This is a genomic window from Erwinia sp. S43 (assembly GCF_016624745.1).
GTDB lineage: Bacteria > Pseudomonadota > Gammaproteobacteria > Enterobacterales > Enterobacteriaceae > Erwinia > Erwinia coffeiphila.
The window spans coordinates 1-57,671 of record NZ_JACVTX010000027.1; the positions used below are offsets into that span (position 1 = coordinate 1).

The window sequence follows — 57,671 nt, forward strand, 5'->3', positions numbered from 1 at the left end:
GCGGCCAAAAGTCACAGCCGGGCCAGGACGGCCCGTCTGTGGCGGTCCGACAGGCTGACGAACGGAGTGAGGGAACCGCGAAGCGGCGCGAGGACCGCCCGACCGGGGGCGCTGCCAGCCAGCGCAATCGCCCCGGGCTGCAAACATCGCAGCGTAAATGCGCGTCTGTGACGGTCCGATCGACTGAAAAACGAAGTGAGGGGACCGCAAAGCAGCGCGAGGACCGCCCGACCGGGGGTACTGCCAGCCAGCGCAACCGTCCCAGGCTGTAAACATCGTATCGTAAATGCGCGTCTGTGTTGGTCCGGGAGGCTGATAAACGAAGTGAGGGAACCGCGAAGCGGCGCGAGGACCACCCGATCGGGGGCACTGCCAGCCAGCGCAACCGCTCCGGGCTGCAAGCGGCATGACTAAATCCAGCCATATCGTGCAAGCGATGCCTGACGGCTCAGGAAGCAGAACGCCTAAGGGGTTTCTTAACCGGTGCTATCGGCGTAACCGCAGTCACTTCGCTCTCTACCCAACCATCATCAAGCCGCGTCTTCAACGTATCACCAGGATGCAACTGCTGCGTTTTCTTCACCACCTGACCATCCGCCGCAGTGGTGACGCTAAAGCCGCGTGCCAGCGTAGCCAGCGGGCTGACGCCCTCAAGCTGAGCGGCCAGATTGCTGAAGCGCTGCTTATTACCGTTAAGCTGCTGCTGCATCGACTGCTGCAGACGATACTGCCACTGCTGTAGCTGCTGCCGAAGACGCTCCACGCGCATTTCCGGGCGAATGGCACCCAGGCGCTGCTCCGCACGTTCCTGCTGGCGAACGGCCTGACGCACCTGCAACTGCACGGCATCATCCAGACGGCGGCGTAGCTTAATCAGCGCGGTCTGCTGCCGTGCCAGCTGGAGCTGCGGATGCTGCTGCTGAAGGCGGTGATGCAGGCGGGTAAAGCTGCGCTGCTGCTGCGCGAGATAGTAATCCATTGCCATCTCCAGCCGCTGCTGCTGGGACTGAAGCTGGCGCATCAGCTCAATTTGATTACGGCTGACCAGTTCGGCAGCCGCAGAAGGCGTTGGCGCGCGCAGGTCAGCGACAAAATCGGCGATGGTGACGTCGGTCTCATGGCCGACGGCGCTGACAATAGGAATACGGCTGGCAAAAATCGCCCGCGCCACGCGCTCATCGTTAAAGCTCCACAGATCTTCCAGCGAACCGCCGCCGCGACCGACGATCAGCACATCACACTCGCCACGGGCATTCGCCAGCTCAATCGCGCGGACAATACCGGCAGGCGCTTCAGCTCCCTGAACCTGAGTTGGATAAATCACTACCGGCAGGGAAGGGTCGCGGCGATGCAGCACGCGCAGCACGTCGTGCAGTGCGGCACCGCTGGCGGAGGTAATCACCCCAACCTGGCGCGCCGGATCGGGCAGAGGCTGTTTGTGAATCTGTTCGAAAAGCCCTTCCGCCATCAGGCGCTGTTTAAGCTGCTCAAACTGCTGCTGCAACAGCCCGTCACCGGCAGGCATCATGCTCTCTGCAATCAGCTGATAGTCGCCGCGCGGTTCATACAGCGTGATGGTGGCGCGCACCAGCACCTGCTGACCATTCTGCGGCCGAAAATCAACGCGGCGGTTGCTGTTGCGAAACATGGCGCAGCGTACCTGGGCGCCGTCGTCCTTCAGCGTGAAGTACCAGTGGCCGGAAGAGGGCTGGGAAAAATTGGAGATCTCAGCGCTCAGCCACACCTGGCCCATCTCCATCTCCAGCAGCTTACGCACTGTGGTATTAAGACGGCTGACGGTAAAAATATTAGCGGTTGGCGGTAGCGACATGTGATGAAGATCAAATTTTAAATCAGGAGGTTAATCAACCGATACTACATGGCTGAACGAAGGTTTCAAGAGTTTTTATTAAAAAGTACTGGAGGCAATCGATTACGGCCTGTATAATGCCGCGGCAATATTTTACAAGTTCTCATTCACCCTGAGGTTGAGATATTGCCATGCTAAGAATCGCTAAAGAAGCCCTGACATTCGACGATGTTCTGCTCGTTCCTGCTCACTCTACCGTACTACCGAACACTGCCGACCTCAGCACCCAGCTTACCAAAACCATTCGCCTGAATATTCCAATGCTGTCCGCTGCCATGGATACCGTGACCGAAGCCGGTCTGGCCATTGCGCTGGCGCAGGAAGGTGGCCTGGGCTTTATTCACAAAAATATGTCCATTGAGCGCCAGGCGGATGAAGTTCGCAAGGTGAAAAAACACGAAAGCGGCGTTGTAACTGAACCGCAGACCGTGCTGCCAACCACCGCGCTGAGCGAAGTGAAAGCCCTGACCGAGCGCAACGGTTTTGCCGGTTACCCGGTTGTTAACGGCGAAAACGAACTGGTGGGTATCATCACCGGTCGCGATGTGCGCTTCGTGACCGATCTGACTCTGCCGGTTTCTGCCGTCATGACGCCGAAAGAGCGTCTGGTAACGGTGAAAGAGGGCGAAGCCCGGGACATCGTTCTGCAGAAAATGCACGAAAAACGCGTTGAGAAAGCGCTGGTCGTGGATGACAGCTTCCACCTGCTGGGCATGATCACCGTAAAAGACTTCCAGAAAGCCGAGCGTAAGCCTAATGCCTGTAAAGACGAACACGGTCGCCTGCGCGTTGGTGCCGCTGTTGGTGCCGGTGCCGGTAACGAAGAGCGCGTTGATGCGCTGGTAGCGGCCGGTGTTGACGTGCTGCTGATTGACTCCTCACACGGCCACTCCGAAGGCGTTCTGCAGCGTATTCGCGACACCCGTGCTAAATACCCTGACCTGCAGATCGTTGGCGGCAATGTGGCGACCGGCGCTGGTGCGCTGGCGCTGGTTGAAGCGGGCGTGAGCGCGGTGAAAGTCGGTATCGGTCCTGGTTCTATCTGTACGACCCGTATCGTGACCGGCGTAGGTGTACCGCAGATCACTGCCGTATCCGACGCGGTCGCTGCGCTGGAAGGTACCGGTATTCCGGTTATCGCCGATGGTGGTATTCGCTTCTCTGGTGATATCGCTAAAGCTATCGCTGCCGGTGCTTCTGCGGTGATGGTGGGTTCCATGCTGGCGGGTACCGATGAAGCACCTGGCGAAATCGAACTTTACCAGGGCCGTTCATTCAAGTCCTACCGCGGTATGGGTTCCCTGGGTGCGATGTCCAAAGGTTCTTCTGACCGTTACTTCCAGACCGACAACGCCGCTGACAAACTGGTGCCGGAAGGAATCGAAGGCCGCGTGGCCTACAAAGGTTTCCTGAAAGCGATTGTGCATCAGCAAATGGGCGGCCTGCGCTCCTGTATGGGCCTGACCGGCTGTGGTACTATCGACGACCTGCGTACCAAAGCGGAATTTGTTCGCATCAGCGGTGCCGGGATTCAGGAAAGCCACGTTCACGACGTGACCATTACCAAAGAGTCCCCGAACTACCGCATGGGTTCCTGATAAACCCTGTACTGTGCGCCCGGCTTAGCCGGGCGTTTTACTACTTCCCGTATTTGAATTACATCGCCCTGGAATAGCCAATGACGACGGAAAACATTCATAAACACCGCATTCTGATCCTCGATTTCGGTTCACAGTATACTCAGCTGGTTGCGCGCCGCGTGCGTGAGCTGGGCGTGTACTGCGAACTGTGGGCGTGGGACGTAACCGAAGAGCAGATCCGCGGTTTCAAACCGAGCGGCATCATCCTCTCCGGCGGTCCGGAAAGCACCACCGAACACGGCAGCCCGCGTGCGCCTGAGTACGTGTTTAACGCCGGTGTGCCGGTGCTGGGCGTATGCTACGGCATGCAGACCATGGCAATGCAGCTGGGCGGCGCGGTTGAAGGTTCTAACGAGCGTGAGTTTGGCTATGCGCAGGTAGAAGTGAAAACCCAGAGCGCGCTGACCCGCGATATCGAAGACGCCCTGAGCGCCGCCGGTAAGCCGCTGCTGGACGTCTGGATGAGCCACGGCGACAAAGTCACCGCGATTCCGTCCGACTTTGTGACCGTTGCCAGCACAGATACCTGTCCGTTTGCCATTATGGCCAACGAAGAGAAGCGCTTCTACGGCGTACAGTTCCACCCGGAAGTGACCCACACCCGTCAGGGCCAGCGCCTGCTGGAGCGCTTCGTGCGCGACATCTGCGAGTGCGAAGCACTGTGGACCCCGGCGAAGATTATCGAAGATGCCGTTGAGCGCCTGCGCGAACAGGTTGGCGAAGATAAAGTGATTCTGGGCCTGTCCGGTGGCGTTGACTCTTCCGTTACCGCGATGCTGCTGCACCGTGCAATCGGCGATCGCCTGACCTGCGTCTTCGTCGATAACGGCTTGCTGCGCCTGAACGAAGCCCAGCAGGTAATGGAGATGTTTGGCGACCACTTTGGTCTGAACATCATCCACGTTGAAGGCGAAAAGCGCTTCCTGGATGCGCTGGCGGGTGAGAACGATCCGGAAGCCAAACGTAAAATCATCGGCCGCGTGTTTGTTGAAGTCTTCGACGAAGAAGCGCTGAAGCTGGAAGACGTGAAGTGGCTGGCACAGGGCACCATCTATCCGGACGTGATTGAGTCTGCGGCATCTGCCACCGGCAAAGCGCACGTCATCAAATCTCACCACAACGTGGGCGGCCTGCCGAAAGAGATGAAGATGGGCCTGGTTGAACCACTGCGCGAGCTGTTCAAAGACGAAGTGCGCAAAATCGGCCTGGAGCTGGGCCTGCCGCACGCGATGCTGTTCCGTCATCCGTTCCCGGGCCCGGGTCTGGGTGTGCGCGTGCTGGGCGAAGTTAAGAAAGAGTACTGCGACCTGCTGCGCCGTGCGGACGCTATCTTCATTGAAGAGCTGCACAAAGCCGACCTGTACAACAAAGTCAGCCAGGCGTTTACCGTCTTCCTGCCGGTTCGTTCCGTGGGCGTGATGGGCGATGGCCGTAAATATGACTGGGTTGTTTCCCTGCGTGCTGTAGAAACCATCGACTTTATGACCGCACACTGGGCGCACCTGCCGTATGACTTCCTCGGCCGCGTTTCCAACCGCATCATCAATGAAGTGAACGGCATCTCCCGCGTGGTTTACGATATCTCTGGTAAACCACCGGCCACGATTGAGTGGGAATGATTTAGCGTCTGGCAACAGCCTGCACGTAAAAGCAGTAAAGCACCTCTAAGCCCGCGTAACTGCGGGCTTTTTTGTCTGGCAATATCGAGTATTAAGAAGCAAGTGCAAGCGAGTTTTTAAATGGGATTATCCATGAGATTCTCTCTATCACAGAAAATATCATGTAAGTACTGAAAAGATGAATACAGTATATTTTTGATCTAACTATATGGTAGTAATGTTATTTAGTTTTAAATAAAACTGTTTTCCCCCACAGTACCAAAATTAAGGAGAACTAGTGCTTTATTTTGACTTATACCCTGCTCACAAACATCAAACCTAAAAACTGTAAAGGTTAATGACCATGATGGGTTACATAGTCGTTACTACGGCTGGTTATGTCTAATTTTGACCTGGTCTCTGTTGATTAATATACTGCGATGTTAGTCATGTCTTCGTAAGTCATATGAGGACATCCCCATGAAGAATCGGATGAACAATGGATCATGATTAGTCTCACTGACTCTGGTGCCGTGGGCTGAAGAGCATGGCGTGATGCCGGAATCTATTAAAACGGTTAAGCCGACGCAAAATGCTTTTGCCGAACGTTTTAACCGGTCGTACTGGACAGAGATACTAGATTTTTATCTGTTCAGCATCCTAAACGAAGTGAGGGGAATTACTGAGAACTGGTTGAGGGAATATAACAGTGAGTGCCACCATGAATCACTGAATAACCTGACGCCGGAAGAGTAGCGGCCTCGACTGATTTAATCACAGCAATGATCTGATGCTCGGTAAAACGGACTTTACGCATAGCGATCTCCTTCGTTGGCAGGATGAGTATGCCGGAAGATCTCTAAATGTGAATGGCACGATTATGCGGGATACTTATAGTCGCGTGTCCACTATTGTTGGATAAGATCACAGGACTAGGCTGCTTTATGAAGATGCAGATGGATAACAGTCCGGAACTGGTTCCGTTTAATATGGCATAATATGCTGAAAAAAAGGTGTGATGATGGAATTTTTAAACAGGATAAAATGAGGCAGAATACCTTTATCGAGAGGTTCACCGGATGCATCGGTCAGAAATATTGGCTTTTTATCTGTTCAGAATGCTGAATGAAGCATGGGAAATAAAAGGGCACTTGATGAATACAAAAGCTAGCGCCCTCATGACTCCCTGAAGAACCTTATGCCTAATGAGTACCGGCTATGACTAAAGCCCTGGAAATCTCAAAAAGTGCATGGAATTAAAACGTATACGATCATAAACTCATATCAAAATTTGTTAATCAGAAGCTACCTAGAAAATTACGATGCTTTAATTTCTTTTTCTTTTTTTGCCTCAGCACGCATAGCGATAACATCATTTTTGGCAAAATAATAAGGCGAGTCATTACGTGCTACTTTTCGATAAACAAAAACTGGAATGCTCGCTCTACCAGATGCGGTTTGATATGGAGTTTCTACTAGCTGATCTTCTGTAAGGAAAATTGATTTTGTTGGATAAGTTTTTAGGCTGTAGATTATTAAATCTCCTTTCTTAGTTGATTTGTTATAAGCATCTTCAATTCTTGCCCATGTGTCATGTATTTTTTTCTGTAAATCTACATCAGTAGTGGAAGTTTTTTTAGCTAAAATTGAGATAAAGCTGGATTGCGGATCAACAGTAAATATTTCAGTGATTGACTTTTTCGAAAACCTATTCTGCAATGCAACGGTGTTATTACCGACCCATCTTAATCCATCATTCATTACAACAACTAGCGAATCCGAGTTCTGTATAATATCTGTAAAATTAAAGGCTTGAACTTCAGGCATTATTTCTTGAAGTCCCAATTCATCGACACTATCGTGAATTCTAAGAAGGCGACGAAGAGTTGATTCAGATTCTTTGTCTTGAAAAATCTTAAAAAGAATAGAAAGTAATCCGCCTACAAGTAATGCACTATTAAAGTCACTTAAATAAGGAATGAGTAGTGAGGTCGTAGGAAGGGAAGCCTTGTATACCATGGAAGCCAGAGCAAGTATTATTAGAATAGATGCAATTACATATTGTCTCATTACTACCTCTTTTTCTGATTAATGTTTTTAGTGTACATGCGTGCTTAACTCATTAGACCAGTAGCAATGTGCATTGTTAACTAATGGTGTTGAAAAGAAGTTATCAGTTTTACTTCAAAAAAACCATCCGGAAAAACGCATATGCGCGTTTTAAATATTCCGGTGTAGCGGGGCGTACGGGAGCAGGACATAATGGTGGCACATTGTAGATATCCGCTGAAGATGCGGATAGATAACGTACCGGAACTAATCTCACTGCCTCCGGAACAACGGACTGAAAAGCATGGTGTAATACTGGAATTTATCCAGCCATGCAAACCGACGCAGAACGGTTTAACTGGATATACGAACTGAAATACTGAATTTTTATCTGTTCAGAACACTGAATGAAGCACTGGAAATTACAAAGCCTAATATGACGGAACATAACAGCGAGCGGCCTCATGAATCTCTGAATAACTTGACACCGGAACAGCAATGGCTGAAAAAACGGAAATCTCAAAAGTTGCATGGACCTGAGCAGACCTGCTTACATTCTCGTGCTGAAGACCTGAACGTCGTGATATTTCGCCAACGCCTCCACGAGCTTCAACCACACGGTGAAGTGCGGTAAGAAATGCGGATACGCCACCTTCCTCATAAATGTCTTCTAATGCGGTTTGTAGGTAAATTTCAGCATAGGAAGGATCGGCGCGAAGCTCCTCAATAAACAGAGCATCGCGGTCTACTGTGTGTGGGAAGTTCTGAGTATCCTGAGTTGATACTGCGTCTGCTTTAGTATTGGCTGTCATTCTATAGCCTTTATTCCTTAAACGGCTTCCATGTAAATTCTAAGTAACGCACAGAATATAATCATCATGCTTTTTGGTGATCGATTACCATCCCAATCTTCAGCTCAAATCCACATCCTTCCAGCCAAAGCACCACGTGATGATAAAACCGCTCACGTAGGCGATAAGAAGCCCCGCCGCGTAAACCGCCATACCCGTGTAGATCCCCTCGTTAGAGGTCATCAGCGGCAGCGTCACCAGCCCGGACGGGCCGAACACGGTGTTCATGCCAATCGGTAACCCAAGCCATGCCACCAGGCCGATAAAGAAGCCGCCGCAGGCACCGCCCAGGCAGGCGGTGACAAACGGTTTTACCCGAGGCAGCGTCACGGCATAAATCAGCGGTTCGCCAATGCCCAGCAGGCCGGGAATAATTGCGCCCTTCACCTGATTACGCGTGGCTGAGTGCCTGGCCGAACGGAAGTAAAGCGCCAGCGCGGCACCGACCTGTCCGCCCCCGGCCATCGCCAGTATCGGGAACAGGGAGTTGAAGCCCTGGGCATCCATCAGCGCAAAATAAACCGGGATAAAGCCCTGATGCACGCCGAAAACGACTGCAATCAGGAACAAACCGGCAAGAACCGCGCAGCCAAACGGGTTGCCGTTCAGGTGCAGGAATAGCCACGACATGCCTTTAAACAGCTCGCCGCCAATCGGCATGATTAAGGTAAAGGTGATTGCGCCGGTAATAACCAGCGTCAGCAGGGAGGTAAGGATCATGTCGAGATTGTCGGGGATAACGCGGCGGAGCTGCCGTTCAATCCACGCACCGAGAATTGAGGCAATCAGCACGCCAATAATATTCCCTCGCGGATCGATGCTCATGCCAAAAAAGTTATCGATCCCGGAGAAGTAGCCCACCGTCGCATCGGGATTGTAGCCCAGCACGAACAGCGAGGCGATAATAGCGCCGTTAACACCGGTTCCGCCGAAGGCTTTCTGCGCGTTATAGCCAATCAGTATCGGTAGGAAGGTAAACAGCCCCTTGCCGAAAATCTTCATGTAACCGACGATCTGCACTAGCGTCACATTCTTCTCTGCGGCATTTGCCAGCAGGCTTTGTTCGAGCAGGGTTGCCAAACCCAGCAGCATCCCGGCGGCAATAAAGCCGGGTATCAGCGGTGTAAAGATCGTAGCGAACTTCGCCAGGAACTGATGCACGGCGCTGGTTTGGCTGGCTTTAATCTTCTGCTTGTTATCGCGAGCCACTGCGTCAATAGCCGGACCTTCAGCATCAGCAACCGCATCGCGGGCCAGCAGCGTATTCATCATTTCAGCGGCGGTTTGCGCTTTACCCGGCCCGAGAACGATTTGCAGCTGATCTTCAGTATTAATCACGCCAAGAACACCCGGCAGTACTTTCAATTTGTCGCGATCGACAAGCTGGTCATTGCTTAACGTCAGTCGCAGCCGGGTCATGCAGTTTCCGCAGGCCACGACGTTGTTTTTCCCGCCGACCTGTTGCAGGATCTCAGCAATCAACCGTTCCGTTATCTTTGCCATAAATCGTTCTCCGTATTGACCTGCGTGATGCGTATGGGGCAGGGGTTCCAAAAAGGGGAATTTCTCGTCTCCCTGATACGCGACCTGAGCCTCTTTCCGCTGAAAACCCAAAGATAGCGTTGCTTTAGTATTACAGTTTTCTGCCCACTCTTCTTGAGGTTCCCCTTTAGCAGGCAGCGTATACAGCGGATTTAATGGCAAAATGTGACCTTCAGCGCTGTAGCGCTGCGTTAGCAGTAGGCATACCGCAGGGAAAGGTAACGAATATGAAGAAAATCAGAATATCTACGCGTTTGCGGGTTAAAGCCGAAAATCTGATGTGTCGGGTGTGTTCGTGGCAGGATCTTGTATATATTCAGCACCGTTGCGACATTCAACGAAATAACTGATTTAACGACACAGTGAAATTTATCCCTGAGATTAGGGTGGGGTTAACAGGTTTTATTACCCTTAGATAAATCTTTTTTTCATCGCGATGGTGATTAAATCATCAAAATCATCCGGCTAAAAAAGATGCGGTTATCTTATGTCGATAACCTTAGCTATATTATGTCTATAAAGTAACCCCGAAATGTCTGCGCATATACAGCAAGTATTAAGTGGGTGCTGGATTTTACAGCATGTATGTTGTCTGCCACTGCTGATGATTGCTAAAAATGACATTTTAATATTCAGGGTTAATTCAATCTCTCGATTTTTTTGATTATTTTTTATTTTTTTTAAATGAATAATTAATCATTAAATTTACACTGATTTACGTTTATTTATGCACTTTTTATTCACAAAAGTGAATGGTTTTGGTCGTTTTATACGTTTTTCAGTGTGTTGGTGGTTATCATAACGTGCATAAAAGGGTGTTTTTATGTGTCAAGTTTGTTAATGTGCGCACCGATAGATGCTTTGTTACCCCCTGAGATGCCGTGCTGCAACATGCAACCGGACAAGAGATAATTAGGAATGCGCACTCACATACGCGATCCCGGAAATTAACGTTTCCGCTAAAGAGATTCTGTTAACGTTTTAGATGCCGTCCATGACGTGATATGGATAACGGCCAGATTCGTACGGCTGGAGGCTGGCGGAAACTCAATTTTAATTATCCGTAAAGCGATTGGTGATTATATTAATAATCGCCAGGGATGCCTTTGCATTTTTTAGGGGACAGGAATCGCTGCCTGTTAATCAACATTAAAGCTTCACCAGATATCAATTCTTAAAATTAACACCGAATGTCGTGGGGGAATCGCCTGCGTACTGTTCGCTACAGATGAATATCTCGGGTAACGGCATCGGGAAAGCTGCTTATCTGTTATTAAAAGGAAAATCTAAAATGAATATCACAAGAAGAAAATTTTTGATTGGTGGTGCAGCCGTGGTTGCTGCCGGTGGTGCCGGGATATTGACTCCGATGCTAACTCGCGAAGGTCGCCTGATCCCGGGTAAACCGCGAGTTGGCTTTGTTAACGGTCTGAACGGGCCGTTGCCAAAGCAGTCCGATGTAGTCGTTGTGGGGGGCGGGATTCAGGGGATTATGACCGCAATCAACCTGGCTGAGCGCGGCCTGTCGGTTGTGGTTGTTGAAAAAGGGAATATTGCCGGTGAGCAGTCGAGCCGTTTTTATGGTCAGGTGATGACCTATAAAATGCCGGATGCCACTTTCATGCTGCACCATATGGCGAAGCAGCGCTGGCGCGAGATGAATGCCAAAGTGGGTGCCGATACCAGTTATCGCACGCAGGGCAGGGTTGAAGTTCCACTGGATGATGAAGATTTAGCACACGTCAGACAGTGGATTGATACCAAACATAAAGAAGTGGGTTCAGATATCCCATTCAAAACCCGAATCATTGAAGGTGATGAACTGAACCAGCGCTTAAAAGGCGCCACGTCCAGCTGGAAAATCGCCGGATTTGAAGAAGACTCAGGCAGTCTCGATCCTGAAATCGCCGCCTTCGTGATGGCTGAATACGCGATGAAGATCGGTGTAAAAATCTACACCAACTGTGCCGCCAGAGGGATTGAAACCCAGGCCGGTGCCATTTCCGATGTGGTGACTGAACAGGGTGCAATCAGAACGTCGCAGGTTGTGGTTGCTGGTGGGGCCTGGTCCCGACTGTTTATGCAGAATCTGAATGTAAATGTGCCGACGCTGCCAGCCTATCAGTCACAGCAGCTGATCAGTGCTGCGCCGGGTGCACCTGGCGGTAACGTTGCATTGCCGGGGAATATTTACTTCCGTGAACAGGCCGACGGCAGCTATGCAACCTCGCCGCGTGTGATTGTTGCTCCTGTTGTGCAGGAATCATTCATGTACGGCTACAAGTATCTGCCGCTGATGTCCCAGCCTGACTTCCCGGTGCATATTTCACTCAACGAGCAGCTAATCAATACCTTTATGCAGCCAAAACACTGGGCGCTGAATGAAGTGTCGCCGTTCGAGAAATATCGCGATATGACCGCGGCTCCGGACGTTCCTGAGCTGGAAAGTTCACTGGAGAAACTGAAAGCGGAGTTCCCGGCGTTCAAAGATTCAAAACTTATCGATCGCTGGAGTGGCGCGATGTCGATTGCGCCGGATGAGGACCCAATCATTTCCGTGGTGAAAGAGTATCCGGGCATGGTGATCAACACTGCTACCGGTTGGGGAATGACGGAAAGCCCGGTTTCAGCCGAGATCGCCGCCGATCTGCTGCTTGGTAAGACGCCGGTGCTTAATCCTGAGCCATTCAGCCTCTATCGTTTCTAACGGGTAAAACCGGGTGCTTCGCCAGTAAGGCACCGTTGCACACTCTGACTGACCGGGCGTTGCGCCAGTCAGCCAGAGTGTGCAGGTTCTGTCTGAGAGGTATCCGGGTTTAAAAGCACTGCCGCACCAGTAAAAAATCCCGCGAAAGTCGCGGGATACGGCGCAGGAACGGCCGTATATCAGGCTTTAATCGTGCAGCCTTAGCCCTTTAATCACTTTATCCACGATCTTTTTCGGCCCGCGTACGCCCAGCCCGACCAGATTTAAATTGTCTGCGTCCTCAGCCATAAAGACATCGCGGTTAGCTTCATCGTGTCCGGTTGAAAACATCGCATGCACGTAGGGGATCAGCGTTAACTCGCGCTCCAGCCCTTTGCGGTGTGCCGTCTGCAATCCATCGATATCTGCTGCAAAAATCAGCATAGGCTGGCCGGACATATTGCCGTACTGGCGACCTTTGGCATCAACGTAAGGCGCGCCCATAATTTCGGGGGCCGTGGCGGCAACCCCCGTTGCCAGGAATGCCACAACATTTAAACGCTGCCAGGTGGGCAAATCATCACGCACGATAAAGGCGATTTTTGTATCAAACATCGGTAGCCATTCTCCGGTCATCTGTATGAGATGACATCATCAGAGATGACGGGCCTGTCGATCTAGAACGTTTGTGCAATGGCGTTGGTAACCCGCCGGTGAAAGGCGATAAGCGCGCTGGAACCAGCGCCCCATATGGCTTTGGTCGGAAAAACCGACGTCTGAGGCAACCCGTGCGGGTTCAATGCCCTGAGCGAGCAGTACCCGCGCGGTGCGCAGCCGAAGCCGTACCAGGTAAGCGTGTGGTGACTGGCCGAAGGCCTTCTTAAACTGACGGCTCAGGCGAAAGCGATCAAGGCCAGCGTGCTGAGAAAGCTCATCCAGCCCGATATCCAGGTGCATACGGTCGTGCAGATAATCGCGTAATTGATACATTTGCATCAAAGAATCATCAAGGCTGACGGCCGGCCTGTTGCCGATATGGCGTGAGAGCAGATACAGCAGGTGATCTAACGTCTGATCGCGAGCCAGCCGACCTTCCTGATGATGAACGGCAAAAAATGCCTGCTGAATGGCTGTGATTAATTGTGAATCATCGGTCAGAGTATGGCGAAACGCGGCTTCAATCACCGAAACATCACCCAGCCCGCGACGCTGCATCATCTCTGTGACCCAGCTTTGCGGCAGATAAAGCATCACGTAGGTAAAGCCGTCGATGTCCGGCGCGTGGCCGTCGTGAACGGCACCTGGCTCAATCAGGATCGCGCGCCACGGCTGGCTGGTATGCAGGGTGCGATGGCAGTTAAACCGTTGAAGCCCCTGCATAGTGACTCCGACCAGCACTTCGTCATGATCGTGCGGATCGTAGGCATGACCCCGAAAATGCGCATTGATGCTTTCTATACCGGTCTCTTCATCACGATGGAAGTTGACCCAGTCTTTGCCAGCACCCGTATTGCCCGGCGTATTCATCAGGAATATCCTCGAACTATGCCCGCAGTATGAAAGCAGATAAGCGCGGATTATCCCTTATCGTGCCACCGAACGGGGGAATCGTCCACCTACTGTCAAGCTATGTAATAAGCGCGCGCCTGCAATAGACGACCTGTGGCTTTTATGTCAATTTAGCGACAGATGCTGCAAATCTGTTCCGCATCAATCTGCAAACGTTCAGTACCACCTCCTGCTTATTTCCGATTCTGGGCCATGTGTTCGCACGTCTGAAAACAGGCCTGAATGGCAGGGAATGTGAAATTTTGTGCGCGGTATTCACCCTGAACTATGAACTGATAAAGGAGCCGGCCATGCTGCCATTGAAAGCGCTGAGCCTGATTATTCTCTGTATTATGCTGCTATCGCTGGGGATCAGCCTGGCACAGGCAACCCATCACGCGGAGTCAGCCGGTCAGGGCTGGTGGTCGGCCCGGCGTGATTCCTCCGGGATGGCACCCGATCCGGCCCGGTTGGCAAATCTGGCGATTGTGCAGGTGTATGTTGCACCCACCTATGGCTGGAAAGGCAAGGTGGCAGTGCATCCCTGGATTATTTTTAAGCGTGCGGGTGAAACTCATTTTAGCCGCTATGAAGTGATTGGCTGGGGCAACGGCGACAAAGTGCGGCTGAATGCTAACCCACCGGATGGATACTGGTACGGCGCGAAGCCACGGATGCTGGTGGAGCATCGAGGGCCTGCGGCAGAGGCAATGATCCCGAAAATTCAGGCGGCGATTGCTTCTTATCCGTGGCCGCAGACTTATCACGCCTGGCCCGGGCCTAACAGTAACACCTTCCTTGCTCATATCGGGCGGGAAGTGCCAGATTTACAGCTTGATATGCCGGCAAACGCAGTGGGAAAAGATTTTCGCTCCCTGCTTAATCCGATAGGGTTGCCGCCTTCCGGACGTGGGTTGCAGGTGTCTTTGCTTGGCCTTGCCGGGGTTACGCTGGGAGCCGAAGAGGGGATTGAAATCAATATTCTGGGACTGAATCTGGGACTGGAGTTTGCCCCGCTGCGCCCGCGTCTGCCTTTTATCGGTGGGATGGGGGGCGAGAATCTGCAAAGCGATCGTCTGCAAAACTAGCCGTCCTGTTCTCACCGTTAATCTCCCGTTTGCTGTGGCTGGTTACAATTTGCGAGCTGGCCCGCAACATCATTCTCATCAGTGTAAATTCACCGTTCTTTTTACGGCAGTCCTCCAGCAGTTGCTTGTTCACACTGGTTATTTCGATTCAGTCCTGGCAGAGTAGGGGAAAGAATAACCAGGTTGTCACTTGACAACTTTAATGCCCGGATGCACTATGGAGGAACAGATGGATCGACATTGCCATGCCATAAAAGAAATTGAAGCCGTACTTCGGTATGCCGAAGAGCAGGGCTGGCGTGTGGTAAGCAAAGGCGGACATGCATGGGGAAAAATGTACTGTCCGTGGAACAGCGTTGCCTGTCGATGTGGGGAATTTTGCATTTCCTGCATATGGAGTACGCCGAGGAATGCCGTTAATCATGCCCGACAGCTCCGGCGAGTCGTTGAGCACTGCACTTTTCGTCAGCAGTATGAGGCACAATCAGGAAGAGGAACGCCATGGAATACACATTTACATTGAAGTATCAGCTATCAGAGATAGTAAGCGACACGGATGAGCTGGTTGAAAAACTGGCACAGGCAGGCTGTGATGATGCGCTGATTGGGTTGGGGATACCGGGGCGTATCGCACTGGAATTTATCCGTGAGTCAGATTCTGCACAGCAGGCCATTTACAGCGCAATGCAGCAAATTTCTGCCGTGTTAGCCGATGCGGTGCTGTTTGAAGTCTCACCGGATTATGTCGGATTGACCGATGTGGCCGATCTTATCGGCGTCTCCCGGCAGAACATGCGCAAGCTGATGCTGGCACATCATCTGACTTTTCCCGCCCCGGTCCATGAAGGCTCAACGGCTTTCTGGCATCTTGCTGATGTGTTGTCCTGGCTGGAAGGGCGAGGCAGCTATCGTTTACCTGCGGGAGTACAGGAAGCCGCTCTGGTGGCGTTAAGTATCAATTTGCTCAACCAGAAGCGGCGTTATCGGCAGGAGTAGGTCAGCGGAGCCGGTCAACACCGGCCCTGGTGACATCATGCAGTGGCGTCTTTCTCTGCAAGATATTCTCTGACCATTTCGTCAAATGAGGCATTGGCTTCAAAGCCGAGACGGCGGGCGTAGTCGGCATGGAAATCACCGGGCCAGGAGTTAACGATATTAATAATCGCCTGGTCTGGCTGATAGCTGATACGGGCAACAACGTCATCACCGGCAATTTTGCGCAGTGACCCAATCATTGTTTCTACAGTTACCGACAGGCCGCACAGATTGATGACGCGCCCCTGGTCCAGTTTCTCGCTATCAAGCTCATGGCCGCGGATGAGTGCTGCAACGGCTTTGTCCGGTGACATCAGCCACAGGCGGGTATCGGTGCTGACCGGGCAGTTTGCCGCTTCGCCGTTTAGCGGCTCACGGATAATACCGCTGGCAAAGCTGGATGCGGCTGCATTCGGTTTACCCGGGCGAACGACGATGGTTGGCATACGCAGACTACGGCCATCCAGGAAGCCGCGGCGGCTGTAGTCTGACAGCAGCAGGTCGTTCATTGCTTTCTGCGTGCCGTAGGAGCTTTGCGGCATCCACACCTGCTCATCCGGTACTTTATCCGGCAGTTTGCCGCCGAACACCGCCACCGAACTGGTGGTGACTAAGCGAATTCGCTGCGGTAATGCGCGCAGGCGCTCCATGATCTGGCGTGCAGCGTCGACGTTGATTTTCATACCGAGGTCGAAGTCCTGTTCTGCCTGGCCGGAAACAATGGCTGCCAGATGGAACACGCTGTCGGTTTGCTCACTAATCAAATTAGCCAGTTCAGCCGGGTTACTGATATCGCCGCAGACAACTTGCAGGCGCGGATCGTCAATACCTGCCAGTGGCGCGATATCGAACGCGGTAATTTTTGTGATGTTCTGCATCAGGCCCTGGCGGTTAAGCAGTGAACCTTTAGCCAGCAGCGCTTTAACCAGTTTTTTTCCCAGGAATCCGGCGGCTCCGGTGATGACGATATTCATAGTTTGCCTCGTTAGAATTAGCGGTTAACAACACGGCCGGGGATCAGGAAGATCGCTGCAGCACCAACAAAAAGCGTGCAGGAAATGATCAACATACCGGCCAGGGTCGAATGAGTCAGATCGCTCAGGAAGCCCATCAGGTAAGGGGCGACAAAACCTGCCAGGTTACCGAAGGAGTTAATCAGGGCGATACCTACGGCGGCCATGGTGCCGCCGAGGAAGGCAGTGGGCAGGCTCCAGAACAGCGGCAGCGTGCTCAACCCACCGGCCGCACCCAGAGTCAGGCCAAACATCGCAATCCACAGGTTGTCGGCATAGAGGGCTGAAATAACCATGCCGACACCGCTCATGATGGCAATGACGGCCAGGTGCCAACGGCGTTCACGGTGTTTATCTGCACTGCGCGAGGCGACAATCATGGTGACAATGGCTGCGGCGTAGGGAATAGCCGTCAGCATGCCAACCGTAAAGACATCTTCAACCCCGGCGTTGCGAACCAGCGTTGGCAACCAGAAGCTGACGGTGTAGAAACCGGCGATCAGGCAGAAGTAGATCAGGGTCAATAGCCACAGTTTGCCGTTGCGCAGAACTGCGCCAAGGCTTGCCTGCTCATGTGGTGAATCCTCTACGGCATCCTCCTGTACGCGGGCATTCATTATTGCTTTCTCTTCGGCGCTGAGCCATTTGGCGTCGTTGATGCGATCGGGCAGCATTTTTAATACCAGCAGGCCAACCAGCAGTGATGGCGTCCCCTGCAGGATAAACAGCCACTTCCAGCCGGCAAGCCCATGCATATTATGGAAATGATCCATAATCCAGCCTGAGATTGGGCCACCCAGCAGACCAGAGAGTGGGACGGCAGCGGCGAACAGTGCAAACATCTTACCGCGACGGTAGGACGGGAACCAGAATGAGAGATACAGGATCACGCCTGGATAGAAGCCTGATTCAGTCAGGCCAAGCATAAAGCGCACGGCATAAAACTGGAATGGCGTAGTGACCAGAGCGGTCAGCGGGGCAATAACCGCCCAGCATGCCAGTAGTGCAGCCAGTAAACGGCGTGCGCCAAAGCGCTGAAGAACAATATTGCTGGGTACCTGGAAAAAGAAGAAGCCGATAAAAAAGATACCTGCACCTAATCCATATACCGTTTCTGAAAATGCCAGATCGCTCGACATTTGCAGCTTGGCAATACCGACATTAATACGATCGAGATAGGCGAAGATGTAGCTGATCATCAGTATTGGGAGGATACGCCAAACCGCTCGCTTCCATGCATTTTCCTCCCGATCGCTGATATGGCTGCTGAGCGGCGGTGCCGATGTTTGCATATTCATAATTCATCCTTCGTGTAGGGAAGAGTCAGAGGAAAATCCGTTCTTCGGGTAGTGAAACGACGATCCTGCAGCTCCGGTTCAGTATTCGTCCGGTGATGGGAACGTTAATAATGGTGAAGCTTTGTTATTTTTTGTTAGATTAGCGGTGAAGATGAATTTGATCTGCGTGATAAGTCACATTACAGACCATTAATTATCATTTTATAACAGTTTTAAGATGAGAAGCGGCGATTCCCCGGATGATATCCGGGGGAAGGATTAGTGGAGAAGGAAGAGAGTGGCCAGTCCGAGGAAGATAAAGAAGCCGCCAGTATCGGTTAGTGCGGTAATCATGACGCTGGAACCCACTGCGGGGTCGCGTTTGAGTTTGGTCATCAGCAGCGGTATCAGCACACCCATTAGCGCTGCGAGCAACAGGTTCAGCACCATCGCCAGCATCATCACACCACCCAGCGCAGCATTACCGTACATGGCCCAGGTTACGCCGCCCATAATTCCCCCCCAGAACACACCGTTTATCAGCGCGACGCCGAGTTCACGTGCAATCAGGAAAGAGAAGTTACCCGGTTCAACCTGATGCAGCGCCAGAGCGCGAACAATCATGGTAATTGTCTGGTTGCCGGTGTTACCGCCAATTCCGGCCACGATTGGCATCAGTGTTGCCAGCGCAACCAGTTGTGAGATGGTGTCCTCAAACAGGCCAATTACCCGCGAGGCGATAAATGCAGTACAGAGATTGATCGCCAGCCAGGTCCAGCGAGTACGAACCGCTTTTCTGACCGGTGCAAAAACATCTTCATCCGGGTTCACACCGCCCATTTTACGGATATTGCTGTCGTTCTCGTCATTGACCAGATCAATCACATCTTCAACGGTAACACGGCCGATAAGTTTGCCTTTGGCATCAATAACGGCAGCGGAAATCAGGTCATAGCGTTCGAATGAGCCCGCCGCATCTTCGGCTTTATCGTCGATAAGAAAGGTAGTCGGACTGTCGTTCATCACCTGCAGGACTTTTTTATCCGGCGTATTCAGCAGAATTTCCGTCAGCGGCAGTTCGCCCTGCAGGGTGTTATTTTTATCGGTAACAAAAATCTTATCGGTGCCTGCAGGAATAATTTTTCTGCGCCGCAAAAAACGCTGTACGGTGGCAAGGGTGACATCAGAACGCACCGTCACCAGATTAAAGTCCATGATGCGGCCGACCCGGTCACGGTCAAAATGCATCACGTCCAGCACGCGGGAGCGCAGATTTGGCGCCAGCGAGGTCAGCAGACGGCCGGTAATATCGCGTGAGAGATATCGTGCTAAATAAGCCTGCTCGTCGATATCAAGCGGCTCGATGGCGCGCAGCAGATCGCGGTCGCTCATCTCTTCAATCAAACTTTCCCAGACGCTTTCGGAAACTTCTACCAGCACCTGACCGCGACGGTTATTACCGATCAGGCTCCACAGCGCCAGGCGTTCTTCCCCCGGCAGAGCTTCCAGCAGGTCGGCAATATCAGCGGCATGGAGCAGGGGGAGGGTTTGCTTGATTTCGTCAATCTGTTCGCGGTGTGCTTCCGCTTCGGCCGCTGACTCTTGCAGCGGGTGCCCCAACAGCGTATCAACCAGATCTTTATCGTTAAGCAGCAGGTTCAGAAGGCGGCCACGAATTTCAGCCAGTTGTTGAACATGAGAGAGGGCTGACATACAACGTCCTTTAATCTGGTAATCTGGCGATGAACAGGCAATGTGAGGTTATAGCTTAGTCGATTAAAGCCACTGAAGAAGCGGCAGACGCAAACGACGGCCCGCTATGCAGTCCACTCGGATACGCTAGTTATCTTTAACAGCGCTGACGGACGTAGCAGGAGCGGCTTTTTTTTGTTTATGATGTTCAATCGCACCGGGCACCACGTAAATCAGCCTGCCTAACAAAATGATAAAGCTGACGAACAGAATGATACGGGTTATGGTTCCGGTTTTTTGACGTTTTCGAAATGACATAGCGCTATTCACGCACTTTAATCCAGTAAGACCCTGACGGGCGATGATTAATTTAGACACAGCAGGGCTGTCAGGTCAATGGCTGCGGGCGCTGTGTTTCAATCAGTTGGCAAGATTTTTGTATATTGAAAAACGTGCTCAACGGTAGAATCAACTACGGACAAGGGGAGTTATAGTAAGATTGACAGTAATCAACCTGTGGTCATGTTTTCAACATATAATAGCATCAGGACATTATTACTTATTATCATCCTGTCTTATTGTTATCGAAACTTTTAAAACCTGCGCAGCACGTTAAAAAGCATATTACAAAAATGAAGAAATCCGTTTTTCTGAAAAAGTTTTCCGCCCGATTTTGGGGGCTGCCTTTGCTGTTGTCGCTGGTTACGCTGCCGCTGGCATCCGCTCTTTCAGTGCGGCTATGGCTCCCGGAAGGTTATGTTTATCTGATCTATCTTCCGCTGGCGTTGATGATTGCGTTGCTAATGGTATTTAACTGGGCTGCACTGCCGGGTATCACGATTGCACTCTGCTGGCACTATTTTCATCGCTATACGCCCATTCAGGCGGTCACCATCATTTCAGTTTTTCTGATCACGCTGTCGATGTGCTGGGGCGGATACAGCCTGCAGTCGAATCGCCGCTGGCGAGCGGGTACCGGTGAGCTACGTACGGTAGCCGTCAGGCTGTTCTGGCTGGCCTTTGCTATGCCAACGCTGTTTATCGTGCTGATGCAAATTGTGACGCCGATGAATATTTTGCCTATGAGTAACTCAATATTCCCCAGCGACCCGTTCTCGATACACACCCTGCTTAACTATCAGTCCGCCATGCTGGCCCTGCTGGCGACCGCGCAGCTGTTTTATTTTGCGCTGCGGATAGCCCGTAATCCGCGTTTTTTTTACACGCTGCGGCGGCGGTGTCGTAATCAGTTTGCATCCGGCGTAACGTTCAGGGAGTGGATGCTGTGGCTGAGTCTGGTGCTGTTTTTGCTGCTGATGCTCACCCAGTTTCACACTACGCAGGAAAACCTGTTAACGACCGACTACGGTATTCCTCTGCTGCTGCCGTTGATGCTCTGGGCCGCGACGCGTTTTGGCTATCTGTTTACTTCGTTGAGCTGGGGTATTCTGCTTATCGTGCTCTATCAGCTGCGCGACCGCTACCTTAGCCCGACAACTGAGGGATATCATCTGGCGGTTATATCGGCGAATCTGCTGGTTTTCACACTGACAATTTTGCTGATGTCCGCTATCAGTACCCGACAGCGTCGGCTGCTGGATAAAGCGCGGCGCATGGCGATAACCGATCCCGTTATCGGGCTGCCCAATGTGCGTGCGTTGAGCCAGGCATTGACCAGCAATACCGGAGCCGTGCTCTGTTTTCTGCGGATACCCGACCTTGACCGCCTGAGCCGCACCTATGGTTTACAATTGCGTATTCAATATAAGCGCAGCCTCGCCGCGCATCTTAAACCCTGGCTGTTGCCATCGGAAAACGTCTATCAGCTTCCCGGATTTGACCTTGCGCTGCGCCTGGAGCATTCCGCTAATCTGGCGCGTATCGAAAGCCTGGAAGCGCGACTGAAAGATTATCATCTTAGCTGGGATGGTCTGCCGATCCATCCTGACGTAGGTATCAGCTACTGTAGCGTGATGCCGCCGGTGAACTACCTGTATGAACTGCTCGGAGAAATGAGTGCAATGGCGGAGATTGCCTTGCACAGTGGCCACGCGGAAAATCTGCAGCAAAAGGATAAAGTACCGGTACAGCGGCAGCTGACGGAAAAGCTGGCAATGCTGCAGGATATTCAGCTGGCGATGCAGAACGGTGGCTTCTATCTGATGACGCAGAAGATCCACGGTATGCGCGGCGATGATTATCATGAAATCCTGTTGCGGATGGTGAATTCGCAGGGGGAACATATCAAACCCGCCCAGTTTATCCCGGTTGTGCAGGAGTTTGGCCTGACGTGGGAGGTCGATCAGCTGGTGTTGGATCAGGTGCTGGCATTTATCGATCGCCATCGTGAGCAGCTACCGGGGATTCGTTTTGCGGTGAACCTGTTTGCCGCAACGCTGTGTCGGCCTCAGCTGGCGGCAGAAATTGCTGCCCGCCTGAAGGCAAGCAATATTGAACCCTGGCAGCTGATCATTGAAGTTGCCGAGTCGCCGATGCTGAGTGATTACAGCTGGGGGAATCGTACGATCTCTCAACTCCGCCAGCTGGGGTGCCGGGTGGCAATCGATGATTTTGGTACGGGCTATGCAAGCTACTCACGTCTGAAGCAGGTGCAGGTGGATATGCTGAAAATCGACGGCAGCTTTGTACGCAATATGCTGCAAAGCAGCCTGGATTATCAGATTATTGAGTCAATCTGCGTGGTAGCACGCCTGAAGCGTATGCAGATTGTCGCCGAATATGTTGAGACACAAGAAGTCGCCATGGCGCTGCGCAAGCTGGGTGTGGATTATTTGCAGGGGTTTGTTATCGGCATACCGGAGCCGCTGGCCAATCTGGTCGCGGCTCCAGAAGAAGTGCGGTAATCAGTCTTTTACGCTCGCTTTCTGCGCCAGGATGGTGGCAAAACGCAGCGAAATACGCTGGCCGTTTTCGTCGGTTCTGTGCAGCTGACCCACGTTTTCGTTGTACTTGATGATGTGCCATTTACGGTAGTAATTGCTCAGTTCACCCGATTTAAAGGCGAATGGAAAACCGAGGGTGCAGGGATAATCAGGCGTGTCCATAGCGGCGACAATCAGGTTAAACCCGTTTCTTGCCGTGCTCGCCTGCATATCGGCAATCAGCTGCGGAATGGTTTCCGGCTGTAGAAACATCATCACCACCGTCGACAGTACCATGTCATAGGAACCGTTAAAGCGCAGGGCGTTGAGGTCGTGCTCTGCGGTGTGAATACCGGTCAGATTTTCAGCGGCGATAATCTCATTCAGCCGCGCCAGACTGGCGGGATTCTTATCCCACGCCGTGACATCAAAGCCATGATTGTTCAGATAAAGGCTGTTGCGGCCGTTACCGCAGCCAACATCCAGCGCGGTTCCGCCTTCAAGATAGGGCAGCGCGGCGACGATTTCTGAATGGGGGGCGGTGAGCTGGTACTTTTCCGTAAAGAAACTATCGGGTCTTATCATCATGTTGCTTCTTGAATCCGTAAAAAAGGGGTTCAGGCCAGCCTGAACCCCACATGAACATTAACCAACTACGTTATTGCTCTTCCTGTATCGTCAGCTGCCAGCCGGTTACGTCGTTCCAGTAACTTTGCTCGCGCTCCAGATCCAGCTGAACCAGGTTGTTCTGGCTGAAATAATCGCGCGGGAACGTCAGCGTCCAGTGACCGTCGTCGGTCTGCAATTGCAAGTCGCTGGGACGGGTGGTGGCCTGGCGCTGATTGTTCAGCAGCGTTCCCAGGCGCAGCAGGAATACCAGCGGCAGGAACTGCTTGCGTTTGAACAGCGTCAGTCGTGGCATTTCGTCCACTTTAACCGCTTTGCGATGGAAGCGTACCAGCGTTGCCAGCAGCGATTGTTGATCCTGGTTAAACCCGGGCATATTGGTATTTTGCAATATGTACGCTGAATGGCGATGCATACCGCTGTGGTTAATGGTCAGTCCCACTTCATGCAGCATTGCAGCCCACTTCAGTAGCGCAGCCAGCTGTGGATTTTCCAGTTTGGGATTCTGCTCGCTCCACTGCTCGAACAGCTGTTCTGTGGTTTCCAGCACCCGGCGGGCCTGATCGCTGTCGATCGCGTAGTGGTTGGCCAGACTCTGCGCCGTGCGGCTGCGAATATCCTGATGGCGGAAGCGGCCTTCCATCTCATACAGTACGCCTTCACGCAGCGCACCGTCAGAAAGCCGCAGCTCGCGGATCGCCAGCGCATCAAATACGCCGCAGAGGATCGCCAGGCCGGGAACAAAGACCCCTTTACGCTCCTCTGACAGCCCCGGCAGGCTAAGGGCATCGAATGATTTGTGCTTGATGACCTCGTCATACAGCTTTTCCAGCCGCTCAGGAGTGATCAGCTTGTCTTTCTCGCCCATCGCGACCAGTACTTCGCAGGCGGCTTTGATGGTGCCTGAAGCGCCCAGTGCATACTGCCAGCCCATCAGGCGATACTGCCAGGCCAGGGTTTCCAGCTTCTGCGCCGCCGCCAGCCGTGCGCGACGGAAGGCCTCTTTACTGATATTTCCACCCGGAAAGTAGAGATTAGCGAAGCTGACGCAGCCCATGCGGCGGCTCTCAACCAGCTTTGGCTCAAAGTCTTCGCCGATCACCATCTCGGTCGATCCGCCGCCGATGTCGATCACCAGCTTGCGGCCTTTTTCCGGCTGGGTGTGCTCCACGCCCATAAAGATCAGGCGCGCTTCTTCATGGCCCGAAATCACTTCAATCGGGTAGGGGATCACTTCCGCAGCGCGCTGTAGAAAATCCTCAGCATTCACCGCCTGACGGAGAGTATGCGTTCCAACAATGGTTACGTTACTTGGGCTGAACCCCTGCAAACGTTCTGCAAACAGCGCCAGGCAGCTCAGGCCACGCTGGATCGCTTCTTCACTCAGTACATTATTACTGTCCAGGCCATCGGCCAAATGGACCCGCTGTTTCAGGCGACCCAGAACCTGCATGGCACCGTCCACTACGCGGGCAATCACCATGTGAAAACTGTTAGAACCGAGGTCGATAGCGGCAAGTTCCTGCGGTTTAGGCGTACTTTTATGGGATATTGGCATAGTTGTGTGTCAGTCAGGTTGCTCAAGAGATTTAATATAATCGTAAATAGCCAGCTGCGCGCGAACCTTGCGGCGGTTGCCGCGTGGAACATAGCGATTGCTCAGTTCTTTATCGACATAACGGGCCTTCAACGTATCACTTAACAGAATGGCAATAATATCCAGCACACGCTGTTTCAGAATAGGATCAAGAATGGAGACGGCCACTTCAATTCGGTAGTCAATATTTCGCGTCATCCAGTCAGCGGAGGAGAGGAAGACCTTTTTATCGCCGCCGTTATCAAAAATATAGACGCGATCGTGTTCCAGGTAGCGGTCAACAATACTGATCACGCGAATATTTTCGCTGATGCCCTCCAGATCGGGGATAAGGGAGCACATTCCGCGCACCAGCAGGTTCACCTTCACTCCAACGCTGGACGCCGTATACAGGCGATCGACCAGGCCTTTATCCACCAGGTTGTTAATCTTAAGGGTGATACCCGCCTGAATGCCGTTCTGCGCGTTGGCGATTTCCGCATCAATCAGCTGATAGAGCATTTTGCGCGAGTTCTGCGGCGACACCATCAGATGTTCAAAACTGACCGGGCGATACGGGTTTTCAATAAAGTTAAAGACCCGGCGCACCTCATTGGTGATACGTGCATCAGCGGTCAGCAGCGAGTAGTCGGTATAAATACGGGCGGTTTTTTCGTTAAAGTTTCCGGTGCCGATATGAGCGTAGCGAACGATTTCATCATTTTCGCGGCGTGAAATCAGGAACAGCTTGGCGTGGATCTTCAGACCCGGTGCGGAGAAGATAACGTGTACGCCAGCTTCGGTCAGGCGTTTGGCCCAGTGGATGTTGGCCTCTTCATCGAAGCGGGCCTGTAATTCGACCACTACCGTGACTTTCTTACCGTTGTAAGCCGCATGGATCATCGCATCCATAATGCGTGAGTGCTTGGCTACGCGGTAGATGTTGATCTTGATGGCTAACACCGATGGGTCAAACGATGCCTGGCGCAACAGCTCCAGTACGTGCTCGAAAGTATGGTACGGGTAGTAGAGCAGCACATCGCGGTTGCGAATGGCATCAAAGCCGTTGCGGAAGCGGTCAAACCAGATGTGGCGCAGCTGCGGCAGCGGTTTATTGACCAGGTTTGCTTTGCCGACGTTAGGGAAGCCGATAAAGTCCTTGAAGTTATGATAGCGGCCGCCGGGAACGATCGAATCATAGTTGGAGATGTTCAGCTTTTTACGCAGCAATTCGACCATCGCATCGGGCATGTCGCGCTGGTAAACAAAGCGCACCGGTTCTGCGGTCAGGCGCTGCTTCAGGCTGGAAGACATCAGCTCCAGCAGGCTGGACTCCATCTCGTTGACCAGGTCATATTCCGCATCGCGGGTCATCTTCATCGAGTAAGCGTTCAGCGCATCGTAATCGAAGAAGCCACGGAAGATATCACCCAGGCAATAGCGCAGGATGTTATCAAGTAGAATCATTGGCTTACGGCGGCGAGGCGTTTCCGGCGGCAGATTGACGAAGCGCGGTACTTTATCGGACGGAATTTCCAGCAGGGCGTAGCGGATCTCTTCGCCGCGAATGATTTCCACCGCCAGGTAGGTGTAGTCATCCTTGAGGAACTCAATCAGATCGGTGTCTTCATTGATCAGGATGGGGGTGATGTGCTGGCGCAGATGGTGTTTGAAGTAGTGTCGCAGCCAGGTTTGCTGATTAGGGGAAAGCTGGCGTTCGTTAATCAGGAAGATCTGATTACGCGCCATTTCCAGCAGCAGGTCGTTATAGAGGCTGTCGAATTCCTGGTCGGCCTTCAGAACGCGTGCCTGAATTTTTTTCAGCAAATGCCGTGGCGTGCTGGGAGACCCCTGTTCCTCACCGATTAGAATGCGACGTTTTAAATCGGCAAAGCGAACTTTATAGAATTCTTCCAGGTTATTGGAATAGATACCCAGAAAACGCATGCGCTCAATCAGCGGGTTAGTTTTATCAGCAGCTTCCTGTAGCACACGTTCATTAAAGGACAGCCAGCTTAATTCTTTTTCTATGTAAAGCTTTTCCTGACCCATTTTTACTCCGTTCGGCTGATTCAGGATGAAGATATCCATTGTTCTGCAACATTATGGCGAGAGTATGGCAACAATGTCCAACGGCAGATGTATGACAGTTTTGTGACAAAGACGGTGAGGAACCCCTACTGCGGCGGGCATATGTCATTGTATCGCACTGTCTAATTGTCTTATTAACCGCATACGGGCAACATAGCGGCTTTACAGCAAAATGGAAAACAGACCAGGCATGATCGATAACCCGATTCCCGTACACGATAACGCCCGCAGCCGACGATTTGCCGATCGTTTGACCCGGCGCGTGGTGACCGCGTGCGGGGTAGCCATCCTTTTAGTGATGCTATTGCTGTTTTTCTGGCTTATTTGGGTGGTTATACCGTTATTTTCCGCGCCGGGATTTCAGAATGCCGGTGAGATAAAACTGGATTCTCACAGTCAGTCGGTAGCGCTGGGGACGGATAAGGTTCAGCGCTGGGGCTGGCGTATTGATCAAGACGGTCGCGGCCAGTTTATTTCTCTGGAAGCGCAAAACGCGACGCTGCCGCAGCCAACGTCGGATCAGCGCTCTCAGCCCCAGTCTGAGCCGACGCTGCAACTTCAGCCCCAGACGCTGCTGGCGGGGCCGGTTCGCGCCGCTTCCAGCGCAGATAACCTGACGACGCTGCTGCTGGATAACAACGGCAATATGCTGCTTGTGCGCCCTGACTTCAGCCTGCCGCAGAAACCACAGTGGAGCTTCCCGCTGGGTGATATTCCTGTTGCCTCTGGTGATGCCGGAGCGGGGCAAATCAGCGTGGCCCAGAGTGCCGAGAATCGCTGGGTTGTTGCGCTGGCCGGGACCGATCGTATTACCCTGTGGCAACTCCAGCCGCAGCAGCCCGCACAAAACACAAATTTAACCGTCAGCAATGTGAATCAGCTGCTGCTCTCACCCGACGGTGGACTGCTGTTTACCCTTTCCGGCTCGCAGCTGCGCGTCTGGACGCTGGGTGAGGGGGCTCCCACGCTGCGTGATGCGGTTACGCTGCCGAGACCGGCAAAATCGCTGGCTTTGCTCAGCGGTGGGAGTTCTCTGCTGGTCGCGGATGATCGGGGGATTTCGCAGTGGTTTGACATCGCCAGTGCCGATGGCCCACATCTGCGGCGGATTCGTGACTTCGACGGTGCCCGCTGGCAGCCACTGCTGTTTGGCGAAGCTCATCGCCGTGTCTTTGCCACCCTCAGCCCCCAGGGTGAGCTGAAGCTGTACGCCAGTAAACAGCAGGGCGCTATCCTGACCCGGCAGTTGTCGGCAGGTATCCAGCGTGCGCAGTTTTCACCGGAAGGTGACGGACTGCTGGTGGAGCGAGAAGGCAACTGGCAGCACTATCGTATGCAGAACCCGTGGCCGGATATCAGCTGGCGCAGCCTGTGGCAAAAGGTCTGGTATGAAAACTATCCTGAACCGGACTATGTCTGGCAGTCGACTTCGGCAAATGACTATTACCAGGGAAAATATAGCCTGGTGCCAATGGTGGTGGGAACGCTGAAAGCGGCGGCGCTGGCGATGCTGTTTGCCACCCCGCTGGCGCTGGCGGCGGCGATGTACACGGCGTGGTTTATGTCACCCCGGCTGCGTCGTTGGGTGAAACCAGCCATCGAAATGATGGGTGCGCTGCCCAGCGTGGTGATTGGACTGATCGCCGGACTGTGGCTGGCCCCAAGGCTGGGTGACAAACTGTCAGGAGTGATGCTACTGCCGCTGATGCTGGCTGCTGTGCTGCTGCTGTGCAGCTGGGGGAGGCAGAAGCTGCCGCCGCGCTGGCGCAGGCGCTGGCTGACCGAAGGGCGCGAAGTGGTGGTTCTTCTGCCGCTGTTACTGCTGACCGGCCTTTTTTGCCTGTGGATTGTACCCATGGTGGAGCAGGCTATCTGGGGACAGGTGTGGGCCGATCGCCTCAGTTCGGGCTATCAGCAACGTAATCTGCTGGTGGCCGGCGTTGCGATGGGCTTTGCGCTGGTGCCGCTGATCTTTACGCTGGCGGAAGATGCAATCTTTAGCGTTCCTGCCTCGCAGGGGCAGGGATCGCTGGCGCTGGGCGCGACGCAGTGGCAAACCCTGACCCGGGTAGTGCTACCCGGGGCATCATCGGGTATTTTTGCCGCGCTGATGATCGGCTTTGGCCGGGCGCTGGGTGAAACGATGATTGTACTCATGGCTACCGGCAATACGCCGGTGACCGACGGCGGCCTGCTACAGGGGCTGCGTTCGCTGGCGGCAAATGTGGCCGTTGAAATGCCCGAAGCGGCGGCGGGCAGTGCGCATTACCGGATACTGTTCCTTTCTGCGCTGGTGCTGCTGGTGTTTACGCTGGTCGTGAATACGATTGCAGAAATAGTCAGACAAAGGCTGCGGCAGCGTTACAGTCAGCAGGAGGTACAGGGATGATGAATGCTGAACGTAACAACCATCGCTGGCGCTGGCTGACCGGCGGTGCCGTCGCCGTCAGCCTGCTGGTCTTTATGCTGCTGATAGCCCTGCTGGGCTGGCAGGGACTGCGCTATTTCTGGCCGCAGCCGGTGGAGCTGTTTACCATCAACACGCCTTCAGGACAGCAGCAGCTGCTGGGTGAAGTCGCCGGACAGCAGCAGGTCTCGCGGCAGCAGCTTGAAGCCAGTGGCCAGCCGCTGCCACCGGATCTTCCGGAGAGTGTCACCCGCTATCTGATTAAAACCGGCAATCGCGATTTCGCCGCACCGGATTTCCGTACCATTCTGTCAGCGGAGATCGTCAACCGCACCACTCCAGGCCCGGTAATTGTGTTACAGCGCCTCAGCGGTGGAAATGCCTACGGCTGGTTTGATGGACTGCAGGAGGGTGGACAGACGCTGATGGCACGCGATCTCAACCAGACGCTGCAACAGCGCCTGGTTCAGGCCCGCCAGCATATTGCCGAAGCGGAAAAACTCCGCCGGGTATCGATGGCACGAGTGAATACCCAGCTGGAAGCGTTGGAAAAGCAGCGCAGTAAGCAGGTCGCCCGCAGGAATTTTGATGCTCAGGCACAGTCGGTGTATGAGGCTGACCGAGCGGAGCTACAGCGGCAGTTTGCGCGCTTCGCATCGCGCCTTTCTGCCCTGCATGTTGAAAGCAACAACACGGTATTGCTACTGCGCGATGCTGCCGGTGTTACCCAGCGTATCCCGCTTGGGCAGATTATTTCCGCCTGGCAGCCGAATACAATGAGTACCTGGCAGAAATGGCAGCACTTCGGCGACCAGCTGTGGCATTTTGTCAGCGACAGCAGCGGTGACGGGCAGCGAGACGGCGGGGTATTTCCGGCGATCTTTGGCACCATACTGATGGTGCTGCTGATGTCCGTGGTGGTCATGCCGCTGGGGGTGATCGCGGCAATCTGGCTGCATGAGTATGCCGGTCGCAATATGCTCACCCGCCTGGTACGTATCGCGGTGGTTAATCTGGCTGGCGTGCCGTCAATCGTTTACGGCGTGTTTGGTCTGGGCTTCTTTGTCTGGCTGATGGGGGGCAGCATCGATCGATTATTCTTCGCCGGTACGCTGCCGAACCCGACCTTTGGTACGCCCGGCTTATTATGGGCCTCACTGACTCTGGCACTGCTGACGCTGCCGGTAGTGATCGTCGCCACCGAGGAAGGGCTGTCGCGTATTCCGCCCGCGCTGCGGCAGGGTTCGCTGGCGTTGGGGGCCACACAGGCCGAAACGCTGTGGCATGTCACGCTGCCGTTGGCGGTTCCGGCGATGCTGACCGGGCTGATCCTCGCCGTGGCGCGTGCCGCAGGCGAAACCGCGCCGTTAATGCTGGTCGGAGTGGTCAAAATGGTGCCTGAACTGCCGATTGATTCGCTGTTCCCCTATCTGCACCTTGACCGTAAGTTTATGCACCTTGGTTTTCAAATTTACGATCTGGCATTCCAGAGCCCCAACGCCGAGGCCGATCGCCCACTGGTGTTCGCCACGGCGCTGTTACTGGTATTGCTGATCCTGGGATTAAATCTGGTGGCGATGATCCTTCGCCATCGTCTGCGCGAGCGCTACCGTGCGCTGATGCACTAATACGGGATGGTTATGGCTGTCATATTTGAAGATGCGGAAACCGCGCTTGAGCTGGATAATCTGAGTTTGTGGTATGGGGCGAAACCGGCACTGAATAACATCAGTCTGCGGATACCGAAAAATCGCATTACCGCGCTGATCGGTCCGTCAGGCTGCGGTAAATCGACCCTGCTGCGCTGCTTTAACCGCATGAACGATCTGATCGACAACTGCCGGGTGGAAGGCGATATTCGTCTGCATCAGCAGTCGATCCTCGGCCCCGATCGCGATCTTTCCCAGCTGCGCCGCCGCGTTGGGATGGTGTTCCAGCGCCCCAACCCTTTCCCCAAGACCATCTATGACAATGTGGTTTACGGCCTGCGCCTGCAGGGCATTCGCGATCGACGGGTGCTGGATGAAACGGTAGAGCGTGCGCTACGCGCTGCGGCGCTGTGGAGCGAGGTGAAGGATAATCTGTGGCAAAATGCGCTGACGCTTTCCAGCGGGCAGCAGCAGCGGCTGGTGATTGCCCGCGCGATTGCTATTGAACCGGAGATCCTGCTGCTGGATGAGCCAACGTCTGCGCTGGACCCGATTTCAACGCTGGTAATTGAAGAGCTGATGAGCACCCTGAAGCAGCACTTTACGCTGGTGCTGGTGACGCACAATATGCAGCAGGCCGCCCGCGTTTCAGACTATACCGCGTTTATGCATCAGGGGAGCGTGGTGGAATTTGGACTGACCGACGATCTGTTCACTGCACCACGGCAGCGTAAGACTGAGGACTACATTACCGGTCGGTTTGGCTAAAAATAAGGGCGGAATATTTTCCGCCCTGTAGCAACTATTCGAACGCGTGCCCTTCGGCAGGCAGCAGCTGGCCATCCAGCCAGGCGCGATCCTCGCGCATTGCCAGCCGGCCTTCAATGAACCAGCTAACCACCAGCGGATAAATCGCGTGTTCCTGATGCTGAACGCGCGCGGTCACATCCGCTTCGGTGTCTTCACTGAATACCGGAACCTTCGCCTGCAAAATCACCGGACCGCCGTCCAGCTCTTCCGTCACGAAATGAACCGAGGTACCGTGCTCATCATCGCCGTTCTCGATAGCCTGGCGATGGGTGTGCAGCCCCGGGTATTTCGGCAGCAGGGAAGGGTGGATATTCAGCATGCGTCCGGCATATCGCTGCACGAACGCCGGGCTGAGAATGCGCATATAGCCGGCCAGTACCACCAGGTCAGGGGCATAATCATCGATTTCCAGCATCAGCTGGCGGTCGAACGCTTCGCGGTCAGCAAACTGTGAGGCGGCCAGCGCATGAGCCGGAACGCCTGCTTCACGCGCGCGCTCCAGGCCATAGGCATCGGCCTTGTTGCTGAATACGGCAGCCACGCTGCCGTTAATCCGCCCCTGCTGACAGGCGTCCAGAATTGCCTGTAAGTTGCTTCCATTCCCGGAAACCAGCACGACTATACGTTTCATGGATTGATGACCACACGCTCTTCAGAATCAGAAGCTTTAATGGTACCAATTTTCCAGGCTTTTTCACCCGCGTCATTCATCAGCTGTACCGCTTTATCCGCTTCTGCCGCGCTCAGGGCAATGACCATGCCCACGCCACAGTTAAAGGTGCGGTACATTTCATGACGGCTGACGTTCCCGGCCTGCTGCATCCAGCCGAATACCGCTGGCCATTCCCAGCTTGACTCTTCCAGTACGGCCTGGGTGTTATCCGGCAGTACGCGCGGGATATTTTCCCAGAAGCCGCCGCCGGTCAGGTGGGCAATGGCGTGCACGTCAACCTGTTCGATCAGGCTGAGGATATTTTTCACGTAGATGCGGGTTGGCGCCAGCAGGTGGTCGGAAAGGGATTTGCCTTCCAGCTGGGTGGTTTCCGGGTCGGTTTTGCTGACTTCCAGAATTTTACGCACCAGCGAGTAGCCGTTAGAGTGCGGGCCGCTGGAACCCAGCGCGATCAGCACGTCACCGTCGGTCACTTTGCTGCCGTCGATAATTTCAGATTTCTCGACCACGCCGACGCAGAAGCCTGCCACGTCGTAATCTTCATCGTGATACATACCTGGCATTTCAGCGGTTTCACCGCCGACCAGCGCACAGCCAGACTGTGAACAGCCTTCTGCGATGCCGGTGATCACGCTTGCTGCGGTATCCACATCCAGTTTACCGGTTGCGTAGTAGTCGAGGAAAAACAGCGGCTCTGCGCCCTGTACCACCAGATCGTTAACGCACATGGCGACCAGATCGATACCGATCGTATCGTGGCGCTTCAGATCCATCGCCAGACGCAGCTTGGTGCCAACGCCGTCAGTGCCGGAAACCAGAACAGGTTCACGGTATTTTTGCGGCAGCGCACAAAGGGCACCGAAACCGCCCAGTCCACCCATCACTTCAGGGCGGCGGGTTTTTTTCACTACGCCTTTGATACGGTCGACTAAAGCATTACCAGCATCGATATCTACGCCGGCGTCTTTATAGCTGAGAGAGGTTTTGTCGGTCACTGCGAAATCCCCACGCGTTTGCGGTTGGTGGTGTGGTGGTAAAAATAAAGCGCCGTAATTCTAACAGTGCAGGCAAACGTTTGCGAGCGCCATCTTATCCCGCATGACGGATAGGTGAATTTTAGCTAATCATGACATCTATCGCGGTGATTAACTAAACTATTGCACTAAGTCATATGGCGCTGCGGATAAATGGCGCTATAATCTCGCGATTTTTTTTGCTGCTTAACACTCCGGGAGTACAACAATGAAGATCGTGGAAGTCAAACACCCGCTGGTCAAACATAAACTGGGTCTGATGCGTGAGAACGACGTAAGCACCAAGCGTTTTCGTGAACTCGCGTCAGAAGTGGGAAGCCTGCTGACCTATGAAGCGACTGCCGATCTGGAAACCGAGACGGTGACCATCGAGGGCTGGAACGGCCCGGTGCAGATCGAACAGATCAAAGGTAAGAAGATTACCGTTGTGCCAATCCTGCGTGCCGGTCTGGGCATGATGGAAGGCGTGCTGGAGCATGTACCCAGCGCGCGTATCAGTGTCGTCGGCGTGTATCGTGATGAAGAGACGCTGGAGCCGGTACCGTATTTCCAGAAGCTGGTTTCTAACATTGAAGAACGTATGGCGCTGGTCGTTGACCCGATGCTGGCCACCGGTGGCTCAATGATCGCCACTATCGATCTGCTGAAAAAAGCCGGCTGTACCAGCATTAAGGTTCTGGTACTGGTTGCAGCACCGGAAGGCATCGCCGCGCTGGAGAAAGCGCACCCGGATGTTGAACTCTATACCGCATCGGTGGACCAGGGGCTGAACGACAAGGGGTATATCATCCCTGGCCTCGGCGACGCTGGCGATAAGATCTTCGGTACTAAATAAATTATCAAGCCGACCGCAGAGTCGGCTTTTTTATGGCAAACATATCAAGGGGTAGTGAAACATGACGCGTCGCGCAATAGGCGTACACGAGCGGCCACCGCTGCTGCAAACCATTCCACTCAGCTTCCAGCACCTGTTCGCGATGTTCGGTGCCACGGTGCTGGTGCCGATTCTGTTCCATATCAACCCGGCCACGGTGCTGCTGTTTAACGGAATCGGTACGCTGCTGTACCTGTTTATCTGTAAAGGCAAAATTCCGGCCTACCTCGGTTCAAGCTTTGCCTTTATATCTCCGGTACTGCTGTTGCTGCCACTGGGATATGAAGTGGCGCTGGGCGGCTTTATTATGTGCGGCGTGCTGTTCTGCCTGGTGGCGCTAATCGTTAAGAAAGCCGGTACCGGCTGGCTGGATGTGATGTTCCCGCCAGCGGCGATGGGCGCGATTGTGGCGGTTATCGGTCTGGAGCTGGCGGGCGTGGCGGCAAATATGGCCGGCCTGCTGCCTGCCGACGGCACCTCTCCCGACAGCAAAACCATCATTATTTCGATGGTGACGCTGGGCGTGACGGTGTTCGGCTCCGTGCTGTTCCGCGGTTTTCTGGCCATTATCCCGATTCTGGTCGGGGTGCTGGTGGGCTACGCGTTATCCTTCTTTATGGGTATCGTTGACTGGACGCCGGTCCGTGAAGCGCACTGGTTTGCGCTGCCAACCTTCTACACTCCGCGTTTCGAGTGGTACGCCATCTTCACCATCCTGCCAGCGGCGCTGGTGGTCATTGCCGAGCACGTTGGGCATCTGGTGGTCACGGCGAATATCGTAAAGAAAGACCTGCTGAAAGATCCTGGCCTGCATCGTTCGATGTTTGCTAACGGCATCTCGACCGTCTTCTCCGGCTTCTTCGGCTCAACGCCGAACACCACCTACGGTGAGAATATCGGCGTGATGGCCATCACCCGCGTCTACAGTACCTGGGTGATCGGCGGCGCGGCAATCTTGGCGATCCTGCTCTCCTGCGTGGGTAAACTGGCGGCGGCAATTCAGGCCGTGCCGGTGCCGGTGATGGGCGGCGTGTCACTGCTGCTGTACGGGGTGATCGGTGCATCAGGTATCCGTGTGCTGATTGAATCGAAAGTCGACTACAACAAAGCGCAGAACCTGATCCTGACTTCGGTGATCCTGATCATCGGCGTCAGCGGCGCAAAAGTGCACATCGGTGCCGCCGAGCTGAAAGGCATGGCGCTGGCGACTATCGTTGGCGTGGGCCTGAGCCTGATCTTCAAAGTCATCAGCCTGATGCGTAAAGAAGAAGAGATTATTGACGTGGCGGATGAGCGTTCCGACGTTAAGTAACGCTGCCGCACAGACTCCGCAGCCCCTTTAACGGATGCCAGCTATCCGCTGCCGTTAAAGGGGCGCTTTTCGTATGACAATTGACAGCCGTTCACTCTGCTCCACAACGATCCCGTTCATCCCGGCATTTGGCGTAACGCCAGCCGCTTTCCGATCGCTGATGCTATTTTTCAACCGTGCCTGAAGGTAGATGTCGGTTTTATTACTGCGGTTGATCCCATCAATGGCTTTACGTTTCATGATCGCGAAGGAGTTGTGTTAGACTTTTCGTGATTTCTGCATGCGTAAACCCTGAGGTGATTCTGAACACGCCGGCACAGCTTTCACTGCCACTTTATCTGCCCGATGACGAGACCTTTGCCAGCTTTTGGCCAGGTGAAAATCCGTCCCTGCTGGCCGCGCTGCAGAGTGCACTTCACCAGGAACACGGTAGTTATTTCTATTTCTGGTCACGCGAGGGGGGAGGGCGAAGCCACCTCCTGCATGCAGCCTGCGCCGAGCTTTCGGCGGCCGGAGAAGCCGTCGGTTACGTTCCGCTGGATAAACGCACCTGGTTTGTCCCTGAAGTCCTCGACGGTATGGAGCAGCTGGCGCTGATCTGCATTGATAACATCGAATGCATTGCCGGAGATGAGCCGTGGGAAATGGCGATTTTTGACCTCTATAACCGTATTCTTGAAACCGGTAAAACCCGCCTGCTGATTACCGGAGATCGTCCCCCTCGCCAGCTCAACCTCAAATTGCCCGATCTGGCGTCACGCCTTGACTGGGGGCAAATTTACAAGCTTCAGCCTTTGTCCGACGAAGATAAGCTCCAGGCGCTACAGCTGCGTGCGCGGCTGCGGGGATTTGAACTGCCGGAAGACGTTTGTCGCTTCCTGCTGAAGCGGCTGGATCGCGAGATGCGAACGCTGTTTCTGACCCTCGATCAGCTCGATCGCGCTTCGATCAGCGCGCAGCGCAAGCTGACCATTCCGTTTGTCAAAGAAGCGCTGGATCTCTGATTTTTTTGGCCGAAGCCCGGCTCGCCCGCCTCATTAATGCGCGTAATGAGGCGGGCGATTGAAGGATCTCCAGCCCCTGAATGCACGTAATGGGGCCGGCGATTACAGAATCTCCAGCACCTGCTCAGGTGGCCTGCCAATCCGGGCCTCGCCGTTAGACACCACGATCGGGCGTTCAATCAGCTTCGGCTGAGCGATCATTGCGGCAATCAGCTGCTCCTCGCTTAGCGCCGGGTTATCCAGCCCTACGGATTTATACTCATCTTCTTTATGGCGCATCAGCTGACGTGCGCTACTGAAGCCCAGCTGCTTAACCAGCGCTTTCAGCGTTGCCGCATCCGGTGGGGTGTCCAGGTAGCGGATCACCTGCGGCTGGATGCCCCGACCCTCTAACAGTGCCAGCGTTTCGCGGCTCTTGGAACAGCGCGGGTTATGGTAAATCTGTACATCACTCATCTTATTTCCTCCGGCCTCTTCATTTCGGGCCCGTTTTATTATCTCTTTTGATACTGACGGAAGCGTTCCTGCAACTGTCTCAGCTGGTCGATGCGCGCATCGTACCGCGCCTGCTTCAGGCTACCGAGCGGCACTTGAGAACTGGCGCTGCTCAGGCTGCGGATCGCCTGATCGAGCTGCCCGGCCAGCGCCAGACCTTCGGCCCGTGCGGCCTGTTCTTCATCCGACAGGCCCTGCGCTGCGGAGGCCTGGGCCAGCAAATCCCAACCGTTGGGGTCGTCCTTATTGGCCCAGGTATAGCGATACAGCACTTTGCTGGCGTTAGCGGGCTGTTTCGCTTCCACATAGGCATTCGCCAGGTTGAGCTGAAGTACCGGATTGCTGCTGCTGGCTTTAATGGCCACCAGACGATTAATGGCCTGCTGCGGCTGGTTCAGACCGATATCGATATCGGTAATAATATCCAGATACCAGACGTTATCCGGCTGTTTCGCCAGCAGCGGGGCAATGATGTTTTTCGCACCGGCATAGTTTTTGGCCTCCAGCATTTGTACCGCTTTACCGTACTGCGCGGCGGCCTGTTCGCGGCTGTTTCCCTTCGACAGAGAATCCAGCAAATCTTCGGTTAGCTGGTTCTGCCCGGTAGAAAACATCCCCAGCGCCCTGACTTTAGCCATATAGAAATCCTGAGACGACTGCACCACCACTGGTTTCATCTGATTAGCACGGTTGCGGGCATCGGACAGTCGGCTGTCGGGAAGGGGGTGAGTTAACAGGATTTCCGGTGGCTTGGAGGAAAAACGCGACTCGTCGGCCAGCTTTTGCAGAAATGCAGGCATTGCTTCCGGATCGAATCCCGCCCGCTGCAATACCTGGATACCAATACGGTCGGCTTCCTGCTCATTTTGCTGAGTAAAGCTGATAATCCCCTGCTGGGTGCCTGCAAGCGTTCCGCTCAGCGCCGCCATCCCCGCCTGCGGACTGGCCATGGCCAGCAGAATCGAACCCAGTGCGCCCACCCAGGTCAGCGGCGCGTTTTTCTGCTGTTCTTCCATCGCTCGGGCGAGGTGGCGCTGGGTAACGTGCGAGATTTCGTGCGCCATCACCGAAGCCAGCTGGCTTTCGTTATCGCTGTAGCGGAACAGGGCGGAATGCAGCACAACGTTGCCGCCAAAGAAGGCAAAGGCGTTAATTTCATCGTTGCGGATCAGGTAGAAATGGAACGGTGTTTTCACCGACCAGGCGTGGGCAACCAGCCGCTGTCCGAGCTGATTGATGTACTGATTCATTAGCGGGTCGTTGATGATTGGCGCGCTGGCACGCAGCTGGCGAACATAAAAATCCCCCATCGCCAGTTCCTGATTGACCGACAGCGTACCACCCGCCGTCGTACCAATATCCGGGAGATTGTCAGACACATCGGCCTGGACTGGCGTAGCACCACCCGCCAACAGGGAGATAACCAGCGAAGTTAGCAGGCTTTTCTTCAATCGGTTGAACATAGGTAAACCCTAACAAGGACGTCCAATTTTTGACCGGCAGGATGCCGAAATGTTCTGCAAAGGGTGAAAACTCCGCACCCATCGACATCTTAACCAGTGGTTGGGGGGAATGAAATGGTAAAACCGAGTGAAGTAGGGGGCAAAGCTCGGAATGACTGGCGGGTCGGCATTTGAGAAGCGCCATCAATAATTAATTCGGACTGTGGACGTTAGAATATTCCCAAAACAGTTGGGAGGTGTACAATCGTAGAGTGCTTTACCAGGGCATATCTCGCACTTTTTAACAAACGCGCATAAAAACTACAAGGCGCTAAAAAAATGAAATTATTCACTATGGTGAATCCATGTTAAGGCAATTACGCCCTAAGACGGATTTGCGCACGCTGATCACGCTGCTGGCCGTGGCAAGTATTGTCATCACGCTGGCGAATTCTCTGTACGCCAGCTGGCGCGTGCAGCGTGATGTGCTGATCGGGAATACGCTGGAGTCTAACCGGGTTTATGCCACCAAGCTGGCGGCAACCTCGGAAGTTTTCTTCCAGCTGGCCCAGTCGCAGCTTTCCTATAGCGCGAAAATGCTGGAAGGAGGGCTGGATAATGAAACGCTGCTGCAAAAAGAAGTCGATCGTCTGCGTGAACAAACCAGCAGCTTTAACTCGGTGGTGATTGTTGATGCCAACGGCTGGGTGAAAGCCATCTCACCGGAGTCGCTGATGTTAAAAGGCATGAAGCTGACCTCTTCCGCTGCCAAACAGGCTCTGACCCAGCGCAAGCCGATGATTAGCGATCCGACGATCTCTGCCGCCAATAACCTGCTGGTGTTTATCTCCTGGCCGGTGTGGTCGAAAACCGGCGGTTATCTTGGCTACGTCGGCGGATCGATTTATCTGAAAAAGAAAAGCATTCTTAATGCCCTGCTGGGGGAACAGTTCTACCGTGATGGCTCCTCGCTTTATGTGGTGGATGCCGGGAATCAGGTGCTCTATCACCAGGATCGTAATCTGATTGGTAAAACTATCCCGCCGATTATTGATGACGAGCAGCGGAAAAAAGAGAGCAATGGTTCGCTTCAACTGGAAGGTGACGGCGGGCAGTCGATGCTGGCGGGCTACGCGATTGTTCCGGCTTCGGGCTGGATGATTGTGGCGATGAAACCGAAAGAAGCGACGCTGGCACCGCTGAACAGCCTGCTACTGCAGGTGCTGAAACACTCCGTGCCTTTTGCGCTGCTGACGCTGATTCTTGCTCTGATACTCGCACAGCGTATTGCACTACCGCTCTGGCAGCTGGCGCGTAAAGCCAGTCAGATGGACACCTCTGAGGCCTCGCGTGAAATTAGCGGCATCCGCTCCTGGTACTATGAAGCTTCGCAGATCAAACGGGCGATGCTGGCCGGTATCGGGCTGATGCAGGACAAGATTGGCAGGCTGAAAAGTGAAGTGCAGACCGATCCGCTGACCGGGCTGCTCAACCGACGCGGTCTGAATGCTGTGCTGGAGTATTTCCTGGCTACCCAGCAGCCTTTTGCCGTGCTGGCGCTGGATATCGACTACTTTAAACGGGTGAACGATACCTTCGGCCATGATGTGGGCGACGATGTAATTGAAAACGTCGCGCGTCAGCTGGAATTCGGCGCGCGGCAGACCGATGTTATCTGTCGCAACGGCGGTGAAGAGTTTCTGATGATCCTGCCTGCGACCGACAGCGAAACGGCACTGGCCATTGCTGAACGTGTGCGCCGGCGTATTGAAATTCAGGTACTGGACAGAGTTGGCAGTATTACTATTTCAATCGGCGTTGCTTTCTGGACGCCAGAAATGAAAACCATGGAACACACGTTTAAACAGGCCGATGAAGCGCTGTATCAGGCCAAAAACGCCGGTCGTAACCGGGTAATGACTCTGCAAAAAGCTGCCGTGCAGCCGGAAGCCGTTCATTCAGCTACGTTCTGATCTTGACTCCCGCCCCGCTCCGCAGCGAGGGCGGTGAGTTTCAGTTACACTCACCTCATCTTTCCAAGGCAAGGACTCCTTCATGCTGGAACTTTTACTGCAGTGGTATCGCCGTCGTTTTAGCGACCCGCAGGCCATTGCTCTGCTGGCGATCCTGCTGGCAACGTTCTGCATTCTGTTTTTCTTTAATGGCCTTCTGGCCCCGCTGCTGGTGGCAATTGTGCTGGCTTATTTACTGGAATGGCCAACGGTACGGCTTGAAAGACTGGGCTGTTCCCGCAGCTGGGCGACCACCCTGGTGCTGATTGTCTTTGCCGCGCTGTTGCTGATTTTACTGCTGGTAGTGGTGCCGGTCGCCTGGCAGCAGGGGATCAATTTGACCCACGAACTGCCCAGCATGCTGACCCGCCTCTACCAGTTTGCTACCCGCCTGCCGGAGCGGTTTCCTACGCTGATGGATGTCGGCATCGTGGATATCGTCGTGGAAAACCTGCGTACCCGGCTGAGCGGTCTGGGCGATCAGGTAGTGAAATATTCGCTGGCCTCGCTGGTCGGGCTGATGACGCTGGCTATCTATCTGGTGCTGGTACCGCTGATGGTCTTCTTCCTGTTGAAAGATAAAGAGCAGTTGCTGAATGCAGTTCGCCGGGTGCTTCCGCGCAATCGCGGTCTGGCCGGGCAGGTGTGGATTGAGATGAACCAGCAGGTTTCCAACTATATACGCGGAAAAGTGTTGGAAATGGTTGTTGTCGGCATTGCCAGCTGGATAGGATTTTTGGCGATCGGCATGAACTATGCGCTGCTGCTGGCGGTGCTGGTTGGCGTTTCGGTACTGATTCCGTATATCGGTGCCATGGTGGTAACTATTCCGGTCATTGGTGTCGGTCTGGGGCAGTGGGGACTGACCGGCGATTTCTGGACTATGATGATTATCTATCTGATTATCCAGGGATTGGACGGCAATATTCTGGTGCCGGTGCTATTTTCGGAAGCGGTCAATCTTCATCCGCTGGTGATTATTTTGTCAGTGGTGATTTTCGGCGGGCTGTGGGGTTTTTGGGGCGTGTTCTTCGCCATTCCGCTGGCGACGCTGATCAAAGCGGTGGTCCATGCCTGGCCGGACGAGCTGTATAAAGAGTAATGATAGAGCGGGCCGCGTTATGCTGGCCCGCCCGTTTAATCAGGTACAATCTGCCGCTGCGAATCAGGCCGCTTTCAGATAATCCATCACGATGTCGTGGTGATTGCTGGTTTTAAAGTCGTCAAACACCTTCTCAACCTTGCCGTCAACGCCAATCAGGAAGCTGATGCGATGAATGCCGTCATAGGTTTTACCCATAAAGGTTTTCTCGCCCCAGATACCAAACTGTTCGCATACCGCGTGGTCTTCATCTGACAGCAGGGTGAAATTAAGCATCTCTTTTTCAACAAAGCGGGAGAGCTTCTCCGGTTTATCCGTGCTAATACCCAAAACTTCAACACCGGCTTTTTTCAGCTCATCCATGCTGTCACGCAGCCCGCACGCCTGTACGGTACAGCCCGGCGTCATCGCTTTCGGGTAGAAATAAACCAGAACGCGCTGCCCCTGGAAGTCGGCCAAATTTACTTGCTCGCCATCCTGATCGGGCAAGCTAAATTTCGGTGCAATATCACCGGCTTTCAGTGGATTCATCACTACACTCCGTTTTTTATCATTTATGCTGTGGGCTAATTAGAACAGTTTCTTTCCGCAGTGGTGGACGGACCATTCAGGAACCGTGGTGCGAAACCGCCTTAATAGTGCCCTGAGCATGAAGTTCTGTACATAGGCGGTTAAACGCCTGCTCGATATGTGACGCATCCTGGCTGGCAGGACTGTGTGCCGTCATTTGAATATAAAGCAAAGGCGGCTGATTATCCTGGGCTGGCTGGGTTCTTGAGGCCAGCTCCGCAATATTCATCTGATGCGAATCAAACAGATCGGTAAAGCGCTCAATAATGTGCGGTGAATCGGCAACCTCTACCTGCACCCAAACTGTGGCTGGCATCGGCGGCCGCACGCTGGCGCCGGTGCGTTTCATCACAATCAACAGCTCCAACTCTGCGCCTTTCAGCGGCAGCGTGGATTCAATCAGCGTAATCGCATTCCAGCTACCGGAGAGCAGCATAATAAAGGTGAACTCTTCGCCGAGCATCGCCAGCCGACTGTCTTCAATGTTGCACCCGCAGCTGCTGACGTGGCGCGTAATGGTATTGACGATTCCGGGGCGGTCAACGCCAAGTGCGGTGATAACCAGGTGGTGCTCGGGTGACTGCGGCAAAATCATGCTTCCTGTCTAAATGCTAATAACCATAAGGTAAACATAAAAAAAACTGCTGACAAGGGCCTGAGCCGCCTTGTCCGCTTGCTTTTAATGCTCGGTCAAACGTACCATGAAGCACTTGTTTGTCGAGGGGATCGCCAATGTTTACGGGAAGTCTTGTAGCACTCGTTACGCCAATGGATGACAAAGGTAATGTCTGCCGTGCGAGTCTGAAAAAACTGATTGATTATCATGTTGCCAGCGGTACATCGGCAATTGTTTCTGTAGGGACCACCGGTGAGTCTGCCACCCTTAGCCATGATGAGCATGGTGATGTGGTGCTGTTGACGCTGGAGCTGGCCGATGGCCGTATCCCAATCATCGCCGGGACCGGCGCAAACGCCACTTCGGAAGGCGTCTCTCTGACTAAACGTTTTGAAAAATCCGGTGTTGTCGGCTGCCTGACCGTGACGCCGTATTACAACCGTCCTACGCAGGAAGGGCTGTATCAGCACTTCAAAACCATCGCGGAAAGTACCGAGCTGCCGCAGATGCTGTACAACGTGCCGTCGCGCACGGGAAGCGATCTGCTGCCGGAAACCGTTGGTCGCCTGGCGAAAATTAAAAATATTATCGGAATCAAAGAGGCTACCGGGAACTTATCACGGGTAAGTCAGATCCAAGAGCTGGTTGATGAAGATTTCGTGCTGGTTAGCGGCGATGACGCGACGGCACTGGACTTCATGCATCTGGGTGGACACGGGATTATTTCCGTAACGGCGAATATCGCCGCGCGCGAAATGGCAGAGCTTTGTGCTCTGGCGCAGCAGGGTAACTTTGCTGAAGCGCGCCGCCTTAACCAGCGCCTGATGCAGCTGCATCAGAAGCTGTTTGTTGAACCCAATCCTATTCCGGTCAAATGGGCCGCGAAAAAGTTAGGATTAATAGCAACCGACACGCTGCGTCTGCCAATGACGCCGCTGACCGATGCCGGTCGTCCGGTTGTAGAGCAGGCTCTTAAAAACGCCGGCCTGCTGTAAATCTAGGGAGAATTGATGGCTTACTCAGTACAAAAGTCCACGGTAGCGAAAGTGGTGGGACTGTCGTTAGTGATGCTGCTGGCAGCATGTTCTAACGATCAGCGTTACAAGCGTCAGGTTAGCGGTGACGAATCCTACCTGCAGGCAGCCGATCTCAGCGATCTGCACGCTCCTGCTGGCATGATCCTGCCGCTGCAAAACGGTGAATTTGATATCCCGAACGTCAGCGATAAAGGGCAGGTGGGTAAGCAACTTGATATTCGTCCACCGGCGCAAACGCTGGCGCTGATGAACGGTACGCGCACTCAGTTTGCCGGTAATACTGGTACGCTGCTGGTGGATTCACGCACCGGTTCAATCTGGCCGCAGGTCGTCAGTGCCGTTCAGTCCTACAACTATCCGATTGTTGACCGTCAGGACGGCAATCAGACGTTGACCACCGACTGGGTACAGTGGAACCGTGCTGATGAAGACAATCAGTATCGTGGCCGTTACCAGCTGAGCGTGCAGCAGCAGGGCTATCAGCAGGTGCTGAACGTGAAGCTGCTGGAGCTTGAGCAGGAAGGCAAAAGCGTGACTGCGCCGATCCAGCTTCAGCGCTACACCGCGCAGATGCTGAACGACATCAGTACCAAACTGGATAAGATTGAAACCACCCGTGAAGATGCCGCGGCAAACCGCAGCGTGACTCAGATCGACGTGCAGAGCGGTGCCGATGATACCGGCCTGCCGAATCTGATCGTACGTGCGCCGTTCAACGCCGTTTGGCAGCGCCTGCCGGCAACGCTGAATCGTGTAGGCATGGAAGTGACCGACAGCAACCGTTCGCAGGGTAGCCTGAACGTCACCTACAAAGCGCCGGGCAGCAGCACCTGGGATGCGCTGGGAGCGAAAGATCCTGAGCTGACCAACGGTAACTACAAACTCCAGATCGGTGATTTGGATAACCGTAGTAGCCTGCAGTTCCTCGATCCGAAAGGACATCCGCTAACGCAGTCGCAAAACGACGCGCTGGTCGCCGTTTTCCAGGCGGCATTTAAGTAAATCCGAAGGCCGGGAATCTCTCCCGGCCTTTTTATTTACCGCTGCGTAAACGATTGCTTCGGTTTTTTACGCGCAGAACATATAATTCGCCCGGCAGAAAATTTTTAGCGGGTCGCCGAAGGCGGCCCGGACAGTAACCGTTCTCTACCCCGTCGATTTTTCAGGGGATACACGTTGGAGTTAAACAAGATGCAAAAGAAAGCTGAGTTGTATCGCGGCAAAGCGAAAACCGTTTACAGCACCGAAAACCCGGATCTGTTGGTACTCGAATTCCGTAACGATACGTCAGCGCTGGACGGTGAGCGTATCGAACAGTTTGATCGTAAAGGAATGATTAACAACAAGTTCAATTATTTCATTATGACCAAGCTGCAGGAAGCCGGAATCCCAACCCAGATGGAAGCCCTGCTGTCGGATAACGAAGCGCTGGTGAAAAAGCTGGATATGGTGCCGGTTGAATGCGTGGTGCGTAACCGTGCTGCCGGTTCACTGGTGAAGCGTCTGGGCGTTGAAGAGGGTCTGATCCTCAATCCGCCATTGTTTGACCTGTTCCTGAAGAACGATGCCAAACACGATCCGATGATCAACGAATCCTACTGCGAAACCTTCGGCTGGGTCAGCAAAGAAAACCTGGCGAAAATGCGCGACCTGACCTACAAAGCTAACGACGTGCTGAGCAAGCTGTTTGCCGACGCGGGCCTGATCCTCGTTGACTTCAAGCTGGAGTTTGGTCTGTTTAACGGTGAAGTGGTGCTGGGTGATGAATTCTCCCCGGACGGCGCGCGCCTGTGGGATAAAGACACCCTGAACAAGATGGACAAAGACCGCTATCGTCAGAGCCTGGGTGGCCTGATTGAAGCGTACGAAGAAGTGGCGACTCGTCTGGGCGTGAAGCTCGACTGATTCCTGCCAGGGGGCGCTTCAGCCCCTGAAAAAGCACGCTTTCTTTAAAGGCCAGGTTATCCTGGCCTTTTGTATGGTCCCTGCCTGAAGTTCACTTTTCTGGTTTTCCGCCTGCCGCACGACTAAAATCGACATATTCAATGTGTTGACCCTTTACAGATAAGAGGCCGCCTATGCGCTGGCAGGGACGTCGCGAGAGCGACAATGTGGAAGATCGCCGTAACCAGTCGGGTTCGGCAGGCGGCGGGGGCATTCGGCTGCCGCGCGGCAAGGCGGGCATTATCCTGCTGGTGGTGGTTGTCGGAGCGGGCTTCTTTGGCTACGACCTGACGCCGCTGATAACCGGTGACGGCAGCTCATTAACGCAGTCATCCAGCCAGCAGCGAGTGGGCGCTAACGATGATGAAGCCGCAAAGTTCAGCCGCACGATTTTTGCGCTGACCGAAGATACCTGGCAGCAGCTGTTTAAGCAGATGGGTGAAACCTGGCGCCCGCCTACGCTGGTGATGTATCGCGGACAGACGTCGACCTCCTGCGGGCGTGGGCAGTCGGCGATGGGGCCGTTTTACTGTCCTGCCGACAGCAAAGTGTATATCGACCTCTCCTTCTACGACGAGATGAAAACCAAACTGCACGCCGGTGGTGAATTCGCTCAGGGCTATGTCATTGCTCATGAAGTAGGTCATCACGTGCAGCATTTACTCGGCATCGACAGCAAAGTACGCCAGATGCAGCAGGGGGCCAGTCAGAAAACCGTCAATCAACTGTCGGTAAAAATGGAACTGCAGGCGGACTGTTTCGCCGGCGTCTGGGGCCACTATATGCAGCAGCAAAATATACTGGAAACCGGTGACCTCGAATCGGCCCTGAATGCTGCTGAAGCGATTGGCGACGATCGTTTACAGCAGCAAAGTCAGGGGCGCGTAGTGCCGGACAGTTTCACTCACGGGACTTCTAAGCAGCGCTATAGCTGGTTTAAAAAGGGCTTCGACAGCGGCGATCCCGGCCAGTGCAACACCTTTGCAGGCTGATCGAAGATGACGGAAATGGAAGCCACCGCACAGCTGCTGCGGCAGGGCTGGCGTCGCTTACTGGTCATTAGCGGTGAAGGGCAGTGGGCGGAACAGCAGGCGGCTCGCTGGATAAATCAACTCCCCGGCGACTGGCTGTGGGTGGGCGAAACGCCGCGTAGTGAACTGAACTGCCTGCCGGGCGCGATGCGTACACTGCTGGGGCGGGAATTTCAGCACGCGGTATTTGATGCTCGCTCAGGTTTTCATGCCGAAGCGCTGGCGGCGCTGGCCGGAACCCTGAAAGCGGGAAGCTGGCTGCTGCTGCTGGTTCCCGAGTGGCAGCGCTGGCCGCAGCAGGCGGATACTGACGCACAGCGCTGGAGTGAGAGTGATGCTCCCCTTGCCAGCACGCGCTTTGTACAGCGGCTACAGCAGCTCCTGCTGGCCGACGATCGCGTTGCCGTCTGGCGTCAGTATCAGCCATTGAACCTTCCGCCGCTGGTCAATACTCCCGCATGGCACAGCGACAGCCAGCAACAGCAGCAGATCATCAGCGCCTTATTGCAAAGCGAACCGGGCGTCTCGGTGCTGACGGCACCGCGCGGACGAGGCAAATCCGCGCTGGCGGGGATGCTGGCAGCTCGCTGGCCGGGGCGCTGTCTGGTGACCGCGCCTGCGAAGGTTTCGACGGCGGTGCTGGCCGATTTTGCCGGAGATAATTATGCCTTTATCGCCCCGGATCGCCTGCTGGCCGAGGCAGGGCTGCATCATGCCGACTGGTTGCTGATAGATGAAGCCGCTGCGATCCCCGCACCGCTGCTACGGCAGTTGGTTTTGCTATACCCCCGCGTGCTGCTCACCACCACCGTTCAGGGTTACGAAGGAACCGGGCGCGGTTTCCTGCTGAAGTTCTGCGCCTCGCTGCCGCAGGTGAAATACTATCAGCTGGATATGCCGCTGCGCTGGGCGAAAAACGATCCGCTGGAAGAACTCATTGGCGAAGCGCTGCTGTTTGACGACGCTGAGTCACCGGTGAGGCAGGGGGATATCGTTTATCAGGCGCTGGAGCAGGACGACTGGACGCGTCAGCCCGATCGTATGGCCGCCGTCTATCAGCTGCTGACCAGCGCCCACTATCGTACCTCGCCGTTGGATTTGCGACGGATGATGGACGCGCCGGGCATGCATTTTACCGCCGCGCTTCAGGGCGAAGCCGTGCAGGGTGCGCTTTGGGCTGTTGATGAAGGCGGGCTATCCGCCGAACTGGCCTGGGCGGTGTGGGCCGGATACCGCCGCCCGCGCGGCAATCTGGTGGCGCAGTCGCTGGCGGCGCATGCCGGACTGCCCGAAGCGGCACAGTTACGATCGCGGCGCATCAGCCGTATTGCGGTAAGCGCGCCGCGGCGTGGACAGGGCTGTGGCCAGCGGCTGATTGCGATCTGCCGTGAGCAAAGCGAGGGACTGGATTTCCTTTCGGTCAGCTTTGGTTTCACCACCGATCTGTGGCGATTCTGGCAGCGCTGCGGCTTCCAACTGGTGCGCTTTGGCACTCAGCGGGAAGCCAGCAGTGGTTGCTATGCGGCGATGGCGATCCTGCCGCTCAGCGATGCCGGCCGGGCATTATTGGCGCGTGCCGTACTCCGGCTTGAGCGCGAGGGTTACTGGTTAAGCCATCTGCTGGAAGATAACACGCTGCCGCTAAACCTGCAGCCGGGTGATGGTCAGCTGAATAAGGACGACTGGTGTGAGCTGGCGGGTTTCGCCTGGGCTCACCGACCGTTTGAAGCCAGTCTTGCCGCGCTGGGGCGGCTGGCGCAGCTGATGCCGGAAAGTGCGCCGCTGCTCTGTGCCGCGCTGCTACAGCGACAATCTGCGACGGAAATATGCCGCCAGTATCGTCTTGCCGGGCGTAAGGCGCTGCTACTGGCGTGGCGTGCCGAAGCTCAGCGGGCGCTGGCGATCATTGATGCTGAACGGGCGCTGATCTGGCAGCAGCGGGTTATCTTGTTGCAATAAATCCAACATCTCTGTCAAAAATCTGCCGTTTTCTCCGTCGGTAAGAGGCGTATGATCGCTTTATCGAATAAGGAGAGCACCATGAAATATGACCACGTTGTTGTACATAGCCCGTCGCTTCCGGCCACTCAGCTGTTTTTACTGTTTCACGCAGCCGGGGATAAACCGGTGGCGATGGCACAGATCGGTACTGAGTTTGCCAAAGCCTTCCCGCGGGCGCAGGTGGTCAGTATTGGCGCGCCCGAGCCGGATAGCCACTGGTATCCCGCGTCAGGCAGCGAAGATGAGCAGGCCCGCGTAGCCGCCGTGCTGCCCGGCTTTATCGACGCCGTGCGCCAACATCAGCAGCAGAACGGCGTGCGTGCCGAGGCCACCGCACTGATTGGTTTCGCCCAGGGCAGCACGATGATCCTCGAGGCCGTTGCTCAGCGCCCGGATCTGGCCGGTCGGGTTGTGGCCTTCAGCGGTCGCTATGCGGCTTTACCGCAGAAAGCGAGTACGCGGACCACCATCCACCTGATCCACGGTGATAACGACGTTACCGTTCCGCTGACGCATGCGGTTGATGCGCAGGAGCGATTAACGGCAATTGGCGGTGACGTCACGCTGGATATCGTTGACGATTTAACGCATGCCGTAGATGACCGGGCGATGCAGATGGCGCTTGAGCGGCTGCAGTTTACCGTGCCGCGCCGCTACTTTGATGAAGCGCTTGGCGGCGGGCGGCCGGGTGATGATGATGTGATCGCGCTGATGTAATATTTTCAGTCAGGCCTGATGGCCTGGCTGGATTTATTTAGTTTCGCTTATCATGGCTTCACGAAGAATTTTGTTAATACGTGTCTGGTAACCGGGGCCCTGGCTTTCAAGCCAGTGAATCACATCGGCATCAATGCGTACTGTTTTCTGCACTTTACGAGGGCGGTAAAATCTACCGCGTTCCGCTGTAGCCCACTCATTATCCGAGAGAACGGGAGCATCCTGGCAGTTAATATCCTCATCCTTGACCTGCAGTAATCGATCAATTTGATGCTGTTTGGTTACCATTGCTCGTACCTCTTAATCTCTTTTGACACAGCTTTGCGGGCGGAGATGATTCGAATGCGATTATCACGGTCGGTGCTGACAACCAACAGCAGCGTACAGCCTCTGACCCTTCCAAGATGCTGCCACCTTTCTTCTTCGTAGTTCTCCGTGTAATCCCTGACTGAAAGGATATCGCGGTCGTCAAAAACTTCGCAGGCCATTTCAAAACTGACGCTATGTTTATGCAAATTCTGTCTGGCTTTCTCGAGATCCCACTCATAGGGGTACCCATTGTGCATGTGTAAAATGGACATCCTTGCTCCATGTAACAACATTCCTGTAACTACATAATAGGTCGAATTATGAGCGCGTCAATAGCGGCTCTGGAAGCAATTCCAGAGCCGTTTCGTGAGTGATGCAGATAAATTAGTGAGTGAAAGGCAGGTTACTTCTTCTTCGGCCAGTCGTCTTCATCATCCCATTTGTGATTGAAGTCGCGATGCGGTGGCAGTTCTGGCTTATTTTCCAGGAACTTTTTATGGTCGATACGCTTCAAGTCCTTATAGACGTTCATCAGAATGCCAACCATCAGCAGGATCACCAGGATCCACCAGTACTCTTTAAAAAATTCCATATCCTCACCTCAGAACGCTTACGCGATCAGCTGTTCCATAATGCGCTGGTACATACGGCTCAACAGCTGGAGATCGGCGGCCTTCACGCACTCGTTGATTTTGTGAATGCTGGCGTTCACCGGTCCCAGCTCCACCACCTGAGCACCCATGCGGGCAATAAAGCGCCCGTCGGACGTACCGCCGGTTGTTTCAAGCTGTGGCCTGATTTCATTATAGTGCTCAACCGCGTTAACCACCGCATCAACCAGCTTGCCGCGTGAAGTGAGGAACGGCTGACCGGAAAGTTTCCACTCAATGCTGTAGCGCAGCTGGTGGCGATCGAGCAGTTCCTGTACTCGCTGTTTGATTAGCTCATCGGTCAGTTCGGTGCTGAAGCGGAAGTTGAACTGCACGAAAAAGTCACCTGGGATGACGTTGTTGCTGCCGGTTCCCGCCTGCACGTTGGCAATCTGCATACTGGTAGGGGGGAAGAACTCATTGCCGCGATCCCACTCTGTGGCGACCAGCTCGTTCAACGCAGGCATCGCACGGTGCACCGGGTTATCGGCGAGGTGCGGATAGGCAACATGGCCCTGCACGCCGTGGATAGTCAGGTTCGCGGTAATCGACCCGCGACGGCCGTTTTTCACCACGTCACCCACGACTTCGGTGCTGGAAGGTTCGCCGACCAGGCAGTAGTCCAGGCGCTCGTTGCGCGCCATCAGCGCCTCAACCACCTTAACGGTGCCGTTGGCGGCGCTGGCTTCTTCATCGGAAGTGATCAGGAAGGCCAGGCGACCTTTATGTCGCGGATGTGCGGCAACAAATCGCTCCGCGGCAACCACCATCGCCGCCAGCGAACCTTTCATATCCGCGGCACCACGGCCAAACAGCATGCCGTCGCGAATAGTGGGTTCGAACGGAGGATTGATCCAGCGGTTGGCATCGCCGGTTGGGACCACATCGGTGTGTCCGGCAAAGGCCAGCGTTTCGCCCTGACCGCGCCACGCCCAGAAATTCAGGGTATCGCCAAAGTTCATTGGCTCAACGGTAAAGCCCAGTGCCTCAAGGCGAGCAATGAGAATAGCCTGGCAACCGGCATCATCCGGGCTGAGGGAAGGGCGACGAATAAGCTGCTGCGTCAACTCAATGACCGGACAATACATAATTAACACTTCTCCTGAATAAACTGCTGATACGTGGCTTCACTGAAGCCCAGCAGCATAGAGCCGTCTGCGGCGCAGAGCAACGGGCGTTTAATGATTGCGGGCATTGCCAGCATCAGTTCCTGTGCGGCTGCTGCATTATTCACCGCTTCGCGCGTGGCTTCATCCAGTTTGCGCCAGGTAGTACCGCGCGTATTCAGCAACGGCTCCCAGCCGAGAACCGCAATAAACTGGCCCAGCAGCGCCGCGTCCAGCCCGTCGGCACGGTAATCATGGAACCGATAGTCGGTATTGTTGGCTTCCAGATACTTGCGCGCTTTTTTAATGGTGTCGCAGTTTTTAATGCCGTACATGGTCAGCGTATTTTCAGAGGTCATAAAACTCTACCTGTCATCGGGAAACGTTCAAAAAGGTATTATTCCACAGAATCACGCTGTTGGGATGGCGGAATCGCTATATGTATCAAGGATTGCCGTCCGAAAAATCCATCGGGCGGCCGTTGAGGCGCACTTACCCAATAAGATAAATACAGAGCGAAAGCGTAATCAGCGAACCGAGGGTGGACAGCAGAATCACGCGAGATACAACGGACGCTTCACGCCGGTAGTATTCCGCCAGCATAAATGGACCGGTGCCGGTCGGCAGAGCACTGAGCAGCAGGGCCGTTTTAGCCCACAGCGGCGGCAAGTGAAACACATAAAAGGCGAGGACCCAGGTCATGAGCGGGTGAACAATCAGCTTTATCCCGACCAGCTGCATGGAACCTCTGCCGGACCCTGTCTGCCTGTGGGCTAAAAACGCGCCGAGCGAAACCAGCGCGCATGGCGTGGTTGCCGCACCCAGCATGGTCAGAAACTGCAATAAAGCGGCAGGAAGTTCAGCCCCGGAAACGCCCCAGCACGCCCCCAGAATAGGCGAGACCACCAGCGGGTTTTTACACAGTGAAATCAGCACTTTTCGCGCCGCCTGATGCCAGCTGCTTTCCGTTTGCAGCGCAACTTCAATGCAGATAACCGACAGGGAAAATAGCAGGCAAACCACAATCAGCGTGGCAATCAGCGCGGGTTCAAGGCCCGCAGGTCCGGCGACCAGCAGGCAGAGCGGGATGCCGATATACCCGGTGTTGGCATAGGAGGCACTCAGACCATCGAGACTGGCTTCGGCGAGGTTTTTCTTTGCCCGAAAGCGTATTAAGAGCGTAACGATAAATACCGACAGAGTGCTCAGACAGAAAACGGCAATAAACTGCGGATGCCAGATCTGGCTCAGGGTTGCCGTCGCCGTTGATTTAAACAGCAGGGCAGGCAGGCAAAGCCAGACCACAAAACGGTTAAGCTCGGAGGCCGCCGTGGCTCCCAGACGCAGGGTTTTACGGCAGACATAGCCAATCAGGATCAGGGCAAAAATAGGCAGCAGGACGTTGATGACAATCATTAACTCAGGTATCCCTGAAAATCAAAATACTCAAATCAAAAACTGCACCTTACTCCGTCGAATAACCAACGTTTGGGGTGCAGTCCATGTAGCGTGCTTTCCTAAGAATTAATTGCTCAGGTCGGAACCGTTAGAGGCAATGACCTTTTTATACCAGTAAAAGCTCTTCTTACGCGAGCGCGCCAGCGATCCATTTCCCATATCGTCCTGATCGACATAGATAAAGCCATAACGCTTTGACATCTGTGAGGTGCTGGCGCTGACCATATCGATAGGCCCCCACCAGGTATAGCCAAACAGCTCAACGCCGTCAGCGATGGCTTCCTGCATCTGCTCAATATGCAGGCGCAGATAATCAATGCGGTAGTCATCATGGATTTCGCCATTCGGCTCGACCTTATCCACAGCTCCCAGGCCGTTTTCAGCCACGAACACCGGCTTTTTGTAGCGGTCATAAAGCTGATTCAGCGCCAGCCGCAGGCCTTTCGGATCGATCTGCCAGCCCCAGTCGCTTTCCGGCAAATGCGGATTGCGGATGCCACCGGTGATCAGATTGCCTTTGACCCCTTCCAGCCTTTCCGGGTGCGCGCTGATGGTGCTGGACATGTAGTAGCTGAACGAGACGAAATCAACAGGATACAGCTTGAGAATTTCCTCATCGCCGCGTTCAATCTGTAACGTTACGCCTTTAGCGGCCAGCATTCTTTCCGTCCACGCCGGATAAGCACCGCGCGCCTGCACGTCGCTAAAGAACAATGACACGCGCTGGGCTTCCTCACAGGCCTGCAGATCGTCCGGATGGCAGGTATGCGGATAGAGGATCTGGTAGCTGATCATGCAGCCGACCTGTGAACCAGGGATGATTTCGTGGCAGGCTTTGGTGGCGAGCGCGCTGGCCACAAACTGGTGGTGTGCACCCTGATATTTGGCCTGCTCAAGGTCAGGGTGGTTCTCTTCAATCACGCCGACGCTGACGTACGGATGGTGTTTAACGCAGTTGATTTCGTTAAACGTCATCCAGTATTTCACTTTTTCCCGGTAGCGGGTGAAAACGGTGGTGGCAAACTTCAGGTAAAAATCAATCACCTGGCGGTTTGGCCAGCCGCCGTACTCTGTTACCAGCGTCAGCGGCATTTCATAATGAGAAAGCGAAACCACCGGCTCGATCCCGTGGGAGCGCAACGTATCGAATACCCTATCGTAAAAGGCCAGACCTGCCTCTACCGGTTCGGCTTCATCCCCACGTGGGAAAAGGCGTGTCCAGGCAATCGACATGCGGAAACACTTGAATCCCATCTCGGCAAACAGCGCAATATCTTTCTCATAGTGGTGATAATAGTCATTACCGCGACGCTTGGGATAATATTTTTTGCTGTCAGGATTTTGCGCTTCGGCAACCTGCGCATGGGTCATTCCGGCCCACTGATCGAGCCAGCGCTCTTTCGGTGAATTAATATCAAAAATGAAAACATCAGAGGCAGACAGGCCCTTACCGTCAACATCAAACGCGCCTTCAAGCTGATTGGCCGCGGTGGCGCCGCCCCATAGAAAGTTATCGGGGAAATTTTTAGAGAAAGTCATTATTTACTCCTTAAGCCGCAACGGAAAGTTTTAAGAATTCTTCCTGTGATTTAATATCGCCCTTCGCCATCAAACTAATATCGCCATAGCGTTCGGTATTGGTGACAATAATAATTACGCTTGGGTCGATATCGTTTTTAATTAATGCATCTAAATCGAAACGAATAAGCGGATCGCCGACTTTAACGTCCTGACCGTCTTCAATCAGTCGGGTAAAGTGCAGGCCTTTGAGCTTGACGGTATCAATGCCGATATGAATCAGGATCTCTGCGCCGGAATCACTTTCCAGCGTAATCGCGTGGTTGGTAGCAAAAACCGAACCGACTTTGCCGTTTACCGGGGAAATCAACACGCCTTCTGAGGGATAAATAGCGATGCCTTTACCGAAAACCTCATCCGCAAAGACCGGATCGCTGACCTCATTTAACGGCATCAGCCTGCCGTCTATCGGGGCGAAAAGACGCTCATCTTGGCTGATGATGACATTGCTTACTCCGGCCTTTAGCGTTTCTGCGTTGCCAGAAGGTGGCGATTTTTCCGGTGTTGTCTTAGCAGTGTCGCCGTCAGCTTTTTCTTCAAAACCAAGCAGTAGCGTGGCGGTAGTGGCAACGCTGAAGGCAACGGCAAGGCTCAGCAGCGCCCAGCCAAACGTTGGCCCGACCAGCGCCGGCAGGCCGGGTAAGCCGCTCAGTGCATAGGCATAGGCTTTCACGCCGAAGAACAACGCTACGCCACCGCCGCAGGCTCCGCCGATTAACGCAGCTGCAAAAGGACGTTTGAAACGAATATTAATGCCGTACATCGCCGGTTCCGTCACTCCCATCAGCGCACTGAATGAGGTCGAAATGGCCAGGCTTTTGGTTTTTTTATTGCGGCTGCGCAGGAACACGCCAAAGGCTGCACCCGCCTGGCCAAAGTTCGCCACGTACATAATAATCTTGAACGGATCGTAACCCAGCTTGCTGATGTTATTGATAATGATCGGTACCAGAACATAGTGCATACCGGTAATAATCATCAGCGAGAGCGTGCCGCCAACGATGATACCTGCCAGTGGCCCCATATTTTCGACCAGCCAGATAATGCCGCCGGATAAAGCGTTACCTACGGTAATACCGGCCGGGCCAATGAAAATCAGCATCACCGGTGCGACGATCAGCAAGCTGATGAGCGGCACGAACATGGTTTTTACCGCAGAAGGGATAATCTTATTAAAGAACCCTTCCACGTAGCTGAGCAGCCATATTGACAGAATAATCGGGATGACCGAGCCCGCGTAGGAGACGGCAGAAACCGGGATATCGAAGAAGGTTACGGGATCGCCCGACTTCAGCAGCGTGACCAGCGTGGGGTGAAACAGCGTTGCCGCCAGCGCTACCGAAAGGTAAGGGTTTGCGCCAAATTTTAACCCGGAACTGTAGGCGATAACGATCGGCATAAAGTAAAAAACGCCGTCGCTGATGGCCGAGAGGATCAGGTAGGTTTGGTTAGTATTCGCCACCCAGCCGAACGAAATAAACAGCGACAGCAGGCCTTTCATTATCCCGGCCCCGGCAATTGCCGGAATGATCGGGGAAAAAATTCCGGAGATAATTTCCAGCGCTGAAGAGACAGGATTACGGCGCTTTTTCTCTTTACCTTCGCCTTCCTTCGCGTCGTCGCTCTTTTTAAGATGCGGCAGTTCCGCCTGGATGGCGCTGCAGATCTGCGTGACTTTGTTACCAATGATTATCTGAAACTGATCGCCAGATAAATTGACACCCATGACGCAGTCTAAATTTTCCAACGCATTGCGGTCTACCTTACTGTTATCCTTAAGATAAAATCGCAGTCGGGTAATGCAGTGAAACAGTGAAACGATATTATTCTCGCCACCCAAATGTTCAATAATCTGTTTAGCGCTTTTTTGATAATCCACGGAAGGTTATCTCCAGATAAAGACCGTAGCGGTCAGTAAGACAATTGCCGGTTAAACCGGACACCTTTCTCCTTCTGGGGTTTGCCTGATTGAACAGTAACAAGCCTAAATGGAAGTTGTATGACGTTTTACAATATTATAAATATGTACCGTTAAATAGAGTTTTTCAGAATTGGTCATGACATGACCGTAATTCTTTTTGGTGAATTCGCCGATCGCGTTGACGCAGCTATAGGCTTTCTCATGTTTATTATTCGAAAACTCAAACAGGTCATCGTCGTCATTTTCAATAATAATGCCGCCGATAACACGTTGAGCAAAAAATTTCACGTGTGTAATAAAACGCTGCCAGGCGATCCCCTGCTCGTCGAAGGTAATGCCGAACCAGTATTTTACAATGCTCTGAATTTGATGGATAAGTTTGGTTATTTCAATAATCTGTCCATCGGGTGCCTGCATCCCTGAGTTAACAATATGCAATGCAATACTGCATGCCTCGGAGTCCGGCAGTAGCAGCCCGGTATAGGAAGCAATTATCGCTAATGCCTGATGGCCAACAAGATACTCCTTGCGGTAGAAGTGTTTAACTTCCCACTGTAAGGGAGAAACCAAATCCATGCCGTTTTTATTACGCTGGATAGCAAAGTTTAAATGATCGGCCAGCGAAACATAAATTATTTCGCTAAGCGGGTAGTTCAGTGAAGAACGGGCCAGATTAACGATATCATCCGTCAGCTGAATGATTTCAACGGGCACTTCATTCAGCAGCACTTTGAAGCGGTCATTCACCTTGTCATCATGTAGATGAAATGTTTTTTCGACATGGGCAACATTCACTTCATCACCCACGCTGGCGTTAAAACCCAGAGCTTTCCCCGTTAGGATAACTTCGACAC

At 53.9% G+C, this 57,671-nt stretch carries 47 protein-coding genes and 2 pseudogenes (1 of these 49 running past the window's edge); 23 read left to right on the forward strand and 26 right to left on the reverse strand.

Annotated features, from left to right (window positions below):
• Positions 1-448: 448 nt before the first annotated feature.
• The gene (gene xseA, locus IBT47_RS22240; protein ID WP_200563095.1) at positions 449-1,831 is read right to left on the reverse strand and encodes an exodeoxyribonuclease VII large subunit; all 1,383 of its coding nucleotides are present in this window, start codon (positions 1,829-1,831) and stop codon (positions 449-451) included.
• 170 nt (positions 1,832-2,001) lie between these two features.
• Between xseA and guaB the strand changes: the two genes are divergently transcribed.
• From guaB to IBT47_RS22255, 3 genes and pseudogenes are all read left to right on the forward strand, one after another.
• A complete protein-coding gene (gene guaB / locus IBT47_RS22245) occupies positions 2,002-3,468 on the forward strand; it encodes an IMP dehydrogenase (protein WP_200563097.1) in 1,467 nt (488 codons plus the stop codon).
• A gap of 80 nt (positions 3,469-3,548) precedes the next feature.
• On the forward strand, positions 3,549-5,129 hold the full coding sequence (gene guaA, locus IBT47_RS22250; protein ID WP_200563098.1) for a glutamine-hydrolyzing GMP synthase: 1,581 nt from the start codon (positions 3,549-3,551) through the stop codon (positions 5,127-5,129).
• Between the two features lie 456 nt (positions 5,130-5,585).
• Positions 5,586-5,864 (forward strand): annotated as a pseudogene (locus IBT47_RS22255) (transposase); the annotation flags it as partial.
• A 561-nt stretch (positions 5,865-6,425) separates the two neighbouring features.
• Here the strand turns inward: IBT47_RS22255 and IBT47_RS22260 are convergent.
• The gene (locus IBT47_RS22260) at positions 6,426-7,178 is read right to left on the reverse strand and encodes a hypothetical protein (RefSeq protein WP_200563099.1); all 753 of its coding nucleotides are present in this window, start codon (positions 7,176-7,178) and stop codon (positions 6,426-6,428) included.
• 168 nt (positions 7,179-7,346) lie between these two features.
• Here IBT47_RS22260 and IBT47_RS27125 point away from each other — a divergent pair.
• Positions 7,347-7,697 (forward strand): annotated as a pseudogene (locus IBT47_RS27125) (integrase core domain-containing protein); the annotation flags it as partial.
• A 371-nt stretch (positions 7,698-8,068) separates the two neighbouring features.
• Here IBT47_RS27125 and murP read toward each other — a convergent pair.
• A complete protein-coding gene (gene murP / locus IBT47_RS22275) occupies positions 8,069-9,511 on the reverse strand; it encodes a PTS N-acetylmuramic acid transporter subunit IIBC (RefSeq protein WP_200563100.1) in 1,443 nt (480 codons plus the stop codon).
• Between the two features lie 1,330 nt (positions 9,512-10,841).
• Here murP and IBT47_RS22280 point away from each other — a divergent pair.
• Complete coding sequence (locus tag IBT47_RS22280) at positions 10,842-12,257, forward strand: FAD-binding oxidoreductase (protein ID WP_200563102.1); 1,416 nt, start codon at positions 10,842-10,844, stop codon at positions 12,255-12,257.
• A gap of 186 nt (positions 12,258-12,443) precedes the next feature.
• Here the strand turns inward: IBT47_RS22280 and IBT47_RS22285 are convergent, their stop codons facing one another.
• Complete coding sequence (locus IBT47_RS22285; protein WP_200563103.1) at positions 12,444-12,851, reverse strand: DUF2000 domain-containing protein; 408 nt, start codon at positions 12,849-12,851, stop codon at positions 12,444-12,446.
• Between the two features lie 39 nt (positions 12,852-12,890).
• Entirely contained in the window at positions 12,891-13,763 is an 873-nt protein-coding gene (locus tag IBT47_RS22290) for an AraC family transcriptional regulator (RefSeq protein ID WP_200563105.1), read from the reverse strand.
• Between the two features lie 332 nt (positions 13,764-14,095).
• Between IBT47_RS22290 and IBT47_RS22295 the strand changes: the two genes are divergently transcribed.
• The 3 genes from IBT47_RS22295 (at position 14,096) to IBT47_RS22300 (ending at position 15,868) form a co-directional block, all read left to right on the forward strand.
• Entirely contained in the window at positions 14,096-14,872 is a 777-nt protein-coding gene (locus IBT47_RS22295) for a DUF3750 domain-containing protein (RefSeq protein ID WP_200563107.1), read from the forward strand.
• Between the two features lie 229 nt (positions 14,873-15,101).
• A complete protein-coding gene (locus tag IBT47_RS27130) occupies positions 15,102-15,395 on the forward strand; it encodes a hypothetical protein (RefSeq protein WP_234472057.1) in 294 nt (97 codons plus the stop codon).
• Positions 15,374-15,868, forward strand: coding sequence for an AlpA family transcriptional regulator (locus IBT47_RS22300; RefSeq protein WP_200563109.1), 495 nt, complete (start codon positions 15,374-15,376; stop codon positions 15,866-15,868). The genes IBT47_RS27130 and IBT47_RS22300 overlap by 22 nt, the downstream gene beginning before the upstream one ends.
• A gap of 35 nt (positions 15,869-15,903) precedes the next feature.
• Here the strand turns inward: IBT47_RS22300 and denD are convergent, their stop codons facing one another.
• The 3 genes from denD to mgtE all read right to left on the reverse strand — a co-directional run bounded on the left by denD (position 15,904) and on the right by mgtE (position 19,910).
• Positions 15,904-16,881 (reverse strand): D-erythronate dehydrogenase, encoded by a 978-nt coding sequence (denD, locus tag IBT47_RS22305; protein WP_200563111.1) that lies wholly within the window; start codon positions 16,879-16,881, stop codon positions 15,904-15,906.
• Between the two features lie 17 nt (positions 16,882-16,898).
• The gene (locus IBT47_RS22310; RefSeq protein ID WP_200545586.1) at positions 16,899-18,218 is read right to left on the reverse strand and encodes an MFS transporter; all 1,320 of its coding nucleotides are present in this window, start codon (positions 18,216-18,218) and stop codon (positions 16,899-16,901) included.
• Positions 18,219-18,476: 258 nt separating this feature from the next.
• Complete coding sequence (gene mgtE, locus IBT47_RS22315) at positions 18,477-19,910, reverse strand: magnesium transporter (RefSeq protein ID WP_200563113.1); 1,434 nt, start codon at positions 19,908-19,910, stop codon at positions 18,477-18,479.
• 611 nt (positions 19,911-20,521) lie between these two features.
• Between mgtE and IBT47_RS22320 the strand changes: the two genes are divergently transcribed.
• Positions 20,522-22,753, forward strand: coding sequence for an EAL domain-containing protein (locus IBT47_RS22320; protein WP_200563115.1), 2,232 nt, complete (start codon positions 20,522-20,524; stop codon positions 22,751-22,753).
• Here the strand turns inward: IBT47_RS22320 and tehB are convergent, their stop codons facing one another.
• From tehB to ppk1, 3 genes are all read right to left on the reverse strand, one after another.
• The gene (gene tehB / locus IBT47_RS22325) at positions 22,754-23,359 is read right to left on the reverse strand and encodes a tellurite resistance methyltransferase TehB (protein WP_200563117.1); all 606 of its coding nucleotides are present in this window, start codon (positions 23,357-23,359) and stop codon (positions 22,754-22,756) included.
• Between the two features lie 70 nt (positions 23,360-23,429).
• On the reverse strand, positions 23,430-24,956 hold the full coding sequence (gene ppx / locus IBT47_RS22330; protein ID WP_200563119.1) for an exopolyphosphatase: 1,527 nt from the start codon (positions 24,954-24,956) through the stop codon (positions 23,430-23,432).
• Positions 24,957-24,965: 9 nt separating this feature from the next.
• Positions 24,966-27,026: a polyphosphate kinase 1 gene (gene ppk1 / locus IBT47_RS22335; RefSeq protein ID WP_105593355.1), complete on the reverse strand. Its 2,061-nt coding sequence runs from the start codon at positions 27,024-27,026 to the stop codon at positions 24,966-24,968.
• 211 nt (positions 27,027-27,237) lie between these two features.
• Between ppk1 and IBT47_RS22340 the strand changes: the two genes are divergently transcribed.
• Genes IBT47_RS22340 through pstB form a run of 3 tightly spaced genes read left to right on the forward strand, consistent with a single transcriptional unit; the run spans position 27,238 to position 31,889 of the window.
• Positions 27,238-29,454: an ABC transporter permease subunit gene (locus IBT47_RS22340; RefSeq protein WP_370569937.1), complete on the forward strand. Its 2,217-nt coding sequence runs from the start codon at positions 27,238-27,240 to the stop codon at positions 29,452-29,454.
• A complete protein-coding gene (gene pstA, locus IBT47_RS22345; RefSeq protein ID WP_200545680.1) occupies positions 29,454-31,100 on the forward strand; it encodes a phosphate ABC transporter permease PstA in 1,647 nt (548 codons plus the stop codon). The genes IBT47_RS22340 and pstA overlap by 1 nt, the downstream gene beginning before the upstream one ends.
• Positions 31,101-31,112: 12 nt before the next feature.
• Positions 31,113-31,889 (forward strand): phosphate ABC transporter ATP-binding protein PstB, encoded by a 777-nt coding sequence (gene pstB / locus IBT47_RS22350; protein ID WP_105593248.1) that lies wholly within the window; start codon positions 31,113-31,115, stop codon positions 31,887-31,889.
• A gap of 34 nt (positions 31,890-31,923) precedes the next feature.
• Here pstB and purN read toward each other — a convergent pair whose 3' ends face one another.
• Positions 31,924-32,562 (reverse strand): phosphoribosylglycinamide formyltransferase, encoded by a 639-nt coding sequence (gene purN / locus IBT47_RS22355; RefSeq protein WP_200563121.1) that lies wholly within the window; start codon positions 32,560-32,562, stop codon positions 31,924-31,926.
• Complete coding sequence (purM, locus tag IBT47_RS22360) at positions 32,559-33,599, reverse strand: phosphoribosylformylglycinamidine cyclo-ligase (RefSeq protein WP_200563122.1); 1,041 nt, start codon at positions 33,597-33,599, stop codon at positions 32,559-32,561. Before purM ends, purN begins: the two co-directional genes overlap by 4 nt.
• A gap of 247 nt (positions 33,600-33,846) precedes the next feature.
• Here purM and upp point away from each other — a divergent pair, with 247 nt between their 5' ends.
• From upp to hda, 3 genes are all read left to right on the forward strand, one after another.
• The gene (gene upp, locus IBT47_RS22365) at positions 33,847-34,473 is read left to right on the forward strand and encodes a uracil phosphoribosyltransferase (protein ID WP_105593251.1); all 627 of its coding nucleotides are present in this window, start codon (positions 33,847-33,849) and stop codon (positions 34,471-34,473) included.
• 61 nt (positions 34,474-34,534) lie between these two features.
• Positions 34,535-35,824, forward strand: a complete 1,290-nt coding sequence (gene uraA, locus IBT47_RS22370; protein ID WP_200545578.1) for a uracil permease — start codon at positions 34,535-34,537, stop codon at positions 35,822-35,824.
• Between the two features lie 296 nt (positions 35,825-36,120).
• On the forward strand, positions 36,121-36,828 hold the full coding sequence (hda, locus tag IBT47_RS22375; RefSeq protein WP_105593357.1) for a DnaA inactivator Hda: 708 nt from the start codon (positions 36,121-36,123) through the stop codon (positions 36,826-36,828).
• Between the two features lie 102 nt (positions 36,829-36,930).
• Here the strand turns inward: hda and arsC are convergent, their stop codons facing one another.
• Positions 36,931-37,284: an arsenate reductase (glutaredoxin) gene (arsC, locus tag IBT47_RS22380; protein ID WP_200563123.1), complete on the reverse strand. Its 354-nt coding sequence runs from the start codon at positions 37,282-37,284 to the stop codon at positions 36,931-36,933.
• Between the two features lie 38 nt (positions 37,285-37,322).
• Positions 37,323-38,786, reverse strand: a complete 1,464-nt coding sequence (locus IBT47_RS22385; RefSeq protein WP_200563124.1) for a M48 family metallopeptidase — start codon at positions 38,784-38,786, stop codon at positions 37,323-37,325.
• Between the two features lie 344 nt (positions 38,787-39,130).
• On the opposite strand from IBT47_RS22385, the gene IBT47_RS22390 reads away from it, so the two are divergent.
• Both IBT47_RS22390 and IBT47_RS22395 read left to right on the forward strand, forming a co-directional pair.
• Positions 39,131-40,738 carry a sensor domain-containing diguanylate cyclase gene (locus IBT47_RS22390; protein ID WP_200545576.1) on the forward strand — a complete coding sequence of 536 codons (1,608 nt, stop codon included), beginning with the start codon at positions 39,131-39,133 and terminating at the stop codon, positions 40,736-40,738.
• A gap of 82 nt (positions 40,739-40,820) precedes the next feature.
• Complete coding sequence (locus tag IBT47_RS22395; protein WP_200563125.1) at positions 40,821-41,879, forward strand: AI-2E family transporter; 1,059 nt, start codon at positions 40,821-40,823, stop codon at positions 41,877-41,879.
• Between the two features lie 63 nt (positions 41,880-41,942).
• Here IBT47_RS22395 and bcp read toward each other — a convergent pair whose 3' ends face one another.
• Both bcp and IBT47_RS22405 read right to left on the reverse strand, forming a co-directional pair.
• On the reverse strand, positions 41,943-42,410 hold the full coding sequence (gene bcp / locus IBT47_RS22400; protein WP_105593258.1) for a thioredoxin-dependent thiol peroxidase: 468 nt from the start codon (positions 42,408-42,410) through the stop codon (positions 41,943-41,945).
• A 76-nt stretch (positions 42,411-42,486) separates the two neighbouring features.
• Positions 42,487-43,044, reverse strand: a complete 558-nt coding sequence (locus IBT47_RS22405; RefSeq protein ID WP_370569938.1) for a glycine cleavage system transcriptional repressor — start codon at positions 43,042-43,044, stop codon at positions 42,487-42,489.
• A 137-nt stretch (positions 43,045-43,181) separates the two neighbouring features.
• Here IBT47_RS22405 and dapA point away from each other — a divergent pair, with 137 nt between their 5' ends.
• The 6 genes from dapA (at position 43,182) to ypfH (ending at position 49,795) form a co-directional block, all read left to right on the forward strand.
• Positions 43,182-44,060 carry a 4-hydroxy-tetrahydrodipicolinate synthase gene (gene dapA / locus IBT47_RS22410; RefSeq protein WP_200563127.1) on the forward strand — a complete coding sequence of 293 codons (879 nt, stop codon included), beginning with the start codon at positions 43,182-43,184 and terminating at the stop codon, positions 44,058-44,060.
• A 15-nt stretch (positions 44,061-44,075) separates the two neighbouring features.
• Positions 44,076-45,104 (forward strand): outer membrane protein assembly factor BamC, encoded by a 1,029-nt coding sequence (bamC, locus tag IBT47_RS22415; protein ID WP_200563128.1) that lies wholly within the window; start codon positions 44,076-44,078, stop codon positions 45,102-45,104.
• A gap of 189 nt (positions 45,105-45,293) precedes the next feature.
• Positions 45,294-46,007, forward strand: a complete 714-nt coding sequence (gene purC / locus IBT47_RS22420) for a phosphoribosylaminoimidazolesuccinocarboxamide synthase (protein ID WP_200545572.1) — start codon at positions 45,294-45,296, stop codon at positions 46,005-46,007.
• Between the two features lie 173 nt (positions 46,008-46,180).
• A complete protein-coding gene (locus tag IBT47_RS22425; RefSeq protein WP_200545571.1) occupies positions 46,181-47,038 on the forward strand; it encodes a neutral zinc metallopeptidase in 858 nt (285 codons plus the stop codon).
• Between the two features lie 6 nt (positions 47,039-47,044).
• Positions 47,045-49,036: a tRNA(Met) cytidine acetyltransferase TmcA gene (locus tag IBT47_RS22430; RefSeq protein WP_200563129.1), complete on the forward strand. Its 1,992-nt coding sequence runs from the start codon at positions 47,045-47,047 to the stop codon at positions 49,034-49,036.
• An 81-nt stretch (positions 49,037-49,117) separates the two neighbouring features.
• On the forward strand, positions 49,118-49,795 hold the full coding sequence (gene ypfH / locus IBT47_RS22435) for an esterase (RefSeq protein WP_200563130.1): 678 nt from the start codon (positions 49,118-49,120) through the stop codon (positions 49,793-49,795).
• Between the two features lie 33 nt (positions 49,796-49,828).
• Here the strand turns inward: ypfH and IBT47_RS22440 are convergent, their stop codons facing one another.
• From IBT47_RS22440 to licT, 9 genes are all read right to left on the reverse strand, one after another.
• Entirely contained in the window at positions 49,829-50,083 is a 255-nt protein-coding gene (locus IBT47_RS22440) for a BrnA antitoxin family protein (RefSeq protein WP_200563131.1), read from the reverse strand.
• Positions 50,077-50,376: a BrnT family toxin gene (locus IBT47_RS22445; RefSeq protein WP_200563132.1), complete on the reverse strand. Its 300-nt coding sequence runs from the start codon at positions 50,374-50,376 to the stop codon at positions 50,077-50,079. Before IBT47_RS22445 ends, IBT47_RS22440 begins: the two co-directional genes overlap by 7 nt.
• 131 nt (positions 50,377-50,507) lie before the next feature.
• Positions 50,508-50,696, reverse strand: coding sequence for a YpfN family protein (locus IBT47_RS22450; RefSeq protein WP_105593265.1), 189 nt, complete (start codon positions 50,694-50,696; stop codon positions 50,508-50,510).
• Positions 50,697-50,714: 18 nt separating this feature from the next.
• Complete coding sequence (dapE, locus tag IBT47_RS22455) at positions 50,715-51,842, reverse strand: succinyl-diaminopimelate desuccinylase (RefSeq protein ID WP_200545567.1); 1,128 nt, start codon at positions 51,840-51,842, stop codon at positions 50,715-50,717.
• A gap of 2 nt (positions 51,843-51,844) precedes the next feature.
• Complete coding sequence (locus IBT47_RS22460; RefSeq protein WP_200545566.1) at positions 51,845-52,219, reverse strand: ArsC family reductase; 375 nt, start codon at positions 52,217-52,219, stop codon at positions 51,845-51,847.
• 133 nt (positions 52,220-52,352) lie between these two features.
• On the reverse strand, positions 52,353-53,276 hold the full coding sequence (locus tag IBT47_RS22465) for an AEC family transporter (protein ID WP_200563133.1): 924 nt from the start codon (positions 53,274-53,276) through the stop codon (positions 52,353-52,355).
• A 108-nt stretch (positions 53,277-53,384) separates the two neighbouring features.
• Positions 53,385-54,857, reverse strand: a complete 1,473-nt coding sequence (locus tag IBT47_RS22470) for a glycoside hydrolase family 1 protein (RefSeq protein WP_200563134.1) — start codon at positions 54,855-54,857, stop codon at positions 53,385-53,387.
• A gap of 10 nt (positions 54,858-54,867) precedes the next feature.
• The gene (locus IBT47_RS22475; protein ID WP_200545563.1) at positions 54,868-56,775 is read right to left on the reverse strand and encodes a beta-glucoside-specific PTS transporter subunit IIABC; all 1,908 of its coding nucleotides are present in this window, start codon (positions 56,773-56,775) and stop codon (positions 54,868-54,870) included.
• Between the two features lie 105 nt (positions 56,776-56,880).
• Positions 56,881-57,671, reverse strand: partial view of a BglG family transcription antiterminator LicT gene (gene licT / locus IBT47_RS22480; RefSeq protein WP_200545562.1) — the 3' portion only. It continues 55 nt past the right edge of the window; only the last 791 of its 846 coding nucleotides appear in the window; its start codon lies off the right edge, out of view — the gene reads right to left on this strand; the stop codon is at positions 56,881-56,883.

Bases quoted from the DNA above. Each gene is read 5' to 3' on its own strand.
- bamC (WP_200563128.1), top strand. From the start codon at position 44,076: ATGGCTTACTCAGTACAAAAGTCCACGGTAGCGAAAGTGGTGGGACTG.
- dapE (WP_200545567.1), bottom strand. From the start codon at position 51,842: ATGTATTGTCCGGTCATTGAGTTGACGCAGCAGCTTATTCGTCGCCCT.
- ypfH (WP_200563130.1), top strand. From the start codon at position 49,118: ATGAAATATGACCACGTTGTTGTACATAGCCCGTCGCTTCCGGCCACT.
- IBT47_RS22460 (WP_200545566.1), bottom strand. From the start codon at position 52,219: ATGACCTCTGAAAATACGCTGACCATGTACGGCATTAAAAACTGCGAC.
- upp (WP_105593251.1), top strand. From the start codon at position 33,847: ATGAAGATCGTGGAAGTCAAACACCCGCTGGTCAAACATAAACTGGGT.
- IBT47_RS22340 (WP_370569937.1), top strand. From the start codon at position 27,238: ATGGAAAACAGACCAGGCATGATCGATAACCCGATTCCCGTACACGAT.
- arsC (WP_200563123.1), bottom strand. From the start codon at position 37,284: ATGAGTGATGTACAGATTTACCATAACCCGCGCTGTTCCAAGAGCCGC.
- IBT47_RS22450 (WP_105593265.1), bottom strand. From the start codon at position 50,696: ATGGAATTTTTTAAAGAGTACTGGTGGATCCTGGTGATCCTGCTGATG.
- IBT47_RS22440 (WP_200563131.1), bottom strand. From the start codon at position 50,083: ATGGTAACCAAACAGCATCAAATTGATCGATTACTGCAGGTCAAGGAT.
- murP (WP_200563100.1), bottom strand. From the start codon at position 9,511: ATGGCAAAGATAACGGAACGGTTGATTGCTGAGATCCTGCAACAGGTC.
- IBT47_RS22405 (WP_370569938.1), bottom strand. From the start codon at position 43,044: ATGATTTTGCCGCAGTCACCCGAGCACCACCTGGTTATCACCGCACTT.
- IBT47_RS22430 (WP_200563129.1), top strand. From the start codon at position 47,045: ATGACGGAAATGGAAGCCACCGCACAGCTGCTGCGGCAGGGCTGGCGT.
- tehB (WP_200563117.1), bottom strand. From the start codon at position 23,359: ATGATGATAAGACCCGATAGTTTCTTTACGGAAAAGTACCAGCTCACC.
- IBT47_RS22470 (WP_200563134.1), bottom strand. From the start codon at position 54,857: ATGACTTTCTCTAAAAATTTCCCCGATAACTTTCTATGGGGCGGCGCC.
- IBT47_RS22395 (WP_200563125.1), top strand. From the start codon at position 40,821: ATGCTGGAACTTTTACTGCAGTGGTATCGCCGTCGTTTTAGCGACCCG.
- uraA (WP_200545578.1), top strand. From the start codon at position 34,535: ATGACGCGTCGCGCAATAGGCGTACACGAGCGGCCACCGCTGCTGCAA.
- xseA (WP_200563095.1), bottom strand. From the start codon at position 1,831: ATGTCGCTACCGCCAACCGCTAATATTTTTACCGTCAGCCGTCTTAAT.
- pstB (WP_105593248.1), top strand. From the start codon at position 31,113: ATGGCTGTCATATTTGAAGATGCGGAAACCGCGCTTGAGCTGGATAAT.
- IBT47_RS22320 (WP_200563115.1), top strand. From the start codon at position 20,522: ATGAAGAAATCCGTTTTTCTGAAAAAGTTTTCCGCCCGATTTTGGGGG.
- IBT47_RS22290 (WP_200563105.1), bottom strand. From the start codon at position 13,763: ATGAATACGCCGGGCAATACGGGTGCTGGCAAAGACTGGGTCAACTTC.
- purN (WP_200563121.1), bottom strand. From the start codon at position 32,562: ATGAAACGTATAGTCGTGCTGGTTTCCGGGAATGGAAGCAACTTACAG.
- IBT47_RS22310 (WP_200545586.1), bottom strand. From the start codon at position 18,218: ATGAATATGCAAACATCGGCACCGCCGCTCAGCAGCCATATCAGCGAT.
- IBT47_RS22300 (WP_200563109.1), top strand. From the start codon at position 15,374: ATGGAATACACATTTACATTGAAGTATCAGCTATCAGAGATAGTAAGC.
- bcp (WP_105593258.1), bottom strand. From the start codon at position 42,410: ATGAATCCACTGAAAGCCGGTGATATTGCACCGAAATTTAGCTTGCCC.
- IBT47_RS22280 (WP_200563102.1), top strand. From the start codon at position 10,842: ATGAATATCACAAGAAGAAAATTTTTGATTGGTGGTGCAGCCGTGGTT.
- IBT47_RS22390 (WP_200545576.1), top strand. From the start codon at position 39,131: ATGTTAAGGCAATTACGCCCTAAGACGGATTTGCGCACGCTGATCACG.
- dapA (WP_200563127.1), top strand. From the start codon at position 43,182: ATGTTTACGGGAAGTCTTGTAGCACTCGTTACGCCAATGGATGACAAA.
- IBT47_RS22260 (WP_200563099.1), bottom strand. From the start codon at position 7,178: ATGAGACAATATGTAATTGCATCTATTCTAATAATACTTGCTCTGGCT.
- ppx (WP_200563119.1), bottom strand. From the start codon at position 24,956: ATGCCAATATCCCATAAAAGTACGCCTAAACCGCAGGAACTTGCCGCT.
- IBT47_RS27130 (WP_234472057.1), top strand. From the start codon at position 15,102: ATGGATCGACATTGCCATGCCATAAAAGAAATTGAAGCCGTACTTCGG.
- guaB (WP_200563097.1), top strand. From the start codon at position 2,002: ATGCTAAGAATCGCTAAAGAAGCCCTGACATTCGACGATGTTCTGCTC.
- mgtE (WP_200563113.1), bottom strand. From the start codon at position 19,910: ATGTCAGCCCTCTCTCATGTTCAACAACTGGCTGAAATTCGTGGCCGC.
- ppk1 (WP_105593355.1), bottom strand. From the start codon at position 27,026: ATGGGTCAGGAAAAGCTTTACATAGAAAAAGAATTAAGCTGGCTGTCC.
- IBT47_RS22465 (WP_200563133.1), bottom strand. From the start codon at position 53,276: ATGATTGTCATCAACGTCCTGCTGCCTATTTTTGCCCTGATCCTGATT.
- IBT47_RS22385 (WP_200563124.1), bottom strand. From the start codon at position 38,786: ATGTTCAACCGATTGAAGAAAAGCCTGCTAACTTCGCTGGTTATCTCC.
- IBT47_RS22445 (WP_200563132.1), bottom strand. From the start codon at position 50,376: ATGTCCATTTTACACATGCACAATGGGTACCCCTATGAGTGGGATCTC.
- denD (WP_200563111.1), bottom strand. From the start codon at position 16,881: ATGAATATCGTCATCACCGGAGCCGCCGGATTCCTGGGAAAAAAACTG.
- IBT47_RS22285 (WP_200563103.1), bottom strand. From the start codon at position 12,851: ATGTTTGATACAAAAATCGCCTTTATCGTGCGTGATGATTTGCCCACC.
- purC (WP_200545572.1), top strand. From the start codon at position 45,294: ATGCAAAAGAAAGCTGAGTTGTATCGCGGCAAAGCGAAAACCGTTTAC.
- IBT47_RS22295 (WP_200563107.1), top strand. From the start codon at position 14,096: ATGCTGCCATTGAAAGCGCTGAGCCTGATTATTCTCTGTATTATGCTG.
- IBT47_RS22425 (WP_200545571.1), top strand. From the start codon at position 46,181: ATGCGCTGGCAGGGACGTCGCGAGAGCGACAATGTGGAAGATCGCCGT.
- pstA (WP_200545680.1), top strand. From the start codon at position 29,454: ATGAATGCTGAACGTAACAACCATCGCTGGCGCTGGCTGACCGGCGGT.
- guaA (WP_200563098.1), top strand. From the start codon at position 3,549: ATGACGACGGAAAACATTCATAAACACCGCATTCTGATCCTCGATTTC.